The sequence below is a fragment of the Clostridium sp. MB05 genome, assembly GCF_046581255.1.
Classification (GTDB): domain Bacteria; phylum Bacillota; class Clostridia; order Clostridiales; family Clostridiaceae; genus Clostridium.
In genome coordinates this window covers 62,672-120,342 of sequence record NZ_CP174370.1, presented here as the reverse complement: position 1 = coordinate 120,342, position 57,671 = coordinate 62,672, and the positions used below count along the sequence as shown (strand labels likewise).

Below are 57,671 nucleotides of genomic sequence, written 5' to 3'. Positions count from 1 at the left end.
TGACCATAAAGGAATGTACGGGAAAATTGCTATTTTAGCAGGTAGTAAAGGTTATACTGGAGCAGCATATATAACTACTGAAGCATGTGTTAAATCAGGTTCAGGATTAATTACCCTAGTATCTTCAGGATATGTCCAAGATATATTGAGTTGTAAGCTAGTTGAGGCTATGACTTTAGATATAAAGGAAGAGGAGAAAGTAAAAGATTTATTGGAGAACTCAGATGTAATTGCGATAGGACCTGGTTTAACAGAAGGAGACTTATATAAAAATATACTAAAAGATATAAAAAGCTATGAAGAAAAATTTTTTGTAGTTGATGCAGATGGATTACAATTGATTTCAAAAGATAAGGATTTAATGAAAAGGATTAGAGGAAGGGCAGTCTTTACTCCACATCCGGGAGAAATGGCGAAACTACTAGGTAAATCAGTTGATTTTGTTGAAAGTGATAGAATAGGTATTGCAAAAAAATATGCAAAAGATAATGATGTAATAATAGTTCTAAAGGGGTACAATACTGTAATAACAAATGGTGATGATGTGTACATAAACAATACAGGGAATAGTAAGATGGCCTCAGGAGGAATGGGGGATTGCTTAACTGGAATAATATCATCACTTATAGGACAAAGACATTCTATTATGGATTCAGCTTTACTTGGTACATATATACATGGGTTAGCAGGGGAGCTTTCCTATTCCAATAAATATTGTATAGTAGCCTCTGAAGTTATAGAAAATATATCTAAAGTTATGGATTATATATCTAGATAAGTTTTAAAGTATGAATAAAATCCATCTAAAGCTAATATTAGTATTAATAAGTACTAAAGCTTTAGGGAGGATTTATGAAAAAGAAATTATTATTAATACTTATGGTATGCATACCAGTTATATTGATTCTTTTAGTGATATTATTTAGAATTACATCTGAGCCAAGTAATGAAGAAATAATAAAATCTCTAAGAGAAATAAAATGTTATAGTACAAAAGTAGAGTATATAATAAAAAATTCTAGGGGAGAGGAAAGAGAGGAAACTAAACACTATTATTTAAAAGATATTGGTGGAAGAATTGACTTTGGAGAAGAAAGATCAAAGATATACAAAGATAATAAAATTATAGTTAAAGACAACATATCAAATAAAGAATATGCAATGGAAGATGATATGGATAAAATACATTCTTTAGCTTTTATGAATAAATTATTATCATACCCAATTAATGAAGATGGAATAAAAGAGGGACAGGAAGAGTGGGGAGACACAGAGTATATAGAATTTACCAGTGAGGTATTTTTAAAAAATAATCATTTAGATAAAATTAAGGTTTTCATAGATAAGAATGAAAAGACTCCAATTGGAGCCATCGTTTATGACAAAAATGGAAAAGATAGAATAAGGATTGTGTATAGAGATTTCCAAAAACTAAAGCAATTAGAGGATGGATTTCTAGATTAATTGATATAGAAACAAAGTAAAATAAAAATAACCAGTTCGATATTAGTACGCGTTAAGAAGTTAAAGAAAATGGAGTACATAAGTGTAAAAATAGTTTTATAAATTAAACCTTAATATTATTTTATTAAATTATAAAAAAACTATAGAAATATAAATTTAAACAAAGAATTTGAAACATATGTTTTGACAAAGTGACATAATTTGCAATATAATTGAGTTATACATAGATTTTTACTACCTGGAGGCAAATTATGTCTAATAAAGTTAAAAAACTAAATTTTATAAAAAATGTAGTTAAAATTAAAAAAAATAGTCAATTTATTGATTACAATTTAATAGAATATAATGAAGACCAACTTGATTTGGAATTTTCAGAATTAATGAAAGAGGGCTACAAAGAAATGTCTAAAATTAATTTGGAGCTTTCACAACTTCCTTTCGAGTGCGAAATTGCAGATATTAACGAATATGAGAACTGGCTTTGCGGAGTGTGATATTTCTAATGACGACTATGGTAGTAAAAAGAGGGGATATTTTTTATGCAGATTTAAGTCCTGTTATAGGTTCAGAACAAGGTGGGATTAGACCTGTTATAATAGTTCAAAATGATATTGGCAATAAATATAGTCCTACAGTTATAGTTGCAGCTATAACTTCACAAATAAATAAGGCTAAATTGCCAACGCATGTTGAAATTTCTTCAGAAGAATATGGATTGAATAGGGACTCAGTTGTTCTATTAGAACAAGTAAGAACTTTGGATAAAAAAAGATTAAAAGAAAAAATAGGGCATATGACAGATGCTGATATGAAGAAAGTTAATAAAGCCTTATTAATTAGTTTAAATCTTGCATAAAATTTTGAGAAAAAGAGTATATTAAATACTTAAGAAACCCGATTAGGGTTTCTTTTATTTATATAAAACATAGCAAAAGTGATATACTATTTTTAAATAGAGTATCACTTAAGTGTAAAAAATATATATTTTATTAAAAAATAGAAGTAATAGTATATACAAAATAAAAATGTTATGCTAAAATAATTTTAGCGAATATAGGAAAATATATATTGACAGGTAAATTTAAATCTTAGGAGGATAAAAAATGATAAAAAATATTGAAGAATTAAAATCAGTAGCTAAAACTGTTCGTGGGGATATAGTTTCAATGCTAACAGAATCAGCATCAGGACATCCAGGTGGTTCATTATCAGCGGCAGATATATTAACTACACTATTTTTTGGAGAAATGAATATAGACCCAGAAAATCCTAAGGACGAAAATAGAGATAGATTTGTATTATCTAAAGGACATGCAGCCCCTGTTTTATATAGTGTATTAGCAAGAAAAGGATATTTTCCTGTTGAAGAACTTAAAACTTTAAGAAAAATTGGATCAAGATTACAAGGGCATCCAAGTATGAAATGCTTACCTGGAATAGATATGTCAACTGGGTCTTTAGGCCAAGGAATTTCTGCATCTGTAGGAATGGCTTTAGCAGGGAAAATTGATAAGAAGGACTATAGAGTTTATACACTTTTAGGCGATGGAGAGCTTGAGGAAGGCCAAGTTTGGGAAGCAGCTATGTCAGCAGCTCACTATAAACTTGATAACTTAACTGCATTTGTAGACTTTAATGGATTGCAAATAGATGGAGATATAACAAAAGTTATGAATCCATCACCAATAGATAAAAAGTTTGAAGCCTTTGGATGGAATGTATTAGTAATAGATGGTCATAACATAGAAGAAATAATAAATGCTATAGATAAAGCTAAAAATTGCAAAGGAAAACCTACTGCTGTTATATGTAACACTATAAAAGGAAAAGGTGTTTCCTTTATGGAAAATCAAGCAGCATGGCATGGAACAGCACCAAGTAAAGAACAATGTGAGCAAGCACTAGCAGAAATTGGAGGTAATAACTAATGAGTAAGAAGATTGCAACAAGAGAAGCTTATGGAAAAGCATTAGCATCATTAGCTAATGTTAATGAGAATATATTAGTTTTAGATGCGGATCTTTCTAAATCTACAAAAACTGCAGATTTTAAAGCTGTTTGTGAAGAAAGATTCTTTAATATGGGGATAGCTGAAGGAAATATGATGGGAGTTGCAGCAGGCTTATCTACTTGTGGAAAAATACCATTTGTTAGTACCTTTGCAATGTTTGCAGCTGGAAGAGCTTTTGAACAAATTAGAAACTCTATTTGTTATCCCAAATTAAATGTTAAAGTATGTGCAACTCATGCTGGTTTAACAGTAGGAGAAGATGGTGCATCTCATCAAGCTATAGAAGATTTAGCTTTAATGAGAAGTATACCTAATATGACAGTAATATGCCCAGCAGACGCAGTAGAGACAGAAGCTGCTATAAAAGCTATTGCAGAGTATGATGGACCTTGCTATGTTAGGCTTGGAAGAGCTGCTGTAAATGTTATAAATGATGAAAAAACTTATGAATTTAAAATAGGAAAAGGCGTGACATTATCAGAAGGAAATGACGTAACAATAGTTGCAACAGGAGTAATGGTAGATGTTGCATTAGAAGCAAAAGAACAATTAAAGAAAGATGGAATTAATGCAAGAGTAATAAATATTCACACATTAAAGCCAATTGACAAAGAGTTGTTAATTAAAGCTGCAAAAGAAACAGGAGCTATAGTTACTGTTGAAGAACATAATATAATAGGTGGACTTGGTTCAGCAGTTGCAGAAGTTTTAACTGAAGAAGCTCCAGCGCCTGTATTAAAGGTTGGAGTAAATGATGTATTTGGGGAAAGTGGATTGCCAAATCAATTATTAGAAGCATATGGTTTAACAGCTAGTAATGTTATAGAAAAAGTTAAAAAGGCAATTTCTCTGAAAAAATAAAAAAGTTTACTATAATAATTTAAATAAATTACTAAAAAAATAGCTATATTTACCACTAAAGCTGTAGAAAATTTCTACAGCTTTTTATTTTTAAATTTTAAATTACAATTTGCTAAAATAGTAATATAATAGTAACAGTGGTTTATTTAATTATTAAATGAAAATACTATAATATTAGGGTTAAAGCTACGGATAGAAAAGAATAAAATGAGGAAAAATAATAGAAGTTTTCTAAGAAAGGGGCATATAATAATGAAGGAAAAAATAAAGGAATATGTTTTAATACTTACAGGTGTGTTTCTAGTTGCTATATCATTAGAATATTTTTTTATTCCTAATAATATAGCGGCAGGGGGATTAACTGGATTAGCTATAGTAATAAATCATTATATACCAGCCATATCTACTGGACCATTAGTGTTTATTATGGATTTAATCCTGTTTGTAATCGGATTTATTTTCCTTGGGAAAAACTTTGGGGTCAAAACTATAGTATCTAGTTTTAGCTTGGCAGGAATGATGACAATAATAGAAAAATTTTTAAATCCTCAAGCAATAACAAATGATTTAATGTTAGCAGCAATATTTGGAACTCTTATAACCTCAATAGGGATGGCAATAGTGTTTAATGCAAATGCATCAACGGGTGGTACGGACACCATAGCAAAGATATTGAATAAATTTTTCCATATTGATATAGGTAAGTCATTATTATCAGTAGATTTTATAGTAACCTTATTAGGGGCAATTACTTTTGGCATAAACATAGGATTATATGGATTACTTTCAGTAATAATTAATGGAATTGCTATTGATAAGGTAATAGAAGGTTTCCATGTTTGTAAAGAAGTAACTATTATAAGTTCTAAAAATGATGAAATAGGTAGATTTATAATGGACGATTTAGAGCGAGGATGCACATATTTAAAAGGAGTAGGTGGATTTACCAATACTGATATTTATGTAATATATGCAGTATTGGGAAGAAGTGAATTTATAAAATTAAAGCAGTATATAAGTAAAATAGATCCTAAGGCTTTTATAACAGTTGGAGAAGTTCATGAAGTTATGGGAGAAGGATTTAAGAATATACAATAATTTTAGGGATGGGACTATTTATTAGAAGGAGAATAAAAAAACGTATGAATAAGTTAAAAGAATATATTTTATCAACTTTAGGAGTAGCATTAGTAGCAACAGGACTAGAATACTTCTTCTTTCCAAATAACATAGCAGCAGGTGGGGTATCTGGGTTGGCATTAGCGATAAATAAAATTATAAATATAAATCCAAGTATATTAGTATTTATATTTAACATTATATTATTTATCCTTGCATTTTTTTTGATAGGTAGTTCATTTGGGGCAAAAAGCATTTATTCAACCATTATGCTATCATTTTTTATGTGGATATATGAAGCATTTTTACATCCTAAAGCTATTACTGAAAATTTAATACTAGCATGTATATTTGGTTCAGCGGTATTAGCTATGGGAACAGCAATAGTTTTTTATCAAGATGCATCTACTGGAGGAACTGCAATAGTAGCAAAAATTTTAAATAAGTATCTTCATATACCAATCGGGCAGGGACTATTAATGGCAGATTGTACAGTTACATTATTAGCAATTTATTCATTTGGTGTTGAAAAGGGATTATTTGGACTTCTAAGTGCTATATTAATAGGAAATTTAGTTGATAGGTTTATAGCTGGAATTAATCCAGTTAAACAAGTATTTATAATTACAAATAAAGAAAAACTAATAGTGGATTTTATAAATAATGAGATTGATAGAGGATGTACTATTTTGTCGGGGAAAGGTGGCTATACAAAAGAAAATACAACTGTGATATATACAGTTTTAAGTTCTAAACAATTTATAACTTTAAAACAATTTATAAAGCATAGAAATCCAGAGGCTTTTTTAACAGTTAGTGAATCAACAGAGGCTTTAGGTAAAGGGTTCGCAGATTATTAAGAAATTAAGAGAATTCTGAAGAAAATAAAAAAAATATAGATTTTATTAGAAGTAAAAGTATAAAAAAAGTTTTTCCTTAGAGGATGTTATGCTATAATAACGCTATAGGTTTAGCAACTTTTAAAAAAATAGGCTGATGCGAGGTGTTTTGAAATGATAGAATTTAAGAATGTATCTAAGCTATATGATAACAATGTTAAGGCTTTAGCGGATGTAAATATAAATATAGAATCAGGTGAATTTGTATTTTTAGTTGGACCTTCAGGAGCAGGTAAATCAACTTTTATTAAGATGTTAATTAAGGAAACAGAACCGACAGTTGGAGAAATAGTAGTGTCAGGAAAGAAGCTTTCAACAATAACAAGAAGGCAAATACCTTACTATAGAAGAAAAATAGGAATGGTTTTCCAAGACTTTAGACTTATACCAACATTAAATGTATATGAAAATGTTGCGTTTGCTATGAGAGTTGTAGAAACATCAGCAAAGGATATAAGAAAAAGAGTACCAATGGTATTATCTTTAGTTGGTCTTTCCCATAAGTACAAAATGTTCCCAAATGAATTGTCTGGTGGAGAGCAACAAAGAGTGGCACTTGCAAGGGCTATAGTTAATAATCCTTCAGTTTTAATATGTGATGAGCCAACAGGGAATTTAGACCCAGAAACAGCTAAAGAAATAATGGATTTATTAGAAGATATAAATAGAGCAGGAACGACTATATTAATGGCTACTCATGCTAAAGAAATAGTTGATAATATGAAAAAGAGAGTTATTGCCATAGAAAAAGGATGTGTATCAAGAGATACTAAGAGGGGGATGTACGAAGATGAAGTTTAATACACTAAAGTACTTTTTTATAGATGCCTTAAAAAGTCTTAGAAGAAATAGAACATTAAGTATAGCAGCCATGATTACGGTACTAATAACATTCTTTATATTTGGTACATTTACTTTATTAGGGCTGAATTTTAATAAAGCAATAGAAGATGTAGCATCAAAGGTTGAAATAAAAGTTTACTTAAAAGAGGATGTAAAGTTATTAGATCAAAGAGAAATAGAAATGAAGCTTAATGAGCAAGATGGCGTTAAAGAAGTAATATATGAGTCAAGAGAAGAAGCTTTTTTAAATTTTAAAGAAAGTTTAAAAGATAATCCAGGATTATTACAAGGATATGATTTACAAAACAATCCACTTCCTAGCTCATTTATAGTAAAATTAAAAGATCCAGCTTATGCAAATGCTATTGGAAGCTCAGTAAAGGATATGACTGGTGTAGAAGATATTTCTAATCAACAAGAAATGATAAATGCAATAAGTTCATTTGTTGATGGAGTTAGAATAGCAGGGTTAGTATTGTTTGTGGTATTTGTAGGAGTATCTATATTCTTAATTACCAACACAACAAAAATAACAGTGTATTCAAGAAGAAAAGAAGTTGGAATAATGAAATTTGTAGGTGCTACTGATTGGTTTATAAGGTGGCCATTTATAATTGAGGGTATGATAATTGGTATAGTAGGATCATTATTTGCAAGTTTATCATTATTTGCATTATATAAGTGGGCTTATGGATACATAGTGTCTAATATGTTCTTAGTTACATTAGTCACTCCTGGATTTGTTCTTGGAACCTTGACATGGATATTCATATTAGGAGGAACAATTGTTGGAGCAGTAGGAAGTTCTGTAGCATTAAGAAAATTCTTAGATGTATAAAATATAGAATAACAAGATAAAATAATTAATATGTTTAAGTGGAGTATATACTCCACTTAAAACATATTTAAGGTAATCTAAGAGTATAGATAATGTATATACGACAGAATGAGTTTTTATGAAAGGAAGTATTAGGAATATGGAGGAGAATAACAGCAAAAATAAAAAAGTAAATAATAGCTCTAAAAAATCAATAATTATAGTGGCGATAGTTATAGCTTTTATATTTTCAAATATAATGTTTTTCTATATAGGAAATGTATTTGCATTTAGTGGATTAACATTAAAAAATGTAAGTGAAGATGTTGCTAAGGATTTAGGAGATATAAAAGACGTTAAGAAATATAACTTATTATTTCAAGTAAGGGAAGCATTATTAGCAAAGTATGATGGGCAAATAGATGATGATGCTTTGTTGGAGGCTGCTATAAAGGGAATGACTCAGTCGTTAAAGGATCCATATACTGTTTTTATGAATGCAAATGAATATAAATCATTTGTAGAGCAAAGTGAAGGCCATTTTGTTGGAATAGGAGCACAACTAGGTATTAAAGATGATAAGGTTACTATCGTAGCACCAATAGAAGGCTCTCCAGCTGAAAAAGCGGGATTAAAAAGTGGAGATGTCATATTAAAAGTAGATGGCACAGATATAGTTGAGCCTAATGTTGAAAAAACAATATCTATGATAAAGGGTGAGCAAGGAAAGCCTGTAACATTAACAGTTGCAAGAGCAAACTCACAAGACCTTGATATAACAATAGTTAGAGATGTTATTAAAGTAGTTTCAGTAAGAGGCGAAATTATAGATGGAAACGTAGGCTATATACAAATAGCATCTTTTGATGAAGATGTTGCAAAGAATTTTAAGGAAAAAATAATTGAATTAAAAAATCAAGGCATGAAAGGCATGATTTTAGACTTAAGAGGAAATCCAGGAGGTTTCTTAGGAGAAGCAGTTAATGTTGCTTCACAATTTATACCAAAAGGAAAGGTAGTAACATATACCGTAGACAAATATGAAAACAAACAAGAGTCAAAATCTGTAGGAGGAGAAGCTGAGGGCATGCCATTAGTAATATTAATAGATGGAGGAAGTGCATCAGCATCAGAAGTAGTTACAGGAGCCTTAAGAGATTATAAAGCTGGAACAATAGTAGGTACAACAAGCTTCGGTAAAGGTGTTGTACAACAACTTATAGAATTCAAGGATGGAAGTGGTGGATTAAAAGTAACAACTTCAAAATATTATACACCAAATGGAGAAAATATACACAAAATAGGAATAAAGCCAGATATAGAGGTAACTATTCCAGAAGAAATGTTATCAAAAGAGTATAATAGGAGTATAGATCCACAATTTAATAAAGGGCTAGAGGTTATAAAAGATAAGTTAAAATAGGAGGCTCAGAGATGGAGTTGATACTATATACATTAAGAACTGTAGCATATGCAATAATTGAGCCAATGCACATATTTATGCTAGTAGTTTTAGGAATAATGTTTTATTTAAAAAACAAAAGAATAACAATAATGCAAAAAATGACTATAGGGGAGAGTATAAATTCTCCTCTAGAGCTTACACTTTCTCAAATTTCATTAGGAATAATAGGCGGTGCAGCAATAAGCTTAATTCTAAGTGGCTTAGGAATTGTATTCAATGAAAATTCTGGAATAGAAATAATGTTTATGATATCAGTTCTATTACTTTTTGTTAAAAAGAGATTCATATGTTTTTCATATTCAGGAGCTGTTTTAGGAGCAATAAGTATATTATCAAGTGTATTGGCCAATATAACAAATACTAAATCATATATAAATATAAATATATTAGCACTTATGACTTTTGTTGGACTTATGCACGTAGTAGAAGGATTTTTAGTAATCTTTGATGGAGGAAGAGGAGCAATACCTGTTTTTTCAAATAAAGATAATAAAATAGTAGGTGGCTTTGCCTATAATAGGTATTGGGCATTGCCAGTTGCTATATTCATAGCTTTTTCTGGAGATTTATCTAGTTTTGCTACAACAGCAATTGAAACACCAACTTGGTGGCCACTAATAAATCGAACAGAAACATTATTAATATTAAGTACAGCTATTATATCAGCAATCCCATTATATGGTGTTATAAGTTATAATTCTGTATCATTTACAAAGGATAAAAATAAGAAACCAGTTTATTCAGGGATTGGAATATTAATTTATGGTATATCTTTAACAATTATATCTCAGTTAGCTCAATTTGGAATAATTGGACAAATTGTAGTTATAGTATTTGCACCATTAGCGCATGAAATTATGATAAGAATTCAGAAGAAGTTAGAAGATTCTGGTGAATATATATATGTTACTGATGATAGTGGAGTATCTATATTAGAAGTGGCTCCTACTTCTCCAGCTTATGAAGCAGGTATAAGAAGAGGAGATAAAATAATAGAAATTAATAATGAAAAAGCTATGTCAGAAGTAGATATTTTTAAGATAGTTAAGGATAGCCTTCATGAAATTTCAATTAAGATAAAAAAGATTTCGGGAGAAATAGTAGATTTAAAAATCATTCCAAAAAATAAAAGACTAGGAATATTACTTGTACCTAAAATGGTAAATATAGATGATACATTAAATATAGATAATGATGATTTTAAAAAGGTATTAGAAGAAATGAAAAGGAAGCATTAAGCTTTCTTTTTGTTTTATAATAAAAAGATTATTATTCATTGAATAAGAAAGTTATAAAAGATAGAATATAAATATTAACAAATAATTTTATGGGGGTGAGTAAATGCCTGAATTTAAGATTCAATCAAAATTTAAACCTACTGGAGATCAACCACAAGCTATAGATAGTTTAGTAAATTCTATAAATAAAGGGGATAGAGGGCAAACTTTATTAGGAGTAACTGGCTCAGGTAAAACATATACCATGGCAAATATAATAGAAAGAGTTCAAAAACCAACAATTATTTTAGCTCATAATAAAACTCTTGCAGCTCAATTATGTTCTGAGTTTAAGGAGTTTTTCCCAAATAATATTGTTGAATACTTTGTTTCATACTATGATTATTATCAACCAGAAGCATATGTGCCACAAACAGATACATTTATAGAAAAAGATGCATCAATAAATGATGAAATAGATAAGCTTAGACACTCAGCTACATCAGCTTTATTAGAAAGACGAGATGTAATAATAGTTGCGTCAGTTTCCTGTATTTATGGACTTGGTAATCCTGATGAATATAAGAAGCTAACAATTTCTCTAAGAACAGGAATGGAAAAAGAAAGAGATGAAATAATAAGAAAGCTTATAGAAATACAATATGAAAGAAATGATATAGATTTTTCAAGAGGAAGCTTTAGAGTTAGAGGTGATTCTTTAGACATAATCCCAGCATCTTCATCTAATAAAGGAATTAGAGTAGAATTTTTTGGTGATGAAATAGAGAGAATCAGAGAATTTGATGTTTTAACAGGAAATATATTAGGAGAAAGAAATCATGTATCAATATCTCCAGCATCTCACTTTGCTACTTCACCTGAAGTTTTAGAAAGAGCTATAAAAACCATTGAAGATGAATTAGAAGACAGATTAAGAGAGCTTAATAGTCAAGAAAAGCTATTAGAAGCACAAAGGTTAAGACAAAGAACTAATTATGATATAGAAATGATTAGAGAAATGGGCTATTGTAGTGGAATAGAAAATTACTCAAGAATATTAGATAGAAGAGGGCCAGGAACCCCACCACAAACGCTACTAGATTATTTTCCAGATGACTTTTTAATGTTCATAGATGAAAGCCATGTTACTTTACCACAATGTAGGGCCATGTATGCAGGAGATAGATCTAGAAAAGATACCTTAGTAGAATTTGGATTTAGATTACCTTGTGCATATGATAATAGGCCATTAAAATTTGCTGAGTTTGAAAATAAGATAAATCAAGTAGTTTTTGTAAGTGCAACACCAGCACAATATGAAATAGATCATTCAACTAATATAGCTGAGCAAGTAATAAGGCCAACAGGTTTATTAGATCCAGTTATAGAAATAAGACCGGTAGAAGGTCAAATAGATGATTTATATGCAGAAATAAAGAAAACTACTGAAAAAGGATTTAGAACACTTATTACAACACTTACAAAGAGAATGGCAGAAGACTTAACTAAGTACTTAAAAGACTTAGGGATAAAAACTACTTATATGCATTCTGATATAGAAACTATAGAAAGAATGAAAATAATAAGAGATTTAAGACTTGGAGAATTTGATGTATTAGTTGGAATTAATCTTTTGAGAGAGGGACTAGATATTCCAGAAGTTGCATTAGTTGCAATATTAGATGCTGACAAGGAGGGTTTCTTACGTTCAGAAACATCACTAGTACAAACAATAGGTAGAGCAGCTAGAAACTCTGAAAGTAAAGTAATAATGTATGCTGATAATATAACTAAGTCTATGGATAAAGCAATAAAAGAAACAGAAAGAAGAAGAGAAATTCAAATTAAGTATAATGAAGAAAACGGAATTATTCCACAAACAATTATTAAGGGAGTAAGAGATGTAATAGAAGCAACAAAGGTAGCAGAAGATTCTGCGAGTTATGAAGTAGAAGAAGTAAAAGCGGTTTCTGAAAAAGATAAGAAAAAGTTAATTAAGAAATACACAGAAGAAATGATGGATGCAGCTAAAAATTTACAATTTGAAAGAGCAGCAGAACTACGCGATATAATAAATAAATTAAAGAAGTAAATTAAATTTAGTTATAAAAGTATGGTGTATGATGTACTAATTCATATACCATACTTTATTAATTAAGGTATTTTAATTGTTCATTTTATAAATATATGGAATAATAATAATATAAAAAGGGTTTTAGGAGGAATTCATGTCAAAGGGATTAAAGAAAAAATATATTGTTTTTATAATTATAAGTATAGTTATTTTGCTAGCATCGTTAATATCCGTACTAGTAAAATTAGGACTAGAATCATATAGTAAATTTAATGACTATAATTATGAAGCTAAAATAGAGAAGAACATAAGTATAGAAGATGATATCAATATAGAGGAAGATAACAATATAAATAAGAATTTGGATAGTGAAGAGTTTAAATCTAATATATATGCTTTTGATAAAGATGGTTTATATGGATTTAAAAATTCATATGGAGATATTGTTATAGAACCTAAATATAGTGGTGCATATGATTCATCAGAAGGGCTAGCTGTTATATATGAAAATGGAAGATATGGATACGTAGATTTAAAGGGAAATTTAGTAGTAAAGAATAAATATTATTATGCAGCGCCTTTTAATAATGGACTTGCAGTAGTGGACTTTGAGGATGGTAAATCAGGAGTAATTGATAAAGAGGGAAATGAATTATTTAGAACAGATAAATATAGAATATTTAGAACAATAAATAACTATGTTGAGGTTGGAAATAATGATGAAAAAATAGGAATGGGCTACTTAGATAAGAGCGGAAAAGAAGTAGGACAAATAAAATATAATGTTTTAGGAAGTTTTGTAGATGGACTAGCTTTGGTTAAGTATGATGAGAAATATGGGTATATAAATGAAAAGGGAGAGGAAGTTATTCCGTTAATTTACGAATATGCAAAGGATTTTAGAAATGGATATGCTATTGTGAAGGATGGCGCAAGGTCAAAACTTATAGATACAAAAGGAAATGAAGTAAATAACCCAATAAGTTTCGAAAATTCGTATGATGGATTTATAGATGGAATAATAGTAGGAGAAGACGTAGATACTTCTGAAAATGTCGTATTAGATAAGAACTTTAATGAGATATATAGATTACCTATGGATTATATTTTTACGGGAACTACAAAATCAGGTGTATCTGTATTTTATAATCATTATAACGGGTTAAGCTTTATGGATTCAAAGGGAAATGAAAAGTTTAAGATTGATAATGTTAATATAAGGGTATATGACTCTAAAGATATAAAGGACTTTTTTATAATAGAAAATTATGACAGAAAAACTAAAGTTGGAGTTATAAATTTAGATGGAGAAGAAGTAATACCATTTAAATATTCTGATATTGAAGTAATAGATCAATTTTTTATTTGTACTAAAGAAGGATTTTTTAGAGACGATGTAGACATATATTACAGAGATTTAAAATTAACAAATAGTAAAATAAAAGCAGATTATATTGATAAGGCTGGGGAAGGAGTATTAAGTATAAGTAAAGGGGATGATATATATTTTCTAAATAAATACGGGCAAAAGTTTTAACTTACTTGAGGTGAAAAAATGATAAGTTTATTAGAAAACTGTAGCTTATGTCCAAGGAATTGTGGCGTTAATAGGTTAAGTGAAAAAAGAGGATTTTGTGGAGCAGGAGATAAAATTAGGGTTGCAAGGGCTGCTTTACATTATTGGGAAGAACCCTGCATATCAGGGAATATAGGTTCTGGAACTATATTTTTCTCTTACTGTACTTTAAAATGTGTATTTTGCCAAAATCATAATATTAGTCAGTGTAGCTTTGGAAAAGAGATATCTATTGATAGGTTAGGAGAAATATTTATAGAATTGCAGGAAAAAGGAGCTCTTAATATAAATTTAGTTACTCCAACACATTATGTTCCTCAAATAATTGAAGCTATAAGAGTAGCAAGAAATAAAGGCTTAAATATACCAATAATATATAATAGCAGTGGGTATGAAAAAGTAGAGACTATAAAGCTACTAAAGGGTTATATAGATGTATATCTTCCAGATATGAAATATTTTGATAGTAAATATTCAGTTAAATATTCTAAGGCTAAAGATTACTTTTCATATGCAAAAGAAGCTATTGATGAGATGATTAATCAAGTAGGCGACGTGAAGTTTGATGAAAATGGAATAATAAAAAAGGGTGTAATAATAAGACACTTAATGTTACCAGGATTATTATTTGATTCTAAAAAAATAGTAGATTATATTCATAAAACCTATGGAAACAAGGTATATATAAGCCTTATGAATCAATATACTCCGTTAGAGCATGTTAAAGAATATCCTGAAATAAACAAGCCATTAAATCAAAAACATTATGAAGCGCTTATTGATTATTCATTAGATATCGGAGTAGAGAAGGGATTTATTCAGGAAGAAGGAACAGCAAAAGAAAGTTTTATTCCACTTTTTAATTTTGAGGGAGTATAGTGAATATACTATAGGAATATAGATTTATAAAGGATGAATTTTTATTCATCCTCTAATTTTTCATACATATTTTAATACTATATTAAAATATAAGTTATTCCAGTACTTAAATAGATTTTACTAAATTTAATTGTTAGTAAAAATATAAAAAAAGAAAATTAAGTTTATTATTCAGTAATTACTTCTATTAAATAATTTATTATGTAATTGACAATAATTATAATAAAACTTAGAATATAATAAAGAACGTTTGTTCGGGATTAAATTTCAAGAAAACTGAAAAACTAATGTTATAAAATAAGAAGGGGCATTTTAATATGAAAGATAAAATTATTATAAGAGGTGCAAAGGTACATAATTTAAAAAATGTATCTCTAGAAATTCCTAGAGAGAAGTTAGTAGTTTTTACAGGGTTATCAGGATCAGGAAAATCATCATTAGCATTCGATACTTTATATGCAGAAGGTCAAAGAAGATACGTTGAATCACTTTCATCCTATGCAAGGCAATTTTTAGGACAAATGGATAAGCCAGATGTAGAGTATATAGAAGGCTTATCTCCAGCAATATCTATAGATCAAAAAACAACAAGTAAAAATCCACGTTCAACTGTTGGAACTGTAACAGAAATATATGATTATTTAAGGTTATTATATGCAAGAGTAGGAAAACCATATTGTCCAAAGTGCAAAATTCCAATTGAGCAACAATCTGTTGATCAAATTGTGGATAGTGTTATGGCTCTTGGGGATAAAACTAAACTTCAAGTTTTAGCTCCTGTAATAAGGGGTAAAAAGGGAACTCATGAAAAAATATTAGACAATATAAAAAGAAGTGGATTTATAAGAGCTAGAGTTGATGGATCAATTTATGAACTAGCAGAGGAAGAAGTTAGTTTAGATAAAAATATAAAGCATAATATTGAAGCAGTTGTAGATAGAATAGTTATAAAAGAAGGCATAGAAGGAAGATTATCAGATTCTATTGAAACAGCACTTAAATTAGCAGAGGGATTAGTAGTTATAAACATTATTGATGGAGAAGACATATTATTTAGTGAAAAGTTTGCATGTTCAGAATGTGGTATGAGTATAGATGAATTAGCACCAAGATTATTTTCATTCAACTCTCCATTTGGGAAGTGCGATTGCTGTGATGGATTAGGTACCTTAATCGAATTAGATGAAGATTTAATTATACCAAATAAAGACTTAAGCATACTAGAAGGTGCCATTGCTACTTGGGGAGAAGGTAGGCTAAAAGAAGACTCATGGACATATGCTATATTAAAGGCTTTAAGTGAAGAGTATGATATAGATTTAGGTAGGCCTGTTAAGGAGCTAAGCAAAAGGGAATTAGATTTAATTCTTTATGGAACTGATGGTAAGAAGATGAAGGTGATTTACACTAGAGAAGGAGTTAAATCACAATATTCATATGCATATGATGGTGAAATAAACTCTTTAAAAAGAAGATATAGAGAAACTAATTCTGATGTTATAAAAAGTGAAATAGAGCAATATATGAGTAACAATCATTGCCCTAAATGTAAGGGAGCAAGATTAAAGAAAGAAGCTTTAGCTGTTAGAGTTGGAGAAAAGAATATACACGAATTTACAAAACTTTCAATAAAAGAGGAGCTTGAATATATAGATTCATTAATTTTCTCAGAAAAGGATAAAATAATAAGTGACCAAATAGTAAAAGAAATAAAAAGTAGGCTTAAATTTTTAATAGATGTAGGTTTAGATTATTTAAGTTTAGCAAGAAACTCTGGAACTTTATCTGGTGGAGAATCACAAAGAATAAGGCTTGCAACTCAAATAGGATCAGCTCTTATGGGAGTTTTATATATCCTAGATGAACCAAGCATAGGACTGCATCAAAGAGATAATGATAGATTAATAAATACACTTAAAAATTTAAGAGATGTAGGAAATACAGTAATAGTAGTTGAGCATGATGAAGATACTATTAAGGAAGCAGATTTTGTAGTTGATATAGGGCCAAGAGCAGGAGAACATGGTGGAGAAATAGTAGCAGCAGGAACTTTAGATGATATTAAAGAGTGTAAAGGTTCTATAACAGGGCAATACTTAACAGGAGAAAAGAAAATTGATATTCCTACAGAAAGAAGAAAGGGAAATGGTAACTTTATATCTGTTAAGGGAGCTAAAGAAAACAATCTAAAGAATGTTAATATAAAGGTTCCATTAGGAACTTTAACTATGGTAACAGGAGTGTCAGGCTCAGGGAAAAGTACTTTAGTTAATGAAATATTATATAAAGGTCTTAATAGATTAGTAAATAGAAGTAAAAATCCAGTCGGGGCACATAAAGAAATAACAGGTTATGAAAATATAGATAAAATAATAGATATAGATCAAAGTCCTATTGGAAGAACTCCAAGATCAAATCCAGCAACTTATACTGGCGTGTTTGATATAATAAGAGAACTGTTTTCTACAACTCCAGAATCTAAGATGAGAGGATATAAACCAGGAAGATTTAGCTTTAATGTAAAAGGTGGTAGATGTGAAGCTTGTTCAGGAGATGGAATAATAAAAATAGAAATGCAATTCTTATCTGATGTATATGTTCCTTGTGAAGTATGTAAAGGAAAAAGATATAATAGAGAAACTTTAGAGGTAAAATATAAAGGGAAATCTATTGATGATATACTAAGTATGACAGTAGAAGAAGCCTTAAAGTTCTTTGAAAACATTCCTAGAATAAAAAATAAATTAGAAACTTTAAATGATGTTGGACTTGGTTATATAAGGCTTGGCCAACCTTCTACTCAATTATCAGGTGGGGAAGCACAAAGAATAAAACTAGCATTTGAACTTTCAAAGAGAAGTACAGGAAAAACACTTTATATATTAGACGAGCCGACAACTGGACTTCATATTGATGATGTAAATAGACTTGTTGAAATACTTCAAAGACTAGTGGAGTCAGGAAATACAGTAGTGGTTATAGAACATAATTTAGATATGGTTAAATGTGCGGATCATATAATAGACTTAGGGCCAGAAGGCGGAGATAAAGGCGGTACAATAGTGTCAGTTGGGACTCCAGAAGAAATAAGTAAGGTAAATAACTCATATACAGGTAAATATCTTAAAAAGATGTTAAGATAAGTCAAGTATACTTGTTATTTTTAACTAGAAGTTTTAATATATAATGGTAATAGAATACTAATTTTGAGGTGAAAAGATGGGTTTTTCAAAGCTAATGACATTAGTTTTTGGTGTGGCATTTATGATAATACTATATTTTATTATTTATTATGCACTAAAAATAATGTACAAGGATGTAAAAGGTGGAGGAAGAAGAAAGCAACCTTCTGCTAAAAAGAATTATGGTATAGAAGTGCTGAGTGTGGGTGAAAATTCAAGCTTAGAAGAAGGATCTATTTTATTGTTAAGAGGAATTATAACAATAGGTAGAAAAGAAGGAAATACAATAAAATTAACAGATCAATATGCTTCAGGAAACCATGCTAAGATTGTAGTTAAGAATAATGAGATAATTATAGAGGATTTAGATAGCACTAATGGGGTGTTTATAAATGATGAAAAAGTAGAAGGATATGCTAAGATAATGGCAAATGATAAAATAAGAATAGGTAGTGCTATATTTAAGGTTATAAGAGCAGATAAAAATTAGAGGTGAGATTATGAATAGTGCATTAAAGTTAGAAAAAAGAGTTCTTAAATTGATTTATCTTCTATGCTTACTTCTATTTACTAATCTAGCTCTATTGAAGAAACCTTTTGATACAAAAGCATTAATTATAGGAATTATTTTATGCTTAATAATAGGATTTTCTCATTATTTAATAAGGAGATTTTATCCTGATGGCGATAAATTTATGCTTATATTTTCAAGTATATTAGCTGTAGTTGGAATAGCAGTGCTCTATAGGATAGATCCTAGTTTTGCAATAAAACAATTAGTGTGGGCTGTACTTGGAATAATAGCATATATAGTTATAGTTGTAGCATTACCGGATTTAAAGAGTTTTGCTAAGTACAAAAAGATATATATGATTATTACATTAATACTTATGCCAATGGCATTGGTGTATGGTCTTATATTTAAGGTAGAAACATATGGGGCTATGAACTGGGTTTTTATAGGACCCTTTGGTTTCCAACCATCTGAGTTTGGAAAAATAGCATTAGTTTTATACTTATCAGCTTCGCTTATGAACTATGAAAGTAAAAACGTAATTAAGGAAGATTTTAAACAATTAATAGAACCAGCATTAATAGTTATGTTTTCTTTGGTTTGTATGGTGCTACAAACTGACTTAGGATCAACCTTAATATTCTTTGGTATATCTGTAACTATGCTATATATTGCAACTTCAAAGAAAAAATATGTTTTTACTTGCTTAGGACTTTCAGCTATAGGAGCAGTAGGGGCTTATGGTGTCTTTGGACACGTACAAAGAAGAGTTAAAATATGGCTTGATCCTTGGAAATATGCACACGATGAAAGTTATCAAATAGTCCAAGGGCTTTATGCTATAGCTTCAGGTGGTTTATTTGGAGTAGGATTAGGAAATGGGTATCCTGACTTAATATTTGCAAAAGAAAGTGATTTCATTTTTGCAGTTATTTGCGAAGAGCTTGGAATAATATTTGCAGTCGGATTAATGATAATATATTTCTTATTATTTTATAGAGGAATAAGAATAGCATTTGTAACTAATGATAAGTTCAGTCAACTTGCAGCTGTTGGATTTAGTACAATGATAGCTTGTCAAACATTAGTTATTATAGGTGGAATATTTACTGTTATACCGCTTACAGGTATAACACTACCTCTTATAAGTTATGGTGGAAGCTCAATGATAACAATGTTTTTTGCGTTGGGAATATTACAAAAAATATCAGAAGAGTATTAATTTTTATAGCTATAATTGTATTAATAGGTTTTACAGATTAAGGAGGATTTTATGAATGATTTAGCAAAAAGTGTACGAAACGTTATGGTTATATTCCTTTTTTGCTTTATAGCGTTGATATCATATATAGCCTACTTTCAAGTTTTTAAGGGTCCTGATATAGCAAATGATACAGGAAATAAAAGACTTTGGGCAAAAAGAAATGAAGTGTTAAGAGGAACTATATATGATAAAGATGGAAATCCGTTAACTAAAAGTGTTAGATTAGATAAGTTTAATCAAAGTAGAGAATATTTATATGGAGATTTATATGTTCACTCACTAGGATATATAGATGAAAGATTTGGATTAACTGGATTAGAAGAGGAATTTGATAGCGAATTATCAAAATATAATAGTTTTTCAAATGGTATTAGAAGCTTACTTAAAGATTTTGATTTAAAAAAAGCTTTTGAAAGTAGAAACGAAGAAAAAGTAGGAAATGGTATAGTCACCACTTTAGACTATAAGTTGCAGAAGATTGCATATGAAGCTATGGGAGATTTAAAGGGAGCTGTAGTTGCATTAAATCCTAAAACAGGAGAAATATTAGCTATGGTTTCAAAACCAACATATGATCCAACTAATCTTGAAAAAGCTATAGAAGAAGCTAATACTGGTGTTGATGTAGATAGTAAATTATTAAATAGAACTATAAATGGATTGTATCCTCCAGGATCTGTATTTAAAACAGTAACATTATCAGCAGCTTTAGAAAATGATCCAAGTATAGTTAATAGAACATTTAATGATACAGGTAAAATAACTTTTCCGGATGGAACAGAACTTAATAACTATATGAAGCAAGCTCATGGAAATCTAGATTTACAAATGGCATATAGAGTTTCAAGTAATGTTGTATTTGGAACACTTGCAATGGAAATGGGAAATCCTAAGTTAAAAGAAGTTTCAGAGAGGTTTGGATTTAACTCTAGAGTTCCAGGAATAGGAATTTCCATATCAGAAAGTAGATTTCCAGCATTAAAGGATTACGAAGTGGGAAATATAGCTCAAAGTGGAATAGGGCAAGCAAGTGTATTATCAACTCCAATGCAAATGGCTATAGTTGCTGCGACTGTAGCAAATGATGGGGTTCTTATGGAGCCTAAATTAGTGAATAAAATAGTAGATAAAGATGGGAACACAGTAAAGGAAATACCTAATAAAACATTAAAAACTGATGTTATTTCAAAGGATATAGCAGAAACAGTAAAAAAATATATGGGTTATTTAGTATCAAATAATACTCATAGATGGCCAGCCTTTGAAGGAACAAATGCTGGTGGAAAAACAGGAACAGCAGATTATATAGAGGATGGAGTTGAAGGAATACCTCATGGATGGTTTATATCAGCAGCACCTTTAGATAATCCACAAATTGCAGTAGCTGTAATAGTAGAAAAGGGTGAAAATGGTGCAGGTTCAGCTGCTTATATAGCATCTCAGGTTGTGAGAGCAGCTGTTCTTGGAGAATAGCGTTTAAGAGGTTGATTTTACTTATCAACCTCTTTTTCTACAAAATTTTATCTTTTAATTTAAGCTTTCTCACTCTTTAAATTTTTTGTCATATATTAAGATAGAGACTTAATTTTAAGCTTTATTTATATAAAGTTAAAAAACTTTAAAGACTAAAAGGAGAATACAAGCTATGTTTAGGGTTAAGCAATTAGAAGTTGAGGGATGCTACTTAATAACACCAACTGTTTTTATGGGAAGTACTTGTGATTTAATTAAAGTTTTTAATGATACTCAATTTAATATATATGGGTTAAGCACAGAATTTAAAGAGGAATATTATGCAATAGCAAAGCCAGGGGTAGTAAGAGGAATGCATTTTCAATTACCACCAGAAGATCATGATAAGCTTATAACTTGTATAATAGGAGAAATACAAGATGTAGTAATAGATTTAAGAAAAGATTCTAAAACCTTTGGAAAGTATACAGTAGTGGATTTAGATGAATACAATAAAAATCTAATATATATTTCTAAGGGATGCGCACATGGATACTATATAAAAGGAAAGAGAGATGCTTTAGTTTATTATAAGGTTACAAAACCATTTATAAGAGAATTAAGGGGTGGAGTGCATTGGAATTCATTAAATATTCCATGGGATTTTAAAGATGAGGTTGAAGTCGAAAGTGAAGATAAACTTTGGCCAAAGTTTGAGGAATTTGATTCACCATTTTAGAAATTTAAGGATATAGCTAATTTAAAAGTTATATCCTTAAATTTCTATATAAATAAGTTTTGTTTACTTCTATATATAATGATAAAATTTATATTGAGAAGTATCATAATTGGAGGGAGGAACTCTGATGTTTGATTTTGAATATCATTTAAAAAATTTACCAGATAAACCTGGTGTTTATATAATGAAAAACTCACTTGGAGAAATAATTTATGTGGGGAAAGCAAAAGTTTTAAAAAACAGAGTAAAAAGTTATTTTCAAAATTCTAAGAATCATTCAGAAAAAGTTAAAGTAATGGTTAAAAACATATCTGAGTTTGAGTACATAGTAACAGATTCTGAAATGGAAGCTTTGATTTTAGAGTGTAATCTTATTAAAAAACATAGTCCAAGATATAATATAGCATTAAAGGATGATAAATTTTATCCATTTATAAAAATAACAGCAAATGATGACTACCCTAGAGTATTTGTAACTAGAAAATATGCAAAGGATGGTAGCAAATATTTTGGACCATATACAAATGGAACAGCAGTCTATGAAACTATAACTTTGATAAATAAAATATTTCCTATAAGAACCTGTAAGTTAATAATAAATGAAAGTGGAGAAAAAGTTAGACCATGTTTAAATTACCATATTAAAAAATGTGTTGCGCCATGTGCTGGATATGTAACAAAAGAAAAATATGGTGAAATGATTGATGATATTATGGATATACTTAATGGTAAAGATAAAACAATACTAAATTCACTTAAAAAAGATATGGAAGACGCTTCAATGAATCTTGAGTTTGAAAAAGCGGCAAAATTTAGAGATAAGATACTTGCAATAGAGGCTATAGTGGAAAAACAAAAGATATTTAAAACTATGGAAGGCGATGAAGATTTTATAAATATATTTCAAGATGAGAAGGATAGCTGTATTCAAGTATTTTTTGCTAGAGATGGCAAGGTGACTGGGCGTGAACATTTTATGTTTGAAAATACAGTAGATGATAAAATAGGAGAAGTATTACAAGCTTTTATAACATCTTTTTATGCAGGAGCCGCTAAAATTCCTAAAACAATATATATTCCAGAAATAGAAGACTTAGAACTTATGGAAGAGTTTTTAACCATTAAAAGAGGATCAAAGGTTTGGATAAAGATACCCCAAAAAGGTCAAAAGAAAGATATGATTGAAATGGTAAGAAATAATGCTAAAATAACTTTAGAGCAATTTAAGGATAAGTTCCTTAAAGAGAAGGAGATCAATAGAATATCCCTACAGGAGTTACAGTGTTTACTAGATTTAGATGAAGTACCATTTAGAATAGAAGCCTATGATATCTCTAATATACAAGGTGTTGACTCAGTTGGAACAATGGTTGTCTTTGAAGAAGGAAGATCAAAAAACAGCGATTATAGAAGATTTAGAATAAAATCTGTAAAAGGTGCCAATGATTATGATAGTATGAGAGAAATACTAGAAAGAAGGTTTGCCCATGGTCTTGAAGAAATAAAAAAAATTCAAGAGAGAAATCTAAACTTTTCAAGTGGTAAATTTTCTAGTTTCCCAGATCTTATTATGATGGATGGGGGTAAGGGACAGGTAAATGTAGCCTTAGAAGTATTAAAAAAGTTAAATATAAATATTCCTGTTTGTGGATTAGTAAAGGATGATAAGCATCAAACTAGAGGAATTATATATAACAATAAAGAAGTTATAATAAATAGAAGTTCTAACCTAATGCAAATGATAAGAAGGATACAAGATGAAGTTCATAGGTTTGCAATTACATATCATAGAACTTTGAGAGATAAGAGAACATTACATTCTATATTAGAAGATATTCCTAACATAGGAGAAAAGAGAAGAAGAAATCTTTTAATGAAATTTGGTAGTGTTGAAAATATTAAAAATGCAACCATAAATGAATTACTAGAAACACCTAGCATAGATAAAAAAGCTGCTCAAAGCATAATAGACTACTTTAATACAAAAGAAAAGAAGTAACAAAAGGGTTACGACTTTGGTATAATATATAAATATGCCTTTGGTGGGTTGTTTCTTGAAGTTTTTTAATTTATACTATGTAAGGATATTACTACGTATTTATAAGGAGTTAGGTATGAATCAGTATAAAGTGTTTAAAGAATTATTTGAAGAATTTTATAAAAGTGAAAATGTTATTATTGATGCGGAAATGAAAAATTATGTTCACTTTAGAGTAGGTGGACCAGCAGATATTCTTTTAATTCCGGAATCTAAAGATCAGGTTATTAAGACAATAGAAAATTGTAGAGAAAAAAACATACCTTTCTACGTAGTTGGAAATGGATCTAACTTGTTAGTAAAAGACGGTGGATTAAAAGGCGTTGTTATTAAGTTAAATGAAGTCAAGAACATAAAGATAGTAGGAGATATAGTTGAGGCTGAATGTGGAGCTATGCTCAAAGATGTATCTAATACAGCTTTAAAAAGTTCACTAACTGGATTTGAGTTTGCATGTGGTATTCCAGGAACTGTAGGTGGAGCTGTATTTATGAATGCAGGTGCTTATAATGGAGAAATAGCGCATGTTATAGAGAGTGCAGAAGTTATAGATGATAAAGGTAATATAATTACTTTATCAAAAGATGATTTAGAATTAGGATATAGATCTTCTATAGTTATGAAGAAAAATTATATTGTTTTATCAGCTAGATTTAAATTACAAAATGGTGATGAAGATCAAATAAAAAATGCAGTTAATGACCTAACTAATAAAAGAGAATCAAAACAACCATTAGAATACCCATCTGCAGGCAGTACATTTAAAAGACCAGAAGGTTATTTTGCAGGTAAGCTTATACAAGATGCAGGATTAAAAGGATATAGTATAGGTGGTGCAGCAGTTTCAGAAAAACATTCAGGTTTTGTTATAAATAAAAATGGAGCTACTGCTAAAGATATATTAGATTTAATATCATATATTCAAGATGAGGTAAAAAGGCAATTTAACGTAGAATTACATCCAGAAGTTAGAATAATAGGTGAAGATAAAAGATAAATATTTTATTTTAAAAGACTTAAGAATTTTCTTAGGTCTTTTTTTAAAACTTTTTATAAAAAACTAACAAATTGTTGACAAGTAATAAGAGGTATAATATACTGTATTTAAAGTTTAAATAAATTATATTGTATTGTGATTAGTGTGGAGGTATTTATGAGAAGGTTTTATGTTAAAGAAAGATTATTTGCTATAGGAGCTAAATTTGATGTGTTAGATGAGTATAATAACACAGCCTTTATTGCAGAAGCAGACAAGTTTGACATAGGAAAAAATATAAGTATTTATGATACAAATAATAGGAAAGTGTTATATATGAGACAACAGTTAAGGTTAGGAGCACATAAGTATATTGCTTATGATGAAAATATGAGAGAAATAGCAACAATTAAAAAAGAATTTATGGTTCCTGAATACAATATAACTGGATCAGTAGGGGTAATGGCTATGGAATCAAAAAGTATGTTAGGGAGACACTATATAATAAGAAAAGATGGTGTGGAAATAGGTAAAATAGATAAAGAGTTAACCTTTGGACGTGACAGATATTCTTTAGAGGTGTTAGATGAAAGCTATACTAATTTTTTTGTAGGACTATTAGTAATGATAGATATGGTAAGATTTCATAGTGATAATTAGTATATAAATTATATGTAGATAAGTGTACTATATTTATATTATTAATAATATACTATATTTTATAAAATTTATTTAAGAGAGGTAAATAATAATGGCTCATGAAGTAGATTATGAAATTGTAGGAAATGAAATGCAATATGTAGAAATTGAATTAGATCCAAGAGAAACTGTAGTTGCAGAAGCTGGTGCAATGATGATGATGGATAATAGTATAACTATGGAAACTATTTTTGGAGATGGAAGTGAAAAATCTCAAGGTGGTTTTTTTGGAAAGCTTGGAGGAGCAGCTAAAAGAGTTATGACTGGTGAAAGCTTGTTTATGACTGCTTTTACTAATTCAGGTGTTTTAAAACAAAAAGTAGCATTTGCAGCTCCTTACCCAGGGAAAATAATGGCTATGGATTTAAGACAATTAGGTGGTAGGTTAATTTGTCAGAAAGATTCATTTTTATGCTGTGCAAAAGGAGTAAGTGTAGGGATAGAATTTACAAAGAAGCTTGGAACAGGATTTTTTGGCGGAGAAGGATTTATTCTTCAAAAATTAGAAGGGGACGGATTAGCATTTATACATGCTGGGGGTACTATTGTAAAGAAAACATTAATGCCTGGAGAAACCATAAAAATAGATACAGGATGTTTAGTTGCAATAACTCAAAATGTAAATTATGATATACAATTTGTAGGTGGATTTAAAAATGCTGTATTTGGAGGAGAAGGATTATTTTTTGCAACTTTAACAGGCCCAGGGGAAGTTTGGATTCAAAGTCTACCATTTAGTAAATTAGCTTCTAGAATTTATGCAGCTACACCACAGAATATGGGAAAGTCAGTTGATCAAGGTAGTGTTCTTGGAAGTTTAGGAAGTCTTTTTGAGAATTAATCACAAAATATTTATTAGATATGTCTAAGTGAATAAGAATTAGTGTAGGAACTGAAGAGCTGAATTTAGTAAGCTACTATATGATATTATAAAAGAAAGAGATATAAAATAAGTTAAAATGAGAGGAGTGACAGCTTTTCTCTTTTAACTTATTTTTTATTCTTCATCTAGGGTCTTTAAATAAAAATCTTATTTTATAGAAAAGATATTACTGCTTAGGTATAGTTATAATATTTATTATAACTTATATAAATAAGCTTAATATGATATAATTTAATCATATAATCTTCAAATTAAAAGGAGGCAGCATGATGAGATTTATAATAGTTACAGGATTATCAGGAGCAGGCAAGACAGAAGCAACAAGAAGCCTTGAAGATATGGGATACTTTTGTGTAGATAATCTTCCTCCAAAGTTAATACCAAAGTTTGCAGAAGCTTGTGTTCAAAGTCAAGGAAAAATTAATAAAGTCGCTTTAGTTATAGATATAAGAGGTGGAATATTCTTTGATGATTTATTTGAAAGCTTAAATTACTTAAAGAGACAAGATTTTAAATATGAAATATTATTTTTAGACGCATCAGATGAGATTTTAGTTAAGAGATTTAAGGAATCTAGAAGAAGTCACCCATTAGCACCAGGAAGTAGGGTTATTACAGGGATTAATGAAGAAAGAAATAGATTAAGAGAAGTAAAAGATAGAGCAGATATAATTATAGATACATCAAAATATGCAATTAGAGATTTAAGAGAAGAAATGAACAAAAATTATGGAGATATGAAGCAACCTGAAAAGCAACTTTCAGTAACTGTTTTAAGCTTTGGATTTAAATATGGAATACCAGTTGACTCAGATTTAGTATTTGATGTTAGATTTATACCAAATCCATTTTATATAGCGGAGCTTAAGCCTTATTCAGGAAATGATGAACCAGTAAAGGATTATGTATTAAAGCAAGAAGAAACTAAAGGATTTATAAAAAGAGCAGATGATATGTTGGATTTCCTAATACCTAACTATAAGAAAGAGGGTAAAAGACAACTTATAATATCTGTAGGATGTACTGGTGGAAGACATAGATCAGTAGCTATAGCTAATGCTTTATATAAAAAATTATTAGAAAGAAATTATAATGCTTCAGTTGAACATAGAGATATAATAGAAGATGTACACCAAGGAGCTAAAAAACTATGAGTATTAAAGATTGGTTAAAGCCAGGGGTTAGAATTAAAAGGTGGATTTTCTTTGGAATATTTGGAATACTATTAATTGCCTTTGGCTTTACTGAACTAGCAATGCGTAGAGTTTATGATTTTTACTATAAAGTATTTTATATATTCCTAAATATAACAGGAATATTCGTTATATATATATCAGTAGTAGAGAGCATGAAATCTATAATAGCACTTACTAATAAGGGTTATATTCAGTTGTCTTTAGATAGCAGAAAGATGGAAAATCTTATTTATGAGAAGAGATTATTAGTAAAAGGACCTAAGATTGTAGTTGTTGGTGGAGGAACAGGATTATCCACTATGCTTAGAGGATTAAAATATTATACATCTAATATAACAGCAATAGTAACAGTTGCCGATGATGGTGGAGGATCTGGGGACTTAAGAGAAGATCTTGGTATGCTTCCTCCTGGAGATATAAGAAACTGTATTTTAGCTTTAGCAGATACAGAGCCATTAATGGAGGAGTTACTCCAATATAGATTTCCGGATGGAAGACTTAAAAATCAAAGCTTTGGTAACTTGTTTTTAGCAGCAATGGATGGGGTAAGTGACAATTTTGAAGATGCGATTCAAAAGATGAGCTCAGTACTAGCGGTAACGGGGAAAGTTTTACCAGTTACCTTAGAGGATATGAAGCTTATCGCAGAGCTTGAGAATGGAAATAAAGTAGAAGGAGAATCTCAAATTCCAGATGAAGTGTTAAGACAAAATTCAAGAATAAAGAAGCTTATGATAGAGCCAAAGGATGCAAAGCCATTAGAGGATGCAATAAAAGCAATAGAGGAAGCAGATGCAATAGTATTAGGACCAGGAAGTCTTTATACAAGTATAATTCCTAATTTATTAGTAAAAGATATATCAGAAAGTATAAGAAAAAGCTATGCAATTAAAATATATATATCTAATATAATGACTCAACCAGGAGAAACACATGGGTTTAAAGCATCAGATCATATTAAGATATTAAAAAAGTATGCTGGAAGAGGAATTATAGATTATGTTATAGCAAATAGAGGAGATATTCCCGATGATGTAAAAAAGAAATACTTATTAGATAATTCTCAATTAGTAGAATTAGATATGAAGGAAATAAAGGCCTTAGGAGTAGAAGTAGTTGAGGCATCATTAGCAAAGATAGAAAAAGGTTATGTTAAGCACGATTCAGAGTATTTAGCAGAAGTTTTAGTTGATACAATAATGGAGAAAAAGTTATTGTATGATAGAAAGAAAATAATAGAATATATGTATGTATCACAAAGAATTAAAGAAAGAGAGAAAAAAAATAAGCTTAACAATAAAAGGAACTAAGAATTATACCTTCTTGGTTCTTTTTATAATATAGAAAACTATCCTAAAGCTATAATTTACATCTAAATTTTTATTAGTGTTTATGATATAATTACATGATAAGAATAGATAATAAGGAGAAATAGGCCATATGTCATTTTCATCAAAGGTAAAAGGAGAAATTTGCAGGCATTCAGAATTAACAAAAGAAGAAGCATTAGCTGAGATATCAGCAATAATGAAAGTAAGTGGAACTATATCATTTAGTGGGTTAGGGTTAGCATTTAGAATTACTACTGAAAATCCAGCGTCTGCAAGGCATATATTTAGCTTACTTAAGGAGCATTTTAATATACATTCAAAATTAATGGTTAAAAAGAGTAATTCCCTAAAGAAAAATAATATATATATGGTACTTATAGAAGAAAATATGGGAGTTAGAAATCTTTTAAGAGAGACAGGAATACTTACAGAAGTAGAAGGCGTATTAACTTTGGATTATAGAATAGATGAAAATATGGTTAAGACAGATGAATTAAAAAGAGCATATGTAAGAGGAGCCTTTGTAGGTGGTGGTAGTATAACCAATCCAGAAAAAACTTATCACCTAGAATTTGTTACTCATAGTGAAGATTATGCTAAAGATTTATCTGTTTTAATAAATACTTTTGGATTAAATTCAAAAGTAATTCAAAGAAAAAACAGTTATATTATTTACTTAAAGGAAGGAGAGCAAATATCTAACCTTTTAGGCATAATAGGTGCACATACTTCTTTATTAGAATTAGAAAACATAAGAATAATGAAGGAGATGAGAAATAATGTAAATAGACTTGTAAATTGTGAAACGGCTAATTTAAGCAAAACAGTTAATGCAGCAGTAAGGCAAGTTGAAAGCATAAAGTTAATACAAAGAGAAATAGGACTTCAAAGATTACCAAAAAACTTAAGAGAAATAGCAGAACTTAGATTAAGCTATCCAGATGAATCTTTAAAAGAGCTTGGAGAAATGCTTAATCCTCCAGTAGGTAAGTCTGGAGTAAATCATAGATTAAGAAAAATAGAAAAAATAGCAGAAGAAGTTAGATCAGGAACTTACTAAGAAATATATAAATAAACAAAGGTGGTGTTTTAGTTGAGTAAAAAATTTACACATCTACATCTCCACACTGAATATAGTTTACTTGATGGTTCAGGAAAGATTAAAAAGTTAATAAATAAAGCTAAAGAACTAGGTATGGATAGTATAGCTATAACTGACCATGGTGTTATGTATGGGTGTGTTGCTTTTTATAAAGAAGCTATTGAACAAGGAATTAAGCCTATACTTGGTTGTGAAATATACGTGGCTGCAAAGTCTATGGATATTAAGATTAATGATAAAGAAAATAGCACCCATCACCTAGTTTTATTAGTTAAAAATGAAGAAGGATATAAAAATCTTATGGAGATTGTATCTCAAGCATCTATAAGAGGATTTTACTACAAGCCAAGAGTAGATCGTGAATTTTTAAGAAGTCATAGTGAAGGACTTATAGCTTTAAGTGCTTGCTTAGGGGGAGAGGTTCAGTCATGGCACCTTAAAGATAACTATGAAAAAGCTAAAGAAGTAGCTCTTCTATATAAAGATATTTTTAAAGATAGATTCTATCTTGAGATACAAAATCATGGGATGGATGAGCAGCGAAAGGTTACAGAAGCAAACATTAAGTTAGCAAAGGAAACAGATATTCCTTTAGTAGCGACTAATGATGTTCATTATATAAATCAAAGAGATTCTGAATCACATGATGTATTAATGTGTATTCAAACAGGAAAAACTATTGATGATCCAAATAGAAGAAGGTATCCTTCAGACCAATTTTACTTAAAATCTCCAGAAGAAATGTGGGATATGTTTTCATATATTCCAGAGGCTCTAGAAAATACAACTAAAATTGCAGAGGAATGCAATTTTGATTATGAATTCCATGTGTCAAAACTTCCTAAATTCCCAGTTCCAGAAGGAATTGAACCTTATGATTATTTAAAAGAGGTTTGTTATTCTGGATTAATTGAAAGATACGAAGTTTTTAAAGAATTTATAAATAAACCACTAAATGTGGAAGAGCTTGTGGATTATTATAAAACAAATGAAGAAGCTTGTGGATACATTAAAAGATTAGAATATGAACTATCAGTAATCAAGCAGATGGGATATGTAGATTACTTTTTAATTACTTGGGATTTTATAAAATTCTCAACAGATAATGGAATTCCAACGGGACCGGGGCGTGGATCTGCAGCAGGTTCAATAGTAGCCTATACTTTAGGTATAACAAAAATAGATCCAATAAAATATAGCTTACTTTTTGAAAGATTTTTAAATCCTGAAAGAGTAAGTATGCCAGATATAGATTCGGATTTTTGTTATGAAAGACGACAAGAAGTTATTGATTATGTTGTAGATAAATATGGAGTAGATAATGTTTCTCAGATTATAACTTTTGGAACAATGGCTCCAAGAGCTTGCATAAGAGATGTTGGTAGAGCTATGAATTACTCTTATGCAGAGGTAGATAAAATAGCTAAGATGATTCCTACTATGCTAGGAATAACAATAGATAAAGCTTTAGAAATAAATCCAGAGTTAAAGGCAGCATATAATACTGATGAAAGAGTTAAAGAGTTAATAGATGTAAGCAAAGATTTAGAAGGCTTACCTAGACATTCATCAACACATGCAGCAGGAGTAGTTATAGCATCTAAGCCTTTAGTTGAATATGTTCCTCTGCAAAAAAATGATGAATCAATAGTAGCTCAATTTGATATGACAACATTAGAAGAGCTTGGATTACTGAAAATGGATTTCCTTGGTCTAAGAACACTAACAGTTATGAATGATGCTGTTAAAATGATTAAAGAAAATCAAGAAATAGAAATAAATTTAGATAAAATAAATTTTGAGGATAAAGAAGTTTATAAAATGCTTGGAGAAGGAAAAACAGCAGGTGTCTTTCAATTAGAATCACCAGGAATGACTTCCTTCATGAAAGAGCTAAAACCTGATTGTCTGGAAGATATAATAGCTGGAATATCTTTATATAGACCAGGACCTATGGCAGAAATACCAAGATATGTAGAATGTAAGCAAAGTCCTGATAAAGCTCAATACGAGACTTCAGAGTTAGAAGACATATTAAATGTTACTTATGGAGTAATGGTTTATCAGGAACAAGTAATGGAAATAGTTAGAAAACTAGCTGGATATTCTATGGGAAGAAGTGACCTTGTAAGAAGAGCGATGTCTAAAAAGAAACACAAGGTCATGGAGGAGGAAAGAAAAAACTTTATATATGGAGTTGTAGATGAAGAAGGAAATATAGAAGTTCCAGGCTGTAAAAGAAATGGGATATCAGAAGAAGCTGCAAATAAAATATTCGATCAGATGATGGACTTTGCTTCGTATGCGTTTAATAAATCTCACGCAGCAGCCTATGCAGTTATAGGGTATCAAACTGCATATTTAATGAAATACTATCCTGTAGAAACAATAGCAGCAATGCTTAACTCTGTTATGGGAACAAGTGAAAAGGTAGCACATTATATTAACTTTGCAGAAAGTCTAGGAATTCAAGTGTTACCACCAGATATTAATGAAAGTTATTCTAAATTTACAGTAAAAGGTGATAAAATTAGATTTGGATTAGCAGCTATAAAAAATGTTGGTTATAATGTTGTTGAGACTATTGTTGCGTCAAGAAGTGAAAAAGGAAATTTTGAGTCATTAATAGATTTTATAAATAAGATAGATTTATCTGCTGTAAATAAAAGAGCAATCGAAAGTTTAATAAAAGCAGGTGCTTTAGATTACTTTAATGTATTTAGATCAAAACTTTTAGCAGTATATGAAAAACTAATGGATGGAGTTTCAAGTGAAAAGAAGAGAAATATAGATGGACAAATAAGTTTATTTGGCTTAGAGGAAGAAGTTTTAGATATCCCCGAGGTAAGTTATCCTAATATAAGAGAATTTTCAAAGAAAAATCTTTTAGATATGGAAAAAGAAATGACAGGGCTATATCTATCAGGACATCCTTTAGATGAATATGCTGAGAGTTTAAGAGTTCAAACAACGACTAATATAGAAAAGATATATAAATCCTACGAAATAATTCAAGATGCATATAATAATATTGAATTACCAGAAGATATAATACACGATGAGGAAAGGATTATTCTTGGAGGAATAGTTGCAGAAGCAAATCAAAAAATAACAAGAAGTAATTCAATGATGGCCTTTTTAAAGTTAGAAGATTTAACAGGTACTATTGAAGTCATAGTATTTCCTAAAACTTTAGATAAAGTTAGAGAATTTGTAAAAGAAGACAGTTTAGTTGTAATAAAAGGAAGAGTAAGCATAAAAGAAGATGAGTTGCCAAAGCTTATATGTGAAACAATGGAGCCTTTAGAGAAGATAAATACAGCTAAGGTCTATATTAGAGTAAATAATTTAGATGAAGGCAAGAACATGATGAAAGAATTGCGAACTATGCCAAAAGAATTTAAAGGAGATACAACCGTATTTGTGTTTACAGCAAATGATAAGAAGAGTTATAGAATGTCAAAGGATATATGGATTAACTTAGAATCGGATGCAGTAATTTATTTTAGAGAACTTGCTGGTGAAGATAATGTTAAAGTTATAGAATAATTAAAGCTAGTATCAAAAATGGGAAGGAGATAAAACTCTCTTTCCCTTAAATTATATTGTGAAAAATTTACAATTTTAGATGTAATATTAATGAATTGTGAAATGAAAAAATTTACAATGATTAATTAAGAAAAATTTATTAATTAATATATAAATTATAATTAATTAGGTTATAATATACTTAAGAAAGTATAAAAAAGTCGATAAAAATCGTAATAATGTATAAAATCGTTAATAATATATTTATTTTAGTTGCATAAACTTAGAGTAGCAAGTAAAATAAATAAGGTAATAAAAATTAGTAAGAAAATTTAAATTAATATAGTGCAAAAAAATTATTATAGTAAATAAAAAAATGGATAATTCCACAGAATGTGGGACAACCTTTGTCCCGGTGGTGTTAAGGAGGAAACAACATGAAAAAAATAGCTATTTTAACTAGTGGTGGAGATGCTCCAGGAATGAACGCAGCAATAAGAGCCGTTGTAAGAACTGCTTTACATCATGGCATAGAAGTAATGGGCGTTCAAAGAGGATATAGTGGTTTAGTTAATGGAGAATTATTTACTATGGATAGATCATCAGTATCTGACATAATCCATAGGGGAGGAACTATTTTAAGAACTGCTAGATGTGTTGAATTTAAAAAAGAAGAGGTAAGAGTTAAGGCTACCAAAATATTAAAAGCATATGGTGTAGATGCATTAGTAGTAATTGGTGGAGATGGTTCATTTACAGGAGCTAAACTTTTATCAAAGTTAGGGGTTAAAACTGTAGGTTTACCAGGAACAATAGATAATGACTTAACTTACACTGACTTTACTATAGGTTTTGATACAGCTTTAAATACAATAATAGATGCTATAGATAAAATTAGAGATACATCAACTTCTCACGAAAGAGTTTCAATAGTTGAAGTAATGGGAAGAGACTGTGGAGATTTAGCTTTATATGCAGGTATAGCAGGTGGAGCTGAATATATAATAACTCCAGAAAAAGGATTTTCAAAAGAAGAACTTTGCAAAATAATATTAGAAGGAAAACAAAAGGGGAAAATACACAATTTAGTTTTATTAGCTGAAGGTGTAGGTGGAGCTCAAGAATTAGCAAAATATGTTGAAGGTGTTACAGGAATTGAAACAAGAGCAACAATACTAGGACATATTCAAAGAGGTGGAAGTCCAACAGCTACTGATAGAGTTTTAGCATCTAAAATGGGAGCTAAGGCTGTAGAAGTTCTTTTAGAAGGAAAAACTTCAAGAGTAATAGGAATAAAAAATAATGAGATAATTGATCAAGATATAGATGAAGCATTGGCATTAGATAGAACATTTGATGAAAAATTATTTGACATAGCAAACGAAATTTCATCTTAGAATATACATATTTGATTTTATTACTCAAATTATATATGACTATATTTAGTCGATTTAATAATATTTAATCAAACTAACAATAAAAATTACATGCGTAAATTAAAGGAGTGTTATTACATGAGAAAAACTAAGATGATTTGTACTGTAGGACCAGCTAGCGAAAATCCAGAAATATTATCAAAAATAATAGAAGCTGGAATGAATGCATCAAGACATAATTTCTCACATGGAGATCATGAGGAACATGCACAAAGAATTAATTTGGTTAAAGAATTAGCTAAAAAACACAATAAAGAAATAGCTATAATGTTAGATACTAAGGGACCAGAAATAAGAACTGGAAAATTCGAACCTAAAAAAGTAGAGTTAAAGTCAGGTGATGACTTTGTAATATATGCAGGTGGAGATGTAATTGGAGATACAACACAATGTACAGTAACATATGAAGGATTAGCTAATGATGTTAAGCCTGGTAATATTATATTAATAGATGACGGTTTAGTAGGATTAGAAGTTCAATCTGTAGAAGGTAACAAAATTAATTGTAAAGTTAAAAATACAGGATTTGTAGGTACTCATAAAGGAGTTAATGTTCCTGGAGTTTCAATTAAATTACCAGCATTAACAGAAAAAGATATAGCAGATTTAAAGTTTGGTTGTGAAATTGGAGTTAACTTAGTTGCTGCATCATTCATAAGAAAAGCATCAGACGTTGAAGCTATCAGAGCAATATTAGTTGAAAATGGTGGAGAGCATATTCAAATATTCTCAAAGATAGAAAACCAAGAAGGTGTTGATAATATAGATTCTATATTAGAGGCTTCAGATGGTATAATGGTAGCTAGAGGAGATCTAGGTGTTGAAATACCAATGGAAAAATTACCAGCTGTTCAAAAAATGATAATTGAAAAATGTAACCATGTAGGTAAACCAGTTATAACAGCTACTCAAATGTTAGATTCTATGATAAGAAATCCAAGACCTACAAGAGCAGAAGTATCTGACGTTGCTAATGCTATATACGATGGAACAGATGCTATAATGTTATCTGGAGAATCAGCAAATGGAGATTGGCCAGTAGAAGCTGTTCAAACTATGGCTAAAATAGCTGTAGAAGCTGAAAAGCAATTAAGCTATGAAGTTGCAGTTTCAAAAGCTAAGAAGCATATTCCAGCTATAGCAGGAGTTATTTCAAGAGCTGCTGCAAATGCTGCAAATGAATTAAAAGCTTCAGCTATTATTTCATCAACTCAAAGTGGTGCAACTGCTAGAAGATTATCACAATGTAGACCAGATTGTCCAATAGTTGCAGTAACTCCAGATGAAAAAGTTGCTAAGAAGTTAGCATTATGTTTCGGAGTTTACCCAGTTGTTGCAGGAAAAGTGGAGTCAACTGACGAAATGATGGAAGAATCAGTTAAGGCTGCGCAAACTAATGGTTTTGTTAATGTAGGAGATACAGTTGTTATAGCAGCTGGAGTTCCAGTTCATAAAGTAGGAACTACTAACTTATTAAAGATAAGCGTAGTTGAATAAAAAATAGAAGTATAATTTTACTTTTTAACTTAAGTAAAACTTACTTATTAACACAATAATTAATTTAAGAAATAAGCCTCTATGCTAATAGTTTTGTTATAAACTATTAGCATAGAGTTTTTTTATATATTAAGAAATTAAAATTTGACAAATGTTTAATCGAAAGAAAATCATTATCAATTATAAAGAAAAAAGTTGCTATTTAGTATAAAATTTGAATTAAATAAGTTATAAAATAGTATGAAAACAGATAATTAACAAAAAGTTCATAATTATATTGATAATATTTAAGTTATAATGTATATTATGAAATGAATATTGTAATAATATTAAAAAGGAATTAAATGGCAACTAATTCTGAATTAGGCATCTTATGATGCCATTTTTTTTATCTAAAATAAATTTATAGGAATTATATATTGTGTTCATTAATAAGGTAAGTGTCTTATTAATATGCACCTTTTGTTTTATATATTTTTATGCTATTATAAGATGAAACTTTAGAGAGTATACAAGATTTCATATAGATAGATAAGATTTTAAGAGGTGATTATTTTGGTAGAAAAAAATAATGAATATATCTTAGATATAGTAGGAGTAGGTTACGAAGGTGAAGGTATAGCAAAGATAGATGGATATCCTATATTTATAGAAGGAGCTATATATGGAGAAAAAGTAAGGGTATTAATAATGAAAGTTAAAAAGAATTTTGCCTATGGAAAGTTATTAGAAGTTTTAGAAGCTTCAAAAGATAGAATAGAGCCAAAATGTAGAAATTATAAAAGATGTGGGGGTTGCTCTGTTCAACATATGAATTATAAAAAACAACTAGATTATAAATGGGAAAGAGTTAAAGATTGCATTTATAAAATAGGTGGATTATCAAAGGATATAGTAAAATATCCATTAGGAATGGAGGAACCAGAAAGATATAGGAATAAAGTTCAACTACCAGTTGGCTTAGTAAAAGGTAAGCTTGCAATAGGTTTTTATGCACCAAGAAGTCACGATATTATAGATTTAAATACTTGCTTAATTCAAGATAAAGTAGCAGATAAAGTAGCAGAGTTAACAAGACTATGGATAGAAAAATACAAAATACAACCAGCAACGATAGATGGAAAATTTAACCCTAATGGCATAATTAGGCATATAATGATACGTAGAGGCTTTAAAACAAATGAAGTGATGGTTGTATTAGTTACATTAAAAAAAGAAGTTCCTTATATAGAAGAGTTTATAAATATAATAAAAAATGAGATAGATGGAATAAAAAGCATAATACAAAATATAAATGAAAAAGAAACTAATGTAATATTAGGAGAAAGATGCATAACCTTATGGGGAGAAGATACAATAACAGATTACATAGGAGATTTTAAATTTAATATATCTCCACTTTCATTCTTCCAAGTAAATCCTGCTCAAACAGAAGTCTTATACTCAAAAGCTTTAGAGTACGCAAACTTAACAGGAGAAGAAACTGTCTTTGATGCATATTGCGGTACAGGAACAATAACACTATTTCTTTCTCAAAAAGCTAAAAAAGTATATGGAGTTGAAATAATAAAAGCAGCTATAGATAATGCAAATGAGAATGCTAGGATTAATAATGTCAATAATGTAGAATTCTTTGTTGGAAAATCAGAAGAAATAATACCAGAGCTAATGGAAAAAGGAATTAATCCAGAAGTTATAGTTGTTGATCCACCGAGAAAAGGCTGCGATATAAAACTATTAGAAGCAATAGGTAAAGCAAGGCCTAAAAAAGTTGTATATGTTTCTTGTGATCCAAGTACTTTATCAAGGGACTTAAAGATATTAGAAGAAAAAGGATATAGGACTGAAATAGTTCAGCCTGTTGATATGTTTCCACATACATCACATGTGGAGACGGTGATAATGATGACGAGTTATGGTCAAGATGGAAAATAAATTATATCAACTTAATAACAATAGTGTAGATTTTCTAATAAATTAGATTACTAAAAAAGACTATTAAAGTACTGCTCATTTATTTCAAGTTAGAGAGTTAGGGCGTCCATTAGGGGACTTTATGGTCTAACTTTGCATAGATAAGGTAGAGATTCTTCATGCAAAAATGAAAATTAACCTGCTAACGGTAGCTTTTGAAAAATTAAAGCTACCGTTTTATGCTTTGCAACAAAATCAAGAATTGTGCTTATTTATCAAGTGCTTTCTTGTGGTTACTCTATAGAGGTTTGTAGTAACTACACGAGATATACTCTTAGAAAATCAATGATGTACATCAACTTCTAACTTGAATTAACTATTATTTAGGTGATTTAAGATAAAGTGATGAATTTATAAAATATTTAGGCTTGTGGATTACTTCTGTATCAGAAGAATATAAGAAAATCTATAAGTCTTTTTTCTCTGAAAAGAGGCAGTCTTCTTTCGGTTAGGATTTTGATTAATCCACTTGGTGTCATATTCATACTAATAGCAAAATCTGTTTTAGATATTTGTGCTATATTAATAAGTTCTTCTAATAGTGTACCTATCTCCATCTTATTCCTCCCAATTTAATTAAATTCTTCATAATGATGTGATTGGTTTTAACTTATTTGATAAAAGTAGAGGCATTGGATATATTATTACCTTTATTTATATATCAATTAATTTAATTTACACTCTTCCAATAATCATATAGATATTTTTTGATTTATTTTTATAATAGTACAGATGAAAAATGAAATAAGTAAAATAATATACTGTATAACTCTTACTATATTATAAATTATTTTTTATGCCTTTGCTTTCCTAAAAATGAAGATGGAGAGCAGAAAGGAATTGCTGAAATAAGCAATTCTTTTCTGTTATGAGACGCCTATGAGATGAAGTTACAAACAGAAGAGAAGAATATAACTAGTGAGATAAATAACGGTAATTTGAAGAAATAGGACTATACTGCATAAAGCTGAGCAGGGTTATAAGAGAAACTTGCATAATTAAATCATACAACTAAAGTTAAAGTTAATGAGATGTTGACTTGTTGGCTTCACTCACAAATGCTAGAATAAACTTGATTATAAAAAGTTCTTACGGTGGAATGACACTATTATACATTCAATAAACTAGATATTAACTAGCATGTTAAGTTATTTAAAATATAAACATTTTAAATAAAAAAGATAGAAAGCAACTGAAAGAAATAAGTGAAATGATGAACAAAATTATATTAGAATATCTTCAGAATAAAAAACGAGAGTAAGGAATGGTCCATTAAAGGATAACATAATGGCGCTAAAATTAAGTAAAATGAAAAAATAAAGCAAAATTTTTTTAGATAAATGCAAATAAAAAAGATGAATAAGCAAACATTAAAGGATATACTCTATATCATTATTGAAAATCAGAAGAAGTTTTAATATTCTTGAAGATAAATCGGAGGAGTTAAAATGGACAAATATTTAAATGCTTTAACTGACAATTTGTCAATATTGGAAAATTTATATGATGTTATAAGAATAGTAGACCCATTAACGAAAAAAACTGTACATTATGATAAAGCTAAAATTAAAATTTTAAATAATAGTTGCTATGATTTTTGGAAATCTGAAGAATATTGCCCTAATTGTATATCTATGAGAGCATACAATGAAGCTGATACTTTTGTAAAAATTGAATATAACAAAGAAAAAATTTATATGATAATGGCATCACCTATAGTTATGGAAAATAAGAAATATGTTTTTGAAATGTTAAAGGATGTAACAAATACAGGTATTATAGAAAATTTTTCTGAGAAAACAAGTGAGGAAATTCAGCTTTATATAAATGAAATGAATGATAAGATTATCAAAGATGAATTAACAGGAGTATATAATAGACGTTTTATTGATGAAAGGCTGCCAATAGATATTTTAAAAAGTGCATCTCAAAAATCTCCACTATCAATTATAATTGCAGATATAGATTTTTTTAAATCTATAAATAGTAACTATGGACATTTAGCGGGGGATTGTATATTGCTTGAGTTTGCTTCATTAATTAAGAATTCAATAAGAAAAGATAGTGATTGGGTGGCAAGGTATGGAGGAGAGGAATTTATTATTGTTTTAGACAATACAGACAGTAATACTGCTTTTGAAATATCAGAAAAGATAAGGAAAAAAGTTGAAGAAAAAGTTTTTGAATATGAAGATAACAAGATTAATATTACATCAAGTTTTGGTATATATACATTAGATGAAGATAACTTTGATATAGATATAAAAAGCTTGATAAATTATGCTGATAAAAAACTGTATGAAGGCAAACAAGCAGGTAGAAATAAGAGCATAAAATAGTATACGAATACTTATATTTAAAATAATTTACATGAAACACATAAGTCGAAAAGCTTGCTTTATAAATATAAAATTCAAGTATAATGTTTGTTTTTTTATTAATACTATAAGTAGACATAGAACATTATTTAACAAATATTTTATGTTAAGACATGGAAAATATATATTAAAACAATAGAAAGGAGCGTAAGATTACATGAAAATGAAAAAGTTTAACAAACTATTATTTTTTATTATATTAACGTTACTGGTTAGTTCTTATGCGCCAACAGTTTATTCAGAAACTGTAAAGGATACTACATATATTGGAGTTACTTCAGATCTCCACCATAAGATTTCTAATTTGACACAATGGCTATCTAATTTGAAAAGTACTACAACATCGATGGATTACATGATTTTTGGTGGTGATTATGTAGGTGCAGATGATGCAGAATCCTATGTCTCTGATGTGAAGAACCAATTTAGCGGAACTTCATCCATATTAGCAAAAGGTAACCATGATAAGGGGAAGGGAGGAAAATATGATTCAGGATTAGTTGTTAACAATAGCAATTATGCTATATATGTAATGGATTCATCAAGTAAGTCTTTTACAACTGACGATATGGAGAATCTTAAATCTTCTTTAAATGACATAAATTCATCGAAGCCAGTTTTTGTTGTTTCTCATTGCCCTATTCATTATTTTGGGAAGAGAACCATTGGAAATTCAGAAGAACTCCTTTCTCTTCTTAATAATTATGGAAACGTAATATTCCTTTGGGGACATAATCATTCTCAAAATGATACAAATTATGGTACAGTTAAAGTGAAGGGTGATACTATACAATGCTCCAAGTCTTCTTCAGAAGTTCCTATTAATTTCACATATGCAAATATGGGATCAATGAAGCAAGGAAATAATGGAGCATATGGATTGCTTATAAATTTAATAAATAGCAGTGATAGCACAAATATTAATTTCTATTATAAAGATCTTTCAGGAAAAACTGTTTCAAATTATTCTGTGAACATCAAGTAAGAAGAAATAGATTTTCTTGATTCACTCTTTATTGACTTTTTCTATGTATAATGGTATAATGATAAGAAAATTGAAATTTGAGGTGAAAAAATGATTAATTTTTCTTGCTAATTTTTAAAGTACATTTAATAAAAAGATAAACAGGTGTATTCTGTTTGTTTTGTTGTACTTATGCAAGAAAGTTATTCTTTTTTCTCTTAATATATACACTTGTGCTATGCTATAATGATTAGCTTAACTACGTATATCTATGAGCTGTAAGAATAATTAATTCTTGCGGCTCTTACTTTTTTATAAATAAATTCGAATAAGGAGGATAAATAATATTATGATAAATGAAGACACTTTACTAACACATGATAATCTCCATATAGAGTCGGATACTGCAGGTGACACTTATATGGAGTAATAACAAGGTCGCCTATTGTTCCGACTTTGTTATTTATACTATTAAATACAGAGGAGGACAAAAATATGTCTTTAATAAATGTTACAAACCTAACCTTTGCTTATGAAGGTAGCTATGATAATATTTTTGAAAATGTTAGTTTTCAAATTGATACCGATTGGAAATTGGGATTAACTGGAAGAAACGGAAGAGGAAAGACTACTTTTCTAAATCTTTTGCTTGAGAAGTACGAATATAATGGAAACATTTCAGCTGATGTGACTTTTGAATATTTTCCTTATGAGGTGCAGGAGCAAAGCAATTTCACCATAGATGTCATAAGAGAGATTAGTCCAAATTCAATGGATTGGGAAATAGTAAAAGAATTATCTTTGTTAGATATGGACTACGATGCTTTATATAGACAGTTTTATACACTATCTAAAGGAGAGCAGACCAAAGCATTGTTGGGCGCTATGTTTTTGAAGGAAAATTCCTTCTTACTTATTGATGAGCCTACCAATCATTTGGATGCTGAAGCTAGGCAAAAACTAAGTAATTACTTGAAAAAAAAGAAAGGATTTATTCTGATTTCACATGATAGATCTTTTTTGGATAATTGTGTTGACCATATCTTGTCTATTAATAAAACTAATATTGAAATACAAAAAGGAAACTTTTCTTCATGGTGGAGAAATAAAGAATTACAAGATGGTTTTGAGCTAGCAGAAAACGAAAAATTGAAAAAGGATATTAACAGACTTTCTAGCTCGGCAAAACGTACATCTACGTGGTCAGATAGTGTTGAAAGCAGCAAGTATGGAACTACTAATTCTGGGAGTAAATTAGATAAAGGATATGTTGGGCATAAAGCTGCAAAAATGATGAAGCGTGCTAAAAATATAGAAGCTAGACAACAAAACATGATTGAGGAAAAATCAAAGCTTCTTAAAAATATTGAATCTAATGAAAGCTTAAAAATAGTACCACTCACTTTCCATGATAAAAAGCTTGTAGAACTTACAGGTGTTGCAATTGAATATGATGATAGAATTGTCTGTGAAGGAGTAAACTTCACTATAGAGCAAGGCGAAAGAATTACTATTGAAGGAAAGAATGGCAGCGGAAAATCAAGTATATTGAAATTAATTTATGGAGAAGATATCCCCCATAGTGGAATTGTAAGAAAGAATAATAAGTTAATCATTTCGTATGTTTCACAAGATACTTCAGATTTATATGGTAACTTATCTGAGTATGCAGATAAACACTGTATTGATGAGAGTTTATTTAAAGCGATGCTTAGAAAACTTGATTTTTCAAGAGAACAGTTTGAAAAGAATATCAAGGATTTTAGTGGAGGACAGAAGAAAAAGGTATTGCTTGCAAAAAGTTTATCTGAGCAGGCACATTTGTATATTTGGGATGAACCATTGAATTTTATTGATGTCATTTCTCGTATGCAGATTGAGAAATTGTTAATTGAACATGAACCTACAATTTTGTTTGTTGAGCATGATAGTGCATTTTGTGAAAATGTTGCAACAAAAATAATAAAATTGTAAAGGTAGAAATGGCAATTAATATGTTTGATGGGAATATAAAAGTAACACACAATAGGCTCCATGCAAAGCTAGATGTTTTGGGCGACGCTTGCATGGAGTAGTATAAGTCGCTAATTATACTGGCTTTGCTTCCTAACTATTAATAGTGAGGGGGAAGCCTACGTGAAACAGACAAAAACGAAATATGGAAAAATGAAACAAATAGTATCGGATTTGAAATTACCTGATTATAGATACGAGCAGCTTACAAAAGCTATTTTTCATCAAAGAATAGGTGATTTTGATGATATGCATATACTACCAAAAACGTTAAGGATGGCTTTAGTAAATGAGTTTGGAAATAATGTATCTAGTGTAATACCTATTTTTTTACAAAATTCTAAACAAACTCAAAAATTGTTATTCGAATTGAATGATGGAGAAAGAATAGAAGCTGTTGGACTAAAGTATAAACAGGGGTGGGAATCGTTTTGTATTTCTTCCCAATGTGGTTGTGGTTTTGGATGTCGTTTTTGTGCAACAGGAAGTGCTGGATTTAAACGCAATCTTACTGCTGATGAGATAACTGATCAATTACTTTATTTCTATTTTAATGGCCATATATTGAATAGTATTTCATTTATGGGAATGGGTGAGGCTTTTGCAAATCCAGAGTTATTTGATGCAGTAAAAATTTTAACTGATCAAAATTTATTTGGGTTAAGTCAACGAAGAATTACTATTTCAACAATTGGCATTATATCGGGAATTCAAAGATTGACCAAAGAATTTCCACAAGTGAATCTGGCTTTTTCACTTCATTCACCATTTGAAAGCCAACGAAGTGATTTAATGCCTATAAATAAAAGATTTCCATTGAATGATGTAATGAAAACATTAGATGAACATATCATTCATACGGGACGACGAGTGTTTATTGCTTATATTATGCTTGAAGGAATTAATGATTCAAAAGAACATGCAGAGGCAGTTGTAGGTTTATTGAAAAATCGTGGTTCATGGGAGCATTTATATCACATTGATTTGATACCTTATAATTCTACGGATAAAACAACTTTTAAATTTCAATCTTCAAGTGCTATCAAGCAGTTTTGCAGTATACTAAAGAAAGCTGGTATTAGTGTAACTGTTAGAACACAATTTGGTTCTGAAATTAGTGCTGCTTGCGGACAGTTGTGTTATGAAAATGAATTATAATGTTAGTTCAAAAATATTCATTTGAGTAAAGAAATAGCCTCATTTTAAAGGTCTTGAAGATTTTTAATTAAATATTGAAGAGTGTTGTATGTCCCTCAAACTTTAGATTTGAGGGACTTTTCTGTAGTTACTCTATAGAGATTTATAGTAACTACACGAGATACACTCTTAGAAAAAAGTTAGCACATTCATTAGGGGCTTTATGGTCTCACCTTACATAAATATAGCAGAGAATCTTCATGTTAAAATGAAAATTAACCGACTAACGGCAGCTTTTGAAAAATTAAAGTCGCCGTTTTGTAGTTACTTTATAGAGATTTATAGTAACTACACGAGATATACTCTTAGAAAAAAGTTAGATGCGATCTTTGGGGAAAACGAGGAAGGTTAATCAGCATAGAAGATCACATTATTATTATAAAGCCGATAAAAGAAGCAACGCTCGAATATCCTGCGGGCAAGGTGCTTTTTAGTTTACAGAAATTTATCTATGTTAAAAATTCTAAGAGGTTTATGAAATAAAATTACAAATATCAGTTATATTTATGTAATATATTTACATATAGGATAAAAAATGTATAATGAAGATAAATGGGTTATTTTTATTTTAATTAATAATTAAAAGGGGTTGGGAAAATGAAAAGATATTTAAAGTATTTTTCAATGGGAGTTATTATATGCCTATCGTTCTCATTAATTGGATATGATTCTTCTATTAAAGCAAAGAAGAAATCAACATGGAATGATGCTGCTTTAAAATCAATGGAATTATTTGATGATAAAGGAGGTTATTATACTGGTTTCAAACATCTAGAAGGTTTTAAACAAAATGCTTGGGAAGGAATGGATAAAGCATATAAGTTAGATTCTAAATCAAATACTCCCGTTATTGATGTTGATGAGGCAAGGCCTTCATTTTGTTCATCAGCTATTTATATGTTGTTATTAAAAAGTCTATCAATATGGAATGAATTTCAAAAAGAGAATGTTATTTCTAAAGAGGCATGGGTAAATTTAAAACCATATACACTTGATGAGAAAGATGATTCTGGCAATTTAATTCAAGCAAGGCAGGATGATGGATTTGGTTGCTGGGGGAGAGCTAATGCAAATGGGCCTGGTATAGCTGTATTAGTTAATGAGTTAGATGCAGGTAAAAATTATTATATTGGCTCTCGAAGTGAGTATAGTAAAGAGAAGGATTATTATAATGCATGGAGCCAAGTAGAGAGATTTGATTTTTTAAAAATTTTCTGGAATGATGGTATTGGGTGTGATGATAATAATAGTGAGGGTGACGAACGTGGACATCTGGTATTATTCCTAGATAAAACTGTTTCTTACGATAAGAATGGAAATCGCGATGATATTGTATATTATTGGTCATCTAATGGGTCTAAGCCGGATATAAATGCTGGGTATGGAATAGCTAAGTGTAGAGTTTCTACTATAACAAGAGCTGTCGCTACTAGAATTACTAATCCTGAAAACTTCAATAATGCTAAGTCAATAGATCGTAATAATGAGAATAAATGGTTATCTGACTTAAATGGTAAGAAGCACGGGACAGTTGAAGAACTAAAAAAAGCATGTGGTATAGAATAAGAGGCAAAAATTATTTTGCTGTCCAAATATAAATCTAGAAATATTTAAAATATAATAAATTAAAGTGAAGTCACAGAAAAAGCGTTGACAAATAAAAAAAATGTGCATATAATGAGTATATAATACACACTAATCCGATAGGAATTAACGGCTATGACAAGAAGAGTAAGTTAAGGAAAATTTACAGAGAGAAATCTCCTAGGCTGAAAGAGATTTTAGGTGGAACTTAATTGAAGTGCATCTTTGAGCCCTGAATCGAAATAATAGTAGATTTCAGCGGGAACGCCCGTTAAAGCGTTGAGGTATGTTTGTACCGAATTGATGAGATTTTATGCAATTGCATAAAAATCAGAGTGGAACCGCGAAGTTAAAGCTTCGCCTCTGAAAATAGAGGCGGAGTTTTTTGTTTTTCAAAATCCGGAGTTTGAAGAACAAAGGCTCTAATTCTTATAAATATAAATTAATCTTAAGGGGGATTAAAATGAAATTCAAAAAACTATCAAAAATATTAACAGGAATAATAACCGCAGCAATGATATTGACAGGATGCGGAACAAATAAAGGGACAAGCTCAAATGCTAATGGAACTGCAGCTAAATCAGATACTTTTGTATATGGAATACCAGGTGATCCAGGTAATTCTGTAAATGTAATAACAACAAGTGATCGTTTTGGATTAATGACAATAAAGGCATTGTATTCACCGTTATATATGTATAATGCAGATGGAATTAATTATTTTCTTGCAGAAAGTATGACACAATCAGAAGATAAATTAACTTATACAGCAAAACTTAGACAAGGTGTCAAGTGGAGTGATGGAGAAGATTTTACTGCAGACGATGTAGTTTTCACCTATAATGAAATGTTAAAAGAAAAAAATGCTGGTTGGGCATATAGCCAATTAATATTTAATGGAGAACCAGTAAAGGTTACAAAGGTAGATGATTATACAGTTGACTTTACACTTCCAGAAGTTAGTGCACCTGGAATTGAGCTTTTAGCTAACATCTTTATAATGCCAGAGCATATCTATAAGGATGAGACTAATTTTGAAAATAGTCCTAAAAATGCAACACCAGTAGGTACTGGACCATATAAGTTAGAAGAATACAAAGCTGGTCAATATGTAAAGTTTACAAAAAATGATGATTATTTCTTAGGAAAGCCAAATATTCAAAATGTTATTTTTAGAGTAATACCAGATGCTAATACAGCTAAACTTTCTCTTCAAAAAGGAGAAATTAATGCATTATCTGTTCAATCAAGCGATTTATCCGATTTAGAAAAGAATAATAGCTTAACCACTTACAAATATGATGAAGGTAGAGTGGGTTACCTAGTTCTTAATTCTAATTCAAAAAAACTTAAGGATGCTAATGTGAGACAAGCAATATTATATGGATTAAATAGAAAAGATTTAATTAATGCTGCTTTTGGATCAGAAGAGTATGCTGCTGAAGCTTATACATTCCTTCCAAATGAAAATCCATTCCATACAGATAATGTTGAAAAGTATGATTTTAACCAAAATAAATCTAAAGAACTTTTAGAAAAGGCTGGAGTCTCTGGGCTTACACTTAAGCTTGGTTATTCTTCAAATGATGTGCCTTCCCAAAAAGAAGATGCTATAATTCAACAAAATCTTAAAGCTGTAGGAATAAATGTTGAACTAGCTGCAGGTGAGTCAACAGCAATAAGTCAACAAATGAAAAATAAAGATACTGATTATGATATGTTCCTAGGTGGATATATTATGGGAATAGATCCTGATACATTTAATTCATTATTTACATCAGATAGCCCATCTAATTATAGTCATTTTGGGGATAAAGAAATTGATGATTTATTTAATGCTGGAAGAGTAGAAACTGACGAGGTGAAGAGAAAAGAAATATACAATAATGTTCAAAAGAAACTTCAAGATAATGCGTATTTTTATCCAATACTTGAAAATAAGAGAATTGTAGTTATGAATTCTAACTTAGGTGGAGTAGAAGAGGCTAAGTTAGTTCCAGTTTATACTTTTGAAGATATGTCTAAATTATATTTTAAATAATAAATTTGAATTTTAATATATTGGGAATAAGATCTTATTCCCAATATATAATTTTTTATTAAGGAAGTGAGAGTAAGTGGCAAAATATATAGTAAAAAGAATCCTTCAAGCGATTCCATTGGTATTATTAATTTCTATAATATGTTTTGTTTTAATTCAGTTAGCCCCATATAATGCAATTGATACAATGATTACGCCAAAGATGCCACAAGAAACAGTAGACCTTATAAAGGCTAAATACGGATTTGACAAACCAGTGTATGTTCAATATTTTTTATGGCTTAAAGGAGTATTGAGTGGACAGTTTGGATATTCAATAATAACTCATGAAAGTATTTCAAATGATTTGGTTGCAAGAATACCAGCAACTATTGCTTTAGTATTACCATCTTATTTAATTGCCGTTGTAATATCAATAGTTCTTGGTTTAATATCGGGCTCAAATAAAAATAAAATAGTAGACAAAATAATAGATGTTTTTTGTTCAATAGGCATAGCCATACCTAGCTTTTGGTTTGCGATGATTATGATATTTGTATTTGGATATAAGCTTGGCATTTTGCCTATATTAGGTATGAACACTATAGGGAGAGAAGGCTCAGTTTCAGATTTCTTACTTCACTTTATAATGCCAGGCACTGTCTTAGTTATTGCATATTTACCAGATTTAATAAGATATGTAAGATCATCAACTATAGGACAAATTTCAGAAGAATATGTAATTGTACAAAATGCTTTTGGAGCAAGTAAAAGAGAAATACTTTTTAACCATGTATGTAAAAATGTACTTTTACCTATAGTCACAAAGAGTGGTATGGCATTACCTATGTTAATTACAGGAGCAATGATAACAGAAACAGTATTTGGATGGCCAGGAGTTGGGCCATATTTTGTAAATGCTGTTCGTGCCTTAGATTATCCAGTTATCATGGCAATTTTACTATTATCATCTTCTTTAGTTATAATAGGTAACTTATTATCCGATATACTATATTCTCTGATTGACCCTAGAATAAAGGAAATGGGGTAAGAAATATGAATAGTAGAAGAATAAAAAATGTTAAGGATGAACTTAAAGGAAATAAGAGTGCTTTAATTTCAATAGGATTTCTAATATTTATAGTAGTTATTTCAACATTTGCATTTGTAATACCTATAGATCCTGATGTTACAAATACATCAAATATACTGCAATCCCCTAGTTTAACTCATTTATTCGGTACAGATGAGTTAGGAAGGGATTATTTTGTAAGAACTGTATATGGAGGAAGAGTATCTCTTACAGTTGGAGTCCTTGCTATGATTATTTCCACTAGCATAGGGGTAGCCTTTGGTACTATAAGTGGATATTTTGGTGGAAAGATAGATAGTATTCTTATGAGATTTGTTGATTTAATATCATCTATTCCATGGATGATATTAGTAACTGTAATAAGCATATTTTTAAAGCCAGGGCTTCAAGCAATAATAATTGTAATAGGCTTATTTTCTTGGATGGAAACTGCAAGGTTAGTTCGTGCAGAAACACTTTCAATAAAGGAGAGGGAGTATGTTCTTTATGCAATTTCTATAGGGGAATCATCTAATAAAATAATATTTAAGCATATAATTTCTAGTGTATTTCCTACTATAATAATAGCTTCAACATCAAGTATTGCTAGTGCAATAATGACGGAATCCTCATTAAGTTTCCTAGGACTTGGAATTCAGCAACCTATGTCTTCTTGGGGAAGCCTACTTCAAAATGCTCAAACAAACTTACAAAGTGCTCCTTATATGGCCATATTACCAGGATTATTAATAGTATTAACAATATACTCATTTAATAAATTAGGTAATGTCTTAAGAGTATTTGTTGAACCTAAAGTTTCAGGGGGTGAAAGATAAGTATGAAAGATGAAACACTTCTTAAAGTTAACAATCTTAAAACAAATTTTTACAGTAAAAATAATAAAATAGAAGCTGTAAGAGGGGTCAGCTTCCATGTTAATTCTGGTGATATACTTGGAATTGTTGGAGAATCTGGTAGTGGAAAAAGTGTACTTATGAGATCAGTAATGCAAATACTTCCAGAAAATGCGAAGATAGATTCCGGAGAAGTTTATTTTGATGGCAAAGATATTTTAAAATTAGATTCAAAGGAAGCAAAAGGTATTAAAGGGAAAGAAATTGCTATGATATTTCAAAACCCTATGACTGCATTAAATCCATTAAAAAAAATAGGAGATCATATAGTAGAAGTACTAGTTAGACATAAGGGTATAAATAAAAAGGAAGCAAGAAAAATGGCAATAGAGGTTTTACGTGAGGTAGGAATACCTATGCCAGAGAAGAGAATTGATCAATATCCTCATGAATTTAGTGGTGGAATGAGACAAAGAGTGCTAATAGCTATGGCTCTTGCATGTAGCCCAAAGCTTTTAATTGCAGATGAACCAACAACGGCTCTTGACGTCACAATACAAGCACAAATTTTAGACCTGTTAAGATCCTTGAAAGAAACGAATAATATGTCTATTATTCTTATAACTCATGACCTTGGAGTAGTGGCTAGTCTATGTAATAGAGTCGAGGTTATGTATGGAGGACTAATAATGGAGGAAGGACTTATAGATGAAATATTCTATGATGCTAAACATCCATATACAAAAGCATTATTAAATTCTATACCTAAAATCGAAGGTGATGAAAAGATAAGACTTAAGCCAATAAATGGCTCAGCGCCATCTCTTTTAAATCCACCTAAGGGATGTCCCTTTGCAGAAAGATGTCAATTTGCAAATAAAAAATGTTTTGATGAAATGCCTGTATATAAGAATTTCAGTAATACACATAAAGCTATGTGCTTCTTAGCGAAGTAGAGAAATTTATAATATAAGTAGTTAGGAGGGAAGTTATAGTGACGAAGTCTAATGATGTATTAATAGAAGTAAGAGACTTAAAGAAGTATTTTCCAGTAAAAAATCAGTTTTTAAAAGGTGAAAAGAAGTTTGTAAAAGCTGTTGATGGAGTTTCCTTTGAAATAAAAAGAGGAGAGACTTTTGGGCTAGTTGGAGAATCAGGTTGTGGAAAATCAACTCTTGGAAGATCAATTACTAGACTTTATGATATAACATCTGGAGATATATTTTTTGAGGGTACTAATATTGCTAGATTTAATAGAAGAGATATGAAAAGTTTTTATAGAAAAATGCAAACTATTTTTCAAGATCCATATTCATCATTAAATCCCAACATGAATGTTAAAGAATTAATTGATGAACCTTTAGCAGTGCATACAAATTTAACAAAAGAAGAAAGGGATAATAAAATACAAGAATTACTTGAAATGGGTGGTCTAAAAAAATCTGATATGGAAAAATTCCCATATGAGTTTAGTGGCGGACAATGTCAGAGGATAGGAATTGCAAGAGCAATATCAACAGAGCCAGATTTTATATTATGTGATGAACCTATTTCAGCATTAGATGTATCAATACAAGCTCAAGTAATAAATATGTTAGAAGATTTACAAGAAAAAATGGGATTAACTTATCTTTTTGTAGCTCATGACTTATCTATGGTAAGGCATATTTCAGATAGAATTGGAGTAATGTATTTAGGAAAAATAGTGGAAATATCTGAAAGTAATGATTTATATAAGAATCCACTTCATCCATATACAAAAGGACTTTTATCAGCCATACCAGTAGCTGATCCTAAAAAAGCAAAGGCTTCTGAAATACAAATTATTAAAGGAGATATACCTAGTCCAATAGATATTCCATCAGGTTGTAGATTCCACACTAGATGTCCATATGCGACAGAAAAGTGCAAGGAGGTTCAACCAGAAATGAAGGAAGTAGGAGTTGGACATTTTGTAGCTTGTCACTTATATTAGAATATAAGGATAGATGGTTTTTAATATTTATGTTTTTAAGATAAAAGGTAGTTTCTTTGGAAACTACCTTTTTATGATATAAAAAGGCAATTTGTTTGTATAAAACATTAGAATTACTTAGATAAGGCGTCTCACCTTTAGACTATTATTTCCTTTTGCGAAGAAATTTTGTTATATTTTAGGACGTGCAGAATTTACCACAATAACAAAGTACATTAAAAACTATGTTAATAAAGAGTGTAGATACCATATTGAAACAAATAACACCATTTGAATTTAGTATTAAATAGGTTTTTTTACTCAAACTAAACCATGGTAAATGTTTACATGAAAGTATATCAGTGTTATAATTTTCATGATATATAATTTTATCGATTATATATAAAGTTATAAGGGGATGAAAATATGAGAAATATTAGAAAAAGAGTTTTAACTACTATCTTAAGCACCGCAGTTTTACTTAACGGAACAATTTATTCTAATGGAAAAACTGTACAGGCAGAGGAAAAATCAGAGGTGAAAGTAACAATACTTGGCACTTCAGATTTACATGGAACATTAGTACCATGGGATTATGCATCTGATTCAGCAAATGTATCAGGAAGTTTATCACAAATTTCTAAGGTAGTTTCTGATGTAAGAAAGGAAAATCCGAATACAATCTTGATTGATGTAGGAGACTCAATTCAAGGTAACTTTATTGAGACATTTAAAGATGGTGATGTACAACCTATATTGTTAGCAATGAAAGAAATGAAGTATGATACATGGACATTAGGAAATCATGAATTTGATTTTGGTCTTGATGTTCTAAAAAGAGCAACAGATCAATTAGTAGGATCAACAATGACACCTATATCAGCAAACATCTATAAGCAGGATGGAACAAGGTTTATTGAGCCTTATAAAATAGTTGAAAGAGATGGATTGAAAATTGCACTTATTGGAATAACAACTCCAATGGTTGAACAATTTAAAACACCAGAGCAAATAGGATTTATGAAATTTAAAAGTCCTATAGAAGAAACACAAAAAATTATTGCAGAGTTAAATGGAAAAGTAGATGCAATGATTGGAATTATGCATATGGGCGTTGATAATGAAAATAACATATCAGATACTGGTGTAACAGATGTAGCTAATGCATGCCCAGAACTTGATGTTATTTTTGCAGGACATATGCATCAATTAGTTAAGGATAAGGCAATAAATGGAGTAAGAATAGTAGAGCCAGGAAAATATGGACAATATTTATCAAGGGTTGATCTTACTTTTAAGAAGGACAGTAATAACAAACTAGTTTTAGATAAGAGTTCATTAAATGACAGCAGTTATACTATTAAAGGGGTAGAATCTGATAAAAATATTGAAGCTTTAGTTAAGCCTTATCATGATAAACTAAGAGCGGATGCAAATATTGTAATTGGGGAAGTAAAAGGTGTTAATATGGTAGATCCAGATGAGATTCCAGGAATTCCAACAATTCACTTAGAAGATACACCTCTTATAGATCTTTTCCATGAAGTAGCTCTTTATTATAGTAAAGCTGATGTAGTTTCCCTAGGAACAGACAATGAAAAAGCTAAGCTTAATGTAGGGCCGATAAAGAGAAAAGATATTGCATTTAATTATACATATGCAGGTGGAGAAGTAACAGTATATGAAGTTACAGGAGCTCAACTAAAAAAATATATGGAATGGTCAGCGGATTACTATAATACATTAAAGGATGGAGACATAACTATAAGTTTCAATCCTGTAAGAAGAGCATCTAAGTATAGTACAAACGATTATTTTGGTGGAATCAATTATACAATTGATTTGACTAAAGAATCAGGAAACAGAATAACAGATTTAAAGTATAAAAATGGAGCACCAATAAAAGATACTGATAAAATTAAGTTAGGAATGAACTCCTATAGAATGGATCAGCTTTTAGCTAAAGGTGGAATATTTGAAAACGAAAAAGATTTAATTAAGAAAACAGATTTTGATTCAAAATTAATTTTTGGAGAAGATGAAGGAACTATAAGAAATTTAACTATCAAATATATAAAAGAAGTTAAAAATGGAGTAGTTGAAAGTAAAAAACAAGATAATTGGAGAATAGTTGGAATAGATAGAGATTCTGCAGATTATAGAAAAGTAGCTGAATTGGTTAGAAGTGGAGAATTGGAAATACCTACAACAACAGATAAAAATGGAGTTGTTTATACTGCTACAGCTTCTATAAATAAAAAGGATTTACCGGTAGATAATACTGATGATAATGAAACAAATACTAATCCTGGGGATAATTCAGAAACAGGTACAAATACAGAAGATAATCAAGTAGATACTGACAAGGGAAACACTTCAATTAGTGAAGATGCAGGTAAGGGAGGAAATCTTCCTAATACAGGATCAGCAGTTACTCCAAATCAAATTTTAGTATTTGCTAGCATACTTATATTATCAGGAGCTATTTTGATTAAGAGAAAAAAGAAAGCTAGCTTATAAATGTTTAATTAATGTGGGGGAAGGATCAATCATTAATATTTCTTCTGTTGGAGGAAGTGTGCAAGATATTTCTCAAATAGTTTATGCTACTAGTAAAGAAATAGGATTGTATTAAAGATTTTAAGTAAATATTAAAGTGCTTTTCAGATTCCCTCAGACTTAGGTTTGGGGGAATATTTTTTCGTAAATAAAATTACAGAATTGTAAAGTATAAATTATATTTGAAATTCATTTAAATGATTTTTTATGAAATTGAAAGAGAATACTGCTTATTATACAGCGAATTAATAAAATCTTTAAAAGCTAATAATGTACCCATTAATAACATTGAGTTTAAACCAGTAAAAGAATTAATTATGATTAATAAACATGGTGGTTTAATTAAATTAAAAGAAGAAATAAGTAATTTATATATGTTTACTTTTTTAATTTTATCTGCTATTTAATTACGTTGCAGACTACTTAAGTGTAACTATTAATTTTTATTACGAGCAATCATATTTTGTCAAGTATGGTAGAATGATGTCGATATATAATATATATTTAAATATATGGTGATATAAAACTGTGTATTAGTAATTTCACGGGAATCATCGCCATAAATTACGGTTTGCCTAAGTATAGGAATAGATTCTTTGTATTAAAGGATAAGTAGAAACGAGAGAAAAGAAATTTTATAGCTAGTATCAAAAAATGAATAGCAAATAATTAACTAAAAATAAATATGGAGGTAATAATATATGAACGATAATTTTTACAAACAATTAATTGAAAAATTGCCAATAGGATATGCATATCACAAGATAATATGCGACAAACAAGGTAATCCTTGTGATTATGAATTTCTTGAAATTAATGATTCATTTGCAAAAATTACACGTCTAAAGGCTTCAGAAATTGTTGGTAAAAAAATATCTGAAATATTACCTGAAATTAAAAAAGATGAATTTGATTGGATAAAACTTTATGGAGAAATTGCTATTAATGGTGGTGAAAAAGAATTCGAACAATATTCACAAATTTTAAAGCGTTGGTACAGAGTAAAAGTATACTCTCCACAAGAATATTATTTCATAACAATTTTTATTGATGTAACTGCAGAAATGAGAGGAGTGGAAGAAAAGACAGCTATACTGACCACATTAAATGATATTATTTTTGAACTAGATAAAGATTATAGATTTAATAATATAATTGCTTCTGATGATAACTATCTATTTATGCCTAGGGAAAAAATTATTGGTAGAACTATTAAAGAACTTTTTTCTGAAGAATTGACAAAAATATTTATTTCTTCTTTTGAAAAGGCAGTAGTTTCTGGAGAAAAAGAATCTATTGTTTATAAATCACCTTTACAGGATAGTGAGCAGTGGTTCAAAGCAGATATTAAACATACTGAAATTGGAATAGAAAAAGGGTATATTGTAAGTATTATTAATTTTACTGAGCAAAAAAAACTTGAAGATAATTTATTGAAAAAAACACAAGAATTGGAAAAGTTTTTTTCTGTAAATTTGGACTTGCTATGTATAGCGGATACAGAAGGTAATTTTCTTAATGTCAACAAGGAATGGGAAAATATCCTAGGATATTCTAAAGAATATATAGAGAAAAGTAATTTTATGAAATTTGTGCATGCTGAAGACGTTGAAGTTACTATTGAAGCTATTAGGAAACTTGAAAAGCAAGAGCAGGTTTTAAATCTTGTAAACAGATATAGATGCAAAGACGGTTCTTATAGATATATAGAATGGCGTTGTCAACCATATGATAATTTAATATATGCTGCTGCTCGTGATATTACAGAAAAAATAGAAGAACAAAATTTATTAAAAAAAATGGTGAGTTTTTCAGAAGAATTTCTACAGTTATATGAAAAAGAGTTGAATTATCAAAAAATTACTGATGACTTTTTACATATGTCAAGAGCTAAATTTGCTGCATTCAATTTATATGATGAAGTTGGCAAACAATATAAGACCATGGCTATATCAGGTGACAATGATTTAATAAAAAAAGCTATTCAGTTGTTAGGTATAAAAATAGAGGGTAACAACTGGGAGTATGATTTAATAAGGG

46 protein-coding genes and 1 other annotated feature (2 of these 47 running past the window's edge) are annotated in these 57,671 nt (G+C 29.6%); of the genes, 45 read left to right on the top strand and 1 reads right to left on the bottom strand.

Annotated features, from left to right (window positions below):
• From ACH36K_RS00595 to rlmD, 31 genes are all read left to right on the top strand, one after another.
• Positions 1–778 carry the 3' portion of an NAD(P)H-hydrate dehydratase gene (locus ACH36K_RS00595; protein WP_411169135.1) on the top strand. It extends 719 nt beyond the left edge of the window, so only the last 778 of its 1,497 coding nucleotides appear in the window; its start codon lies off the left edge, out of view; it ends in the stop codon at positions 776–778.
• A 74-nt stretch (positions 779–852) separates the two neighbouring features.
• Positions 853–1,464 (top strand): germination lipoprotein GerS-related protein, encoded by a 612-nt coding sequence (locus ACH36K_RS00590; protein ID WP_411169134.1) that lies wholly within the window; start codon positions 853–855, stop codon positions 1,462–1,464.
• A gap of 251 nt (positions 1,465–1,715) precedes the next feature.
• On the top strand, positions 1,716–1,958 hold the full coding sequence (locus tag ACH36K_RS00585) for a hypothetical protein (RefSeq protein WP_322379162.1): 243 nt from the start codon (positions 1,716–1,718) through the stop codon (positions 1,956–1,958).
• 8 nt (positions 1,959–1,966) lie between these two features.
• Complete coding sequence (locus tag ACH36K_RS00580; protein ID WP_411169133.1) at positions 1,967–2,320, top strand: type II toxin-antitoxin system PemK/MazF family toxin; 354 nt, start codon at positions 1,967–1,969, stop codon at positions 2,318–2,320.
• Positions 2,321–2,567: 247 nt separating this feature from the next.
• The gene (locus ACH36K_RS00575) at positions 2,568–3,392 is read left to right on the top strand and encodes a transketolase (RefSeq protein WP_411169132.1); all 825 of its coding nucleotides are present in this window, start codon (positions 2,568–2,570) and stop codon (positions 3,390–3,392) included.
• Positions 3,392–4,336 carry a transketolase family protein gene (locus tag ACH36K_RS00570; protein ID WP_411169131.1) on the top strand — a complete coding sequence of 315 codons (945 nt, stop codon included), beginning with the start codon at positions 3,392–3,394 and terminating at the stop codon, positions 4,334–4,336. The genes ACH36K_RS00575 and ACH36K_RS00570 overlap by 1 nt, the downstream gene beginning before the upstream one ends.
• A 252-nt stretch (positions 4,337–4,588) precedes the next feature.
• A complete protein-coding gene (locus tag ACH36K_RS00565; RefSeq protein WP_411169130.1) occupies positions 4,589–5,434 on the top strand; it encodes a YitT family protein in 846 nt (281 codons plus the stop codon).
• A gap of 44 nt (positions 5,435–5,478) precedes the next feature.
• Positions 5,479–6,315, top strand: coding sequence for a YitT family protein (locus ACH36K_RS00560; RefSeq protein ID WP_411169129.1), 837 nt, complete (start codon positions 5,479–5,481; stop codon positions 6,313–6,315).
• Between the two features lie 153 nt (positions 6,316–6,468).
• Positions 6,469–7,155 (top strand): cell division ATP-binding protein FtsE, encoded by a 687-nt coding sequence (gene ftsE / locus ACH36K_RS00555; protein WP_411169128.1) that lies wholly within the window; start codon positions 6,469–6,471, stop codon positions 7,153–7,155.
• Positions 7,145–8,035, top strand: coding sequence for a permease-like cell division protein FtsX (ftsX, locus tag ACH36K_RS00550; protein WP_411169127.1), 891 nt, complete (start codon positions 7,145–7,147; stop codon positions 8,033–8,035). Before ftsE ends, ftsX begins: the two co-directional genes overlap by 11 nt.
• 139 nt (positions 8,036–8,174) lie before the next feature.
• Entirely contained in the window at positions 8,175–9,437 is a 1,263-nt protein-coding gene (locus ACH36K_RS00545; RefSeq protein WP_411169126.1) for a S41 family peptidase, read from the top strand.
• Positions 9,438–9,448: 11 nt separating this feature from the next.
• On the top strand, positions 9,449–10,717 hold the full coding sequence (locus tag ACH36K_RS00540) for a PDZ domain-containing protein (protein WP_411169125.1): 1,269 nt from the start codon (positions 9,449–9,451) through the stop codon (positions 10,715–10,717).
• A 103-nt stretch (positions 10,718–10,820) separates the two neighbouring features.
• Positions 10,821–12,788, top strand: coding sequence for an excinuclease ABC subunit UvrB (gene uvrB / locus ACH36K_RS00535; RefSeq protein ID WP_411169124.1), 1,968 nt, complete (start codon positions 10,821–10,823; stop codon positions 12,786–12,788).
• Between the two features lie 136 nt (positions 12,789–12,924).
• A complete protein-coding gene (locus ACH36K_RS00530) occupies positions 12,925–14,307 on the top strand; it encodes a WG repeat-containing protein (protein WP_411169123.1) in 1,383 nt (460 codons plus the stop codon).
• 18 nt (positions 14,308–14,325) lie between these two features.
• On the top strand, positions 14,326–15,225 hold the full coding sequence (locus ACH36K_RS00525; protein WP_411169122.1) for a radical SAM protein: 900 nt from the start codon (positions 14,326–14,328) through the stop codon (positions 15,223–15,225).
• Between the two features lie 317 nt (positions 15,226–15,542).
• Positions 15,543–18,368, top strand: coding sequence for an excinuclease ABC subunit UvrA (uvrA, locus tag ACH36K_RS00520; protein ID WP_411169121.1), 2,826 nt, complete (start codon positions 15,543–15,545; stop codon positions 18,366–18,368).
• Between the two features lie 76 nt (positions 18,369–18,444).
• Positions 18,445–18,897 carry an FHA domain-containing protein gene (locus tag ACH36K_RS00515; RefSeq protein WP_411169120.1) on the top strand — a complete coding sequence of 151 codons (453 nt, stop codon included), beginning with the start codon at positions 18,445–18,447 and terminating at the stop codon, positions 18,895–18,897.
• A gap of 10 nt (positions 18,898–18,907) precedes the next feature.
• A complete protein-coding gene (locus ACH36K_RS00510) occupies positions 18,908–20,143 on the top strand; it encodes an FtsW/RodA/SpoVE family cell cycle protein (RefSeq protein ID WP_411169119.1) in 1,236 nt (411 codons plus the stop codon).
• Positions 20,144–20,194: 51 nt separating this feature from the next.
• Positions 20,195–21,658, top strand: coding sequence for a peptidoglycan D,D-transpeptidase FtsI family protein (locus ACH36K_RS00505; protein WP_411169118.1), 1,464 nt, complete (start codon positions 20,195–20,197; stop codon positions 21,656–21,658).
• Positions 21,659–21,830: 172 nt separating this feature from the next.
• Positions 21,831–22,376, top strand: coding sequence for a dTDP-4-dehydrorhamnose 3,5-epimerase family protein (locus ACH36K_RS00500; protein ID WP_411169117.1), 546 nt, complete (start codon positions 21,831–21,833; stop codon positions 22,374–22,376).
• Between the two features lie 127 nt (positions 22,377–22,503).
• A complete protein-coding gene (gene uvrC / locus ACH36K_RS00495; protein ID WP_411169116.1) occupies positions 22,504–24,375 on the top strand; it encodes an excinuclease ABC subunit UvrC in 1,872 nt (623 codons plus the stop codon).
• Positions 24,376–24,490: 115 nt separating this feature from the next.
• A complete protein-coding gene (murB, locus tag ACH36K_RS00490; protein WP_411169115.1) occupies positions 24,491–25,411 on the top strand; it encodes a UDP-N-acetylmuramate dehydrogenase in 921 nt (306 codons plus the stop codon).
• 156 nt (positions 25,412–25,567) lie between these two features.
• A complete protein-coding gene (locus tag ACH36K_RS00485) occupies positions 25,568–26,050 on the top strand; it encodes a hypothetical protein (RefSeq protein WP_322412585.1) in 483 nt (160 codons plus the stop codon).
• A 91-nt stretch (positions 26,051–26,141) separates the two neighbouring features.
• Positions 26,142–26,930, top strand: coding sequence for a TIGR00266 family protein (locus ACH36K_RS00480; protein WP_411169114.1), 789 nt, complete (start codon positions 26,142–26,144; stop codon positions 26,928–26,930).
• Between the two features lie 311 nt (positions 26,931–27,241).
• On the top strand, positions 27,242–28,126 hold the full coding sequence (gene rapZ / locus ACH36K_RS00475) for an RNase adapter RapZ (protein ID WP_411170637.1): 885 nt from the start codon (positions 27,242–27,244) through the stop codon (positions 28,124–28,126).
• Positions 28,123–29,478, top strand: coding sequence for a gluconeogenesis factor YvcK family protein (locus tag ACH36K_RS00470; protein WP_411169113.1), 1,356 nt, complete (start codon positions 28,123–28,125; stop codon positions 29,476–29,478). The genes rapZ and ACH36K_RS00470 overlap by 4 nt, the downstream gene beginning before the upstream one ends.
• Positions 29,479–29,608: 130 nt before the next feature.
• On the top strand, positions 29,609–30,559 hold the full coding sequence (gene whiA, locus ACH36K_RS00465) for a DNA-binding protein WhiA (protein WP_411169112.1): 951 nt from the start codon (positions 29,609–29,611) through the stop codon (positions 30,557–30,559).
• A 33-nt stretch (positions 30,560–30,592) separates the two neighbouring features.
• Positions 30,593–34,150 carry a DNA polymerase III subunit alpha gene (locus ACH36K_RS00460; protein WP_411169111.1) on the top strand — a complete coding sequence of 1,186 codons (3,558 nt, stop codon included), beginning with the start codon at positions 30,593–30,595 and terminating at the stop codon, positions 34,148–34,150.
• Between the two features lie 416 nt (positions 34,151–34,566).
• A complete protein-coding gene (pfkA, locus tag ACH36K_RS00455; protein WP_411169110.1) occupies positions 34,567–35,526 on the top strand; it encodes a 6-phosphofructokinase in 960 nt (319 codons plus the stop codon).
• A 117-nt stretch (positions 35,527–35,643) separates the two neighbouring features.
• A complete protein-coding gene (gene pyk / locus ACH36K_RS00450; protein WP_411169109.1) occupies positions 35,644–37,062 on the top strand; it encodes a pyruvate kinase in 1,419 nt (472 codons plus the stop codon).
• Positions 37,063–37,617: 555 nt separating this feature from the next.
• On the top strand, positions 37,618–38,997 hold the full coding sequence (rlmD, locus tag ACH36K_RS00445) for a 23S rRNA (uracil(1939)-C(5))-methyltransferase RlmD (protein WP_411169108.1): 1,380 nt from the start codon (positions 37,618–37,620) through the stop codon (positions 38,995–38,997).
• A gap of 425 nt (positions 38,998–39,422) precedes the next feature.
• Here rlmD and ACH36K_RS00440 read toward each other — a convergent pair whose 3' ends face one another.
• Positions 39,423–39,593 (bottom strand): hypothetical protein, encoded by a 171-nt coding sequence (locus tag ACH36K_RS00440; RefSeq protein ID WP_411169107.1) that lies wholly within the window; start codon positions 39,591–39,593, stop codon positions 39,423–39,425.
• 891 nt (positions 39,594–40,484) lie between these two features.
• On the opposite strand from ACH36K_RS00440, the gene ACH36K_RS00435 reads away from it, so the two are divergent.
• The 14 genes from ACH36K_RS00435 to ACH36K_RS00370 form a co-directional block, all read left to right on the top strand.
• On the top strand, positions 40,485–41,375 hold the full coding sequence (locus ACH36K_RS00435) for a GGDEF domain-containing protein (RefSeq protein ID WP_411169106.1): 891 nt from the start codon (positions 40,485–40,487) through the stop codon (positions 41,373–41,375).
• 196 nt (positions 41,376–41,571) lie between these two features.
• Positions 41,572–42,399: a metallophosphoesterase family protein gene (locus tag ACH36K_RS00430; protein WP_322412564.1), complete on the top strand. Its 828-nt coding sequence runs from the start codon at positions 41,572–41,574 to the stop codon at positions 42,397–42,399.
• Between the two features lie 474 nt (positions 42,400–42,873).
• Complete coding sequence (locus ACH36K_RS00425; protein ID WP_411169105.1) at positions 42,874–44,352, top strand: Lsa family ABC-F type ribosomal protection protein; 1,479 nt, start codon at positions 42,874–42,876, stop codon at positions 44,350–44,352.
• 162 nt (positions 44,353–44,514) lie between these two features.
• Positions 44,515–45,549 carry a Cfr family 23S rRNA (adenine(2503)-C(8))-methyltransferase gene (locus tag ACH36K_RS00420; RefSeq protein WP_411169104.1) on the top strand — a complete coding sequence of 345 codons (1,035 nt, stop codon included), beginning with the start codon at positions 44,515–44,517 and terminating at the stop codon, positions 45,547–45,549.
• A 636-nt stretch (positions 45,550–46,185) separates the two neighbouring features.
• The gene (locus ACH36K_RS00415) at positions 46,186–47,154 is read left to right on the top strand and encodes a hypothetical protein (protein WP_411169103.1); all 969 of its coding nucleotides are present in this window, start codon (positions 46,186–46,188) and stop codon (positions 47,152–47,154) included.
• A 144-nt stretch (positions 47,155–47,298) separates the two neighbouring features.
• Positions 47,299–47,540 (top strand) — a binding site (T-box leader).
• A 95-nt stretch (positions 47,541–47,635) separates the two neighbouring features.
• The gene (locus ACH36K_RS00410) at positions 47,636–49,213 is read left to right on the top strand and encodes an ABC transporter substrate-binding protein (protein WP_411169102.1); all 1,578 of its coding nucleotides are present in this window, start codon (positions 47,636–47,638) and stop codon (positions 49,211–49,213) included.
• A 76-nt stretch (positions 49,214–49,289) separates the two neighbouring features.
• A complete protein-coding gene (locus tag ACH36K_RS00405; RefSeq protein WP_411169101.1) occupies positions 49,290–50,243 on the top strand; it encodes an ABC transporter permease in 954 nt (317 codons plus the stop codon).
• A gap of 5 nt (positions 50,244–50,248) precedes the next feature.
• Entirely contained in the window at positions 50,249–51,100 is an 852-nt protein-coding gene (locus ACH36K_RS00400) for an ABC transporter permease (protein WP_411169100.1), read from the top strand.
• Positions 51,101–51,102: 2 nt separating this feature from the next.
• Positions 51,103–52,074: an ABC transporter ATP-binding protein gene (locus ACH36K_RS00395; RefSeq protein WP_411169099.1), complete on the top strand. Its 972-nt coding sequence runs from the start codon at positions 51,103–51,105 to the stop codon at positions 52,072–52,074.
• Positions 52,075–52,109: 35 nt separating this feature from the next.
• Positions 52,110–53,093, top strand: a complete 984-nt coding sequence (locus tag ACH36K_RS00390; protein ID WP_411170636.1) for an ABC transporter ATP-binding protein — start codon at positions 52,110–52,112, stop codon at positions 53,091–53,093.
• Positions 53,094–53,498: 405 nt separating this feature from the next.
• A complete protein-coding gene (locus ACH36K_RS00385) occupies positions 53,499–55,592 on the top strand; it encodes a 5'-nucleotidase C-terminal domain-containing protein (protein ID WP_411169098.1) in 2,094 nt (697 codons plus the stop codon).
• Positions 55,593–55,605: 13 nt separating this feature from the next.
• Entirely contained in the window at positions 55,606–55,707 is a 102-nt protein-coding gene (locus ACH36K_RS00380; protein ID WP_411169097.1) for a hypothetical protein, read from the top strand.
• A 121-nt stretch (positions 55,708–55,828) separates the two neighbouring features.
• On the top strand, positions 55,829–56,038 hold the full coding sequence (locus ACH36K_RS00375) for a hypothetical protein (protein ID WP_411169096.1): 210 nt from the start codon (positions 55,829–55,831) through the stop codon (positions 56,036–56,038).
• Between the two features lie 294 nt (positions 56,039–56,332).
• Positions 56,333–57,671, top strand: partial view of a PAS domain S-box protein gene (locus tag ACH36K_RS00370; protein ID WP_411169095.1) — the start only. It continues 2,444 nt past the right edge of the window; only the first 1,339 of its 3,783 coding nucleotides appear in the window; its start codon is at positions 56,333–56,335; the stop codon falls past the right edge of the window.

Excerpts from the sequence above, each read along its gene's own strand:
- murB (WP_411169115.1), top strand. The coding sequence starts at position 24,491 with ATGAATCAGTATAAAGTGTTTAAAGAATTATTTGAAGAATTTTATAAA.
- ACH36K_RS00430 (WP_322412564.1), top strand. The coding sequence starts at position 41,572 with ATGAAAATGAAAAAGTTTAACAAACTATTATTTTTTATTATATTAACG.
- pyk (WP_411169109.1), top strand. The coding sequence starts at position 35,644 with ATGAGAAAAACTAAGATGATTTGTACTGTAGGACCAGCTAGCGAAAAT.
- ACH36K_RS00485 (WP_322412585.1), top strand. The coding sequence starts at position 25,568 with ATGAGAAGGTTTTATGTTAAAGAAAGATTATTTGCTATAGGAGCTAAA.
- ACH36K_RS00560 (WP_411169129.1), top strand. The coding sequence starts at position 5,479 with ATGAATAAGTTAAAAGAATATATTTTATCAACTTTAGGAGTAGCATTA.
- uvrA (WP_411169121.1), top strand. The coding sequence starts at position 15,543 with ATGAAAGATAAAATTATTATAAGAGGTGCAAAGGTACATAATTTAAAA.
- ACH36K_RS00435 (WP_411169106.1), top strand. The coding sequence starts at position 40,485 with ATGGACAAATATTTAAATGCTTTAACTGACAATTTGTCAATATTGGAA.
- ACH36K_RS00525 (WP_411169122.1), top strand. The coding sequence starts at position 14,326 with ATGATAAGTTTATTAGAAAACTGTAGCTTATGTCCAAGGAATTGTGGC.
- ACH36K_RS00510 (WP_411169119.1), top strand. The coding sequence starts at position 18,908 with ATGAATAGTGCATTAAAGTTAGAAAAAAGAGTTCTTAAATTGATTTAT.
- whiA (WP_411169112.1), top strand. The coding sequence starts at position 29,609 with ATGTCATTTTCATCAAAGGTAAAAGGAGAAATTTGCAGGCATTCAGAA.
- ACH36K_RS00400 (WP_411169100.1), top strand. The coding sequence starts at position 50,249 with ATGAATAGTAGAAGAATAAAAAATGTTAAGGATGAACTTAAAGGAAAT.
- uvrC (WP_411169116.1), top strand. The coding sequence starts at position 22,504 with ATGTTTGATTTTGAATATCATTTAAAAAATTTACCAGATAAACCTGGT.
- ACH36K_RS00515 (WP_411169120.1), top strand. The coding sequence starts at position 18,445 with ATGGGTTTTTCAAAGCTAATGACATTAGTTTTTGGTGTGGCATTTATG.
- ftsX (WP_411169127.1), top strand. The coding sequence starts at position 7,145 with ATGAAGTTTAATACACTAAAGTACTTTTTTATAGATGCCTTAAAAAGT.
- ACH36K_RS00580 (WP_411169133.1), top strand. The coding sequence starts at position 1,967 with ATGACGACTATGGTAGTAAAAAGAGGGGATATTTTTTATGCAGATTTA.
- ACH36K_RS00375 (WP_411169096.1), top strand. The coding sequence starts at position 55,829 with ATGATTTTTTATGAAATTGAAAGAGAATACTGCTTATTATACAGCGAA.
- ACH36K_RS00590 (WP_411169134.1), top strand. The coding sequence starts at position 853 with ATGAAAAAGAAATTATTATTAATACTTATGGTATGCATACCAGTTATA.
- ACH36K_RS00410 (WP_411169102.1), top strand. The coding sequence starts at position 47,636 with ATGAAATTCAAAAAACTATCAAAAATATTAACAGGAATAATAACCGCA.
- ACH36K_RS00500 (WP_411169117.1), top strand. The coding sequence starts at position 21,831 with ATGTTTAGGGTTAAGCAATTAGAAGTTGAGGGATGCTACTTAATAACA.
- ACH36K_RS00425 (WP_411169105.1), top strand. The coding sequence starts at position 42,874 with ATGTCTTTAATAAATGTTACAAACCTAACCTTTGCTTATGAAGGTAGC.
- ACH36K_RS00415 (WP_411169103.1), top strand. The coding sequence starts at position 46,186 with ATGAAAAGATATTTAAAGTATTTTTCAATGGGAGTTATTATATGCCTA.
- ACH36K_RS00545 (WP_411169126.1), top strand. The coding sequence starts at position 8,175 with ATGGAGGAGAATAACAGCAAAAATAAAAAAGTAAATAATAGCTCTAAA.
- ACH36K_RS00385 (WP_411169098.1), top strand. The coding sequence starts at position 53,499 with ATGAGAAATATTAGAAAAAGAGTTTTAACTACTATCTTAAGCACCGCA.
- ACH36K_RS00395 (WP_411169099.1), top strand. The coding sequence starts at position 51,103 with ATGAAAGATGAAACACTTCTTAAAGTTAACAATCTTAAAACAAATTTT.
- pfkA (WP_411169110.1), top strand. The coding sequence starts at position 34,567 with ATGAAAAAAATAGCTATTTTAACTAGTGGTGGAGATGCTCCAGGAATG.
- ACH36K_RS00480 (WP_411169114.1), top strand. The coding sequence starts at position 26,142 with ATGGCTCATGAAGTAGATTATGAAATTGTAGGAAATGAAATGCAATAT.
- ACH36K_RS00470 (WP_411169113.1), top strand. The coding sequence starts at position 28,123 with ATGAGTATTAAAGATTGGTTAAAGCCAGGGGTTAGAATTAAAAGGTGG.
- ftsE (WP_411169128.1), top strand. The coding sequence starts at position 6,469 with ATGATAGAATTTAAGAATGTATCTAAGCTATATGATAACAATGTTAAG.
- ACH36K_RS00440 (WP_411169107.1), bottom strand. The coding sequence starts at position 39,593 with ATGGAGATAGGTACACTATTAGAAGAACTTATTAATATAGCACAAATA.
- ACH36K_RS00505 (WP_411169118.1), top strand. The coding sequence starts at position 20,195 with ATGAATGATTTAGCAAAAAGTGTACGAAACGTTATGGTTATATTCCTT.
- ACH36K_RS00530 (WP_411169123.1), top strand. The coding sequence starts at position 12,925 with ATGTCAAAGGGATTAAAGAAAAAATATATTGTTTTTATAATTATAAGT.
- ACH36K_RS00575 (WP_411169132.1), top strand. The coding sequence starts at position 2,568 with ATGATAAAAAATATTGAAGAATTAAAATCAGTAGCTAAAACTGTTCGT.
- ACH36K_RS00565 (WP_411169130.1), top strand. The coding sequence starts at position 4,589 with ATGAAGGAAAAAATAAAGGAATATGTTTTAATACTTACAGGTGTGTTT.
- uvrB (WP_411169124.1), top strand. The coding sequence starts at position 10,821 with ATGCCTGAATTTAAGATTCAATCAAAATTTAAACCTACTGGAGATCAA.
- rapZ (WP_411170637.1), top strand. The coding sequence starts at position 27,242 with ATGAGATTTATAATAGTTACAGGATTATCAGGAGCAGGCAAGACAGAA.
- ACH36K_RS00570 (WP_411169131.1), top strand. The coding sequence starts at position 3,392 with ATGAGTAAGAAGATTGCAACAAGAGAAGCTTATGGAAAAGCATTAGCA.
- ACH36K_RS00540 (WP_411169125.1), top strand. The coding sequence starts at position 9,449 with ATGGAGTTGATACTATATACATTAAGAACTGTAGCATATGCAATAATT.
- ACH36K_RS00585 (WP_322379162.1), top strand. The coding sequence starts at position 1,716 with ATGTCTAATAAAGTTAAAAAACTAAATTTTATAAAAAATGTAGTTAAA.